Below are 54714 nucleotides of genomic sequence, written 5' to 3'. Positions count from 1 at the left end.
GGGCGGTGCGCATCACGCGGCAGGCGATCTCGCCGCGGTTGGCCACCAGCAGGGTGTCGAAGCGCTGGGCGTCGGGGGAGGTCGTCCGGGTCATTTCTGGCGCTCCGTGTTCGATGGGTCGTCGGGGGCCCAGGCGGGGCGGCGTTTCTCGAAGAAACTGGCCAGGCCCTCCTGGCCCTCGTGGCTCACCCGCAGCTCGCTGATGATGCGGCAGGTGTGGTCGCGGGTGGCATTGCTGTCGGGGTCGCGGGCCACCTCGGCGAGCAGCGCCTTGGTGGCGCGGCTGGCCTGGGGCGAGGTGGCGAGCAGGGTGTCGACCATGGCGTCGACGGCGGCGTCCAGCTCGTCCGGTGCCACCAGGCGATGGACCAGGCCCAGGTGCTCGGCGGTGGCGGCGTCCATGACCTCGGCGGTCAGGGCGTAGCGGCGCATCTGGCGGCTGCCGAGCGCGCGCTGCACGTAGGGGCTGATCACCGCCGGCGACAGGCCGATCCGCACCTCGGAGAGGCAGAACCTGGCCTTCTCGGAGGCGACGACCAGGTCGCAGCAGGCGGCCAGGCCCACGGCCCCGCCGAAGGTGGCACCCTGCACGCGGCACACGGTGGGGCAGGGCAGGGTGTCCAGGCCGTGCATCAGCGCCGAGAGCTCGCGGGAGTCCGCGAGGTTGTCCTCGAAGTCGTAGTCGACCATGCGCTTCATCCAGTTGAGGTCGGCGCCGGCCGAGAAGCTCTTGCCCTCCGAGCCCAGCACCAGTACCCGCACCTCGCCGCGGTGGGCGAGCTCACCGACGCGGCGCAGGTGATCGTTGAGCTCGGCGATCAGGTGGTCGTCGAAGGCGTTGTGGACCTCCGGGCGCTCCAGCGTCAGCCGGGCGACCCCGCGGTCGTCGATATCGAGTCTTGAATATGTCTGTGTCGTCATATCGGTACCCTGCATGCTTCGGGCTTCGGGCTTCGGGCTTCGGGCTGCTCGCGGCCCGTAGCCCGATGCTCGTGGCTCTACGCGAAGCGTGGCCCTACATCCTGAACACGCCGAAGCGAGTTTCCTCGACCTCGGCGTTCATGGCGGCGGCCAGCGACAGCCCCAGCACGTCGCGGGTCTGGGCCGGGTCGATGACGCCGTCGTCCCACAGCCTGGCGCTGGCGTAGTACGGGTGGCCCTGGTGCTCGTACTGGTCGCGGATCGGGCGCTTGAAGGTGGCCTCGTCCTCGGCGCTCCAGTCGTCGCCCTCGCGCTCGATCTGCTCGCGCTTGACCTGGGCCAGCACCCCGGCGGCCTGTTCGCCGCCCATCACCGAGATGCGCGCGTTGGGCCACATGAACAGCAGGTTGGGGTCATAGGCGCGGCCGCACATGCCGTAGTTGCCGGCGCCGAAGCTGCCGCCGATCAGCACCGTGAACTTGGGCACTCTTGCACAGGCCACGGCGGTCACCAGCTTGGCGCCGTGCTTGGCGATGCCTTCGTGCTCGTACTTCGAGCCGACCATGAAGCCGGTGATGTTCTGCAGGAACACCAGCGGGATTTTCCTTTGGGCGCACAGCTCGATGAAGTGCGCCCCCTTGACCGCGCTCTCCGAGAACAGCACGCCGTTGTTGGCGACGATGCCCACCGGATGGCCGTGGATATGCGCGAAACCGGTGACCAGGGTGTCGCCGTAGTAGCGCTTGAACTCGTCGAAGGCGGAGTCGTCGACGATGCGGGCGATCACCTCGCGCACCTCGAAGGGCTTCTTGAGGTCGGTGCCGACGATGCCGTAGAGCTCCTCGGGATCGAGGCGCGGCGGCTTGGGCTCGGCCATGGCCAACTGGCCGCGCTTCTGCCAGTTGAGCCGCGCCACGCAGCGGCGGGCGAGCTGCAGGGCGTGGGCGTCGTTCTCGGCGTAGTGGTCGGCCACGCCGCTCTTCTTGGCGTGGACGTCGGCGCCGCCCAGGTCCTCGGCGCTGATCGACTCGCCGGTGGCGGCCTTCACCAGCGGCGGGCCGCCGAGGAAGATGGTGCCCTGTTCCTTGACGATGATCGACTCGTCGGCCATGGCCGGCACGTAGGCGCCACCGGCGGTGCAGGAGCCCATCACCACGGCGATCTGCGGGATGCCCTCGGCGGACAGGGTGGCCTGGTTGTAGAAGATGCGCCCGAAGTGGTCGCGGTCGGGGAAAACCTCGTCCTGGCGGGGCAGGAAGGCGCCGCCGGAGTCCACCAGGTAGAGGCACGGCAGGCGATGCTTGCGGGCGATCTCCTGGGCGCGCAGGTGCTTCTTCACGGTCAGCGGGAAGTAGGTGCCGCCCTTGACGGTGGCGTCGTTGGCGACGATCACGCACTCCACGCCGGACACTCGGCCGATGCCGGTGACCACGCCGGCGGCAGGCACCGAACTGTCGTAGACCTCATGGGCGGCCAGCGCCGAGAACTCGAGGAACGGCGAGCCCTCGTCGAGCAGGTGATCGATGCGGTCGCGCACGAACAGCTTGCCGCGGGACTCGTGGCGGGCGCGGGCCTTCTCGCCGCCGCCCTGGGCGACGGCGGCGGTCAGCTCGCGCAGCTTGCCGACCTCGGCGCGCATCGCCGCATCGTTGGCCTGGAAGCCCTCGCTGCGGGGATTGATCTGGGACGTCAGAACGCTCATTTATCCCTCCGGGATAAAAGCTTGGAGCTTGAAGCCGGAAGCTTGAAGAAAAACCACTCAATCAAGGGTTTAAACTCTTCCAGCTTCACGCTTTCAGCTTCCAGCTTATTTTGATTCGTTAAACAGTTCGCGGCCGATCAGCATGCGCCGAATCTCGCTGGTGCCGGCGCCGATCTCGTAGAGCTTGGCATCGCGCAGCAGGCGTCCGGTGGGGTACTCGTTGATGTAGCCGTTGCCGCCGAGCAGCTGGATGGCGTCCAGCGCTACCTGGGTGGCCTTCTCGGCGCAGTAGAGGATCACCCCGGCGGCGTCCTTGCGGGACGTCTGACCGCGGTCGCAGGCGCCGGCCACGGCGTAGAGGTAGGCGCGGCAGGCGTTCAGGGTGGTGTACATGTCCGCGATCTTGCCCTGCACCAGCTGGAACTCGCCGATCGCCTGGTTGAACTGCTTGCGCTCGTGGACGTAGGGCACCACCACGTCCATGGCGGCCTGCATGATGCCGATGGGGCCGGCGGCCAGCACGGTGCGCTCGAAGTCGAGCCCGCTCATCAGCACCCGCGCGCCCTTGTTGAGCTCGCCAAGCACGTTCTCCGCCGGCACCTCGCAGTCCTCGAACACCAGCTCGCAGGTGTTGGAGCCGCGCATGCCCAGCTTGTCGAGCTTCTGGGCGGTGGAGAACCCCTTCATGCCCTTCTCGATGATGAAGGCGGTGATGCCCTTGGAGCCGGCGTCCGGGTCGGTCTTGGCGTAGACCACCAGCACCTCGGCGTCGGGGCCGTTGGTGATCCACATCTTGTTGCCGTTGAGGATGAAGCGGTCGCCGTCCTGCCGGGCGCGCAGCTTCATGGATACCACGTCGGAGCCGGCGCCCGGCTCGGACATGGCCAGGGCGCCGACGTGCTCGCCGCTGATCAGCTTGGGCAGGTACTTGGCCTTCTGCTCGGCATTGCCGTTGAGCTTGAGCTGGTTCACGCACAGGTTGGAGTGGGCGCCGTAGGAGAGCCCCACCGAGGCGCTGGCCCGGGAAATTTCCTCCATGGCGATGCAGTGGGCCAGATAGCCCATGCCGCTGCCGCCGTCTTCCTCGGGCACGGTGATGCCGAGCAGGCCCATGTCGCCGAACTTCTGCCACAGATCGTTGGGGAAGGCGTTCTTCTCGTCGATCTCGGCGGCGCGCGGGGCGATCTCGTCGCGGGCGAAGGCGTTGACGTGATCGCGCAGCATGTTGAGTTCGTCGGCCAGGCCGAAGTCGAGGGGCGCGTAGGGGGCGTGCATGGCGATCTCCCGTAGTGTGTCAGGTTGGCCGTTGAGGCGATGTGGCTAGCCTAGGGTAGGTTTACGTTGACGTAAAGTGCAGCTTTTGAATGGCTAGACCAAGGTCGCAGTCACGAAGCCGTATGCCTTGAGCATAGAAGCAAGATGAGAGCAGCAAGAGGGCGAAAAGACATCAGTACGCCGTGGCGGGAGCTGGGCGGTGCACGCGGGCCGCCACTTTATCGTCACTCCTCGACCTGCACTCCTTACGAGGCGGGCTGATGATTGGGCGCCACCAGGCCGTGTCGGCGCATGCGGCGATAGACGGTGGGCCGCGAGACGCCCAATTCCCGTGCTACCCGGCTGACGTTCCAGGCCGAGCGTTGCAGCAGCTCGAGCAGTGCCTGGCCATCCTCCGACGCTGCGGGCTCGGGGGCGAGCGGGGTGGGAGTCGTGACCAGCAGGGACGGCGCGGCGCCGGCCTGACACTCCTCAGGGAGATCGTGCAGGGTGATCTCGTCGCGCTCGGCGGTGGCCATGGCGAAGGCGATGGCGTTCTTGAGCTGACGGACGTTGCCGGGCCAGGAGTAGGCCAGCAGCGCGCTCACGGCGTCGGCCCGCAGGTGCCAGACCTGGCCGCGTTGCTCCTGCAAGGCGGCGTGCACGCAGCGAATCACGTGGTGGCGGTCGGCGCGCTCGCGCAGGGCGGGCAGGCGCAGCTGGGCGCCGTTGAGCCGGTAGTAGAGGTCTTCGCGGAAGCGGCCGGCGGCGATCAGTTCGGTCATGTCGCGGTGGGTGGCGGTAACGACCCGGATATCGACCCTCACCGGCGTTTCGGCGCCTAGCGGCATCACCTCGCGCTCGGCCAGTACCCGCAGCAGGCGGGTCTGCAGCGGTAGCGGCATGTCGCCGATCTCGTCGAGGAACAGGGTGCCGCCGTCGGCCTGCTGGATGAGCCCGCGCATGCCCTTGGCGCGCCCGCCGGTGAAGGCGCCCGGTAGATAGCCGAACAGCTCGCTCTCGATCAGCGATTCGGGAATGGCGGCGCAGTTCACCGCCACGAAGGGCTTGTCGGCGCGCTTGCCGCTGTCGTGGAGGGCGCGGGCCAGTACTTCCTTGCCGGTGCCGGTCTCGCCGCTGATCAGCACGCTGACGTCCTCATGGCGCAGGCGCCGGGCCAGCTTGAGCACGCGGTGCATCGCCGGGTCGTCGGCGGCGAGCCTGTCCAGGGCCGGCACCGGCGTGGGGGCTTCCTCGCGCGCGGCTCGGGCGGCCGGCGGACGACCCCGCGGCTCGAGCAAGGTAACGAAGCAGGTGGTGTCGTTGGCACGGGCCCGAAACGCACGGATCTGGTCCTCGCCCGAGCCGGGGATGCCCAGCAGATCGCCGAGCTCGGCGTCGAACAGCTGGGTCGCGCCGGGACGCCAGTCCGCGGACCAGGGCGGCCAGCGGCGCAGGTGCTCGTCGATCAGGGCGCGCCCGCCGTGGTTGGCGGCGATCACGCTGCCATCCTCCTCGATGGCGATCAGCCCGCGGCCGTTGAGGTGCACGAACTCCCGAGCGGTGTCGTAGCGCAGGATCAGGCAGTCCCGGTAGCGATGCAGGAAGTAGGCGTCCTCGATCATCCGCGCGTATAGGTTGACCAGCGCCAGGGCGAAGGTCTGGCTCTCCTGGGAGCGCGGCGACTGCAGGGCGGAGATGTCCAGCACCGCCATCACCCGGCCCTGGGGATCGGTGATCGGCGCCGCCGTGCAGGTCAGGGCGATGTGGGTCGCGTCGAAGTGTTCGCTCTGGTGGCAGGTGATGGCCTGGCCGTCGTGGAGGCAGGTGCCCACGGCGCAGGTGCCGGCGTAGCGTTCGTCCCAGTCGGCGCCCAGGTAGAGGCCGGCCCGGCGCAGGGCGCGGTCCTGTTCGCCGTGGCCGCGAAAGGCCACGGTGATGCCGCGGCGATCGGTGAGCAGCAGCACATAGCCGAGCTGGGCGACCTGGCCGAAGAGGCGGTCGACGCCGGCCCGGGCCACGTGCAGCAGTTCGTCCACCGATTCCTGATGGTCGCGCAGCGCCTGCTGGGTCAGCACGCGCACCGGGCGCGGCCGGCCGGGGTCGAGCCGGTATTCGCCCAGGCAGCGCTGCCACGAGCGCTGGATCACGTCCCGATAGCCGAACGGTTCGGCGTCGCGGCCTTCGCCGAGCCGGATCAGGGTCTCGATGTGCTGGCGTTGCTCGGCGTGCAGAGCCACGTCTGCCTCCGTTGGGCCGCCTGGCCGGCGGCTCTTGTGATGATCGGGCGTGCTCTTGTCAGCCTATGCCGCCACGGGCGGGAGTCAATCGATGTCGGCTTCGCCCTTGGTCGGGGCGTTACAGGTGTAACGCAGCTCGGAGGAGCGTACGGGTGACAGCTGTCACGTTGGGGGGATGCAGAGATGGTCTCGCCACGTCGCCGAATGGTGAGTTCTTTATTGCTTTTCAGAGAGTTGCATGGCCAGTCGCGGGATCATTCCGGGCTGGCACGGTTCCTGCTGGGCCTTGGCGTGTCATCCCGATGGCTCGTTGCCAGAGCCGATAGCAACAAAACAACAAGAGGATCACCGTCATGACGACACCCACGCCAACTCAACTGGCCCAGCAGTGGCTGGACGATTTCGCCGCCGCCCTCGAGCATCGCCATGTCGCGGGCGCCCTGACGCTGTTCGGCGAGGAATGCTACTGGCGGGACCTGGTCGCCTTCACCTGGAACCTCAAGACGCTGGAGGGCCAGGACGAGATCCGGGCCATGCTCGAGTCTACCCTGGATACCGTCCGGCCCGGCCGCTGGCACCTGGAGGGCGAGGCCACCGAGGCCGATGGCGTCATCGAGGCCTGGCTGGCCTTCGAGACCGCCGAGGCGAGGGGCAGGGGGCTGGTGCGCCTGAAGGACGGCAAGTGCTGGACGCTGCTGACCGCCATGCGCGAGCTCAAGGACTTCCCCGAGCCCCGCGGTGAGAACCGGCCCAAGGGCGCCGAGCACGGTGCCAACAAGCAGCGCGAGACCTGGCTTGAGGCGCGCCGACGCGAGGAGGCCGAGCTGGGCTACGAGCGCCAGCCTTACTGCGTGATCATCGGTGGCGGGCAGGGCGGCATCGGGCTGGCCGCACGGCTGAAGCAGCTGAACGTGCCGACCATCGTGATCGAGAAGAATCCGCGGGCCGGCGATTCCTGGCGCAATCGCTACAAGTCGCTGTGTCTGCACGATCCCGTCTGGTACGACCACCTGCCGTACATTCCCTTCCCCGAGAACTGGCCGGTGTTCGCGCCGAAGGACAAGATCGGCGACTGGCTGGAGATGTACACCAAGGTGATGGAGCTCAACTACTGGAGCTCCACCGAGTGCGAAGGCGCCCGCTACGACGAGGCCAGCGGCGAGTGGGTGGTCGAGGTCAACCGCGACGGCGAGCGGGTCACCCTGCGGCCGAAGCAGCTGGTCTTGGCAACCGGCATGTCCGGCATGCCCAACGTGCCGCAGTTCCCCGGCGCCGAGACCTTCGAGGGCGAGCAGCAGCACTCCAGCCAGCATCCCGGACCCGACGCCTATCGCGGCAAGAAGGTCGTCGTGGTGGGTTCGAACAACTCCGCTCACGATATCTGCGCGGCGCTCTGGGAGCACGACGCCGACGTGACCATGCTGCAGCGCTCTTCCACCCATATCGTGAAGTCCGACTCGCTGATGGAAGAAGTGCTCGGCCCGCTGTATTCCGAACAGGCGCTGCAGAACGGCATCGATCACGACAAGGCCGACCTGATCTTCGCTTCGATTCCCTACAAGGTGCTGCCGGACTTCCAGCGGCCGGCCTTCGACGCCATCCGCGAGCGTGACGCCGACTGCTACCGCAGGCTCGAGGCGGCGGGCTTCCTGCTCGACTTCGGTGCGGACGACTCCGGGCTGTTCCTCAAGTACCTGCGGCGTGGTTCCGGCTACTACATCGACGTCGGCGCCTGCGACCTGGTCGCCAACGGCGACATCAAGCTGCGCAGCGGTGTCGGCATCGAATGCATCAATCCGCGCTCGGTGACGCTGACCGACGGCTCGGAGCTGCCCGCGGACCTGATCGTCTACGCCACCGGCTACGGCTCGATGAACGGCTGGGCGGCCCGCATCATTTCCCAGGAGGTCGCCGACCGAGTCGGCAAGTGCTGGGGGCTCGGCTCCGACACGCCAAAGGACCCGGGACCCTGGGAGGGCGAGCTGCGCAACATGTGGAAGCCCACCCGGCAGCAGGCGCTATGGTTCCACGGCGGCAACCTGCACCAGTCTCGCCACTACTCCCACTACCTGGCGCTGCAGCTCAAGGCGCGCCTGGAAGGCATTCCCACCCCCGTCTACGGCCTGCAGGAGGTCAATCACCTGAGTTGAATGCATCGCGGAGCCGGCCGCCGCGCGCCGGCTTCGCTTGCCCATCGATGTCATGTTTCCACGCTCTGTCGTCGAGGAAACCGTCACCGAGGAAACCGTCATCGACGACGCCGTGATGGATGAAACCGTGATGGATGAAAGAGGAGCAACGCTCATGCAACTGACAGGCAAGACAGCACTGGTGACCGGCGGCGGTCGCGGTATCGGCCAGGGGATCGCCACGGCGCTAGCCAAGGCGGGCGCGAACGTGGCCGTCGCCGACCTGGAAGGCGACATCGCTCGTGACACGGCCGCCCGGGTGGAGGCGCTTGGGCGGCGCAGCATCGCCCTGCGAGTCGATGTCTCGGACCCGGCATCGGTGCAACGGCTGATCGAGGAGACCGAGGACCGCCTCGGCCCGCTCGATATCGCCGTCAACAACGCCGGCATCATCGGTATCCATTCGATCGCCGAGCTGACGGCGGCGGAGTGGGATCGCGTCATGGCCGTCAATGCCAAGGGGGTGTTCCTGTGCACCCAGGCAGAGATCGCGGTCATGCGGCCGCGTCGATTCGGGCGCATCATCAACGTGGCCTCGATCGCCGGCAAGGTGGGGTTTCCCGATCTGTCGCACTACTCGGCCTCCAAGTTCGCGGTCATCGGTTTCACCAACGCCGTGGCCAAGGAAGTCGCGGCCGAGGGCGTGACGGTCAACGCCCTGTGCCCGGGTATCGTCGGCACCGGCATGTGGCGTGGCGAGGAAGGGCTCTCCGGGCGCTGGCGCCAGGAAGGCGAGAGCGAGCAGGCGTCCTGGGAGCGTCACCAGAAGACCCTGCTGCCCCAGGGCGTGGCCCAGACCCCCGAGGACATGGGGCAACTGGCGGTTTATCTGTCCTGCGCCGATCACGTGACCGGGCAGGCCATCGCCGTGGACGGTGGTTTTTCGCTCTAGAGAGAAGGTATGACGATGCGCCGGCCCGCTCCGTTTCGCCACGGGGCGGGCCGGCGTCGTGTCATTCGGCGGTGCTGGTTCGGGCATCGGGCTTGGCATTGGGAAAGAACAGCTGCTGCCCCTTCACCCGGAAGTCCGCGATGGCCTGCTGGCCGTCGTCGGAGAGCAGCCAGTCATGCCATTGCCGGGCCAGGTCGTGCTTGAGATGGGGGTACTTGGAGGCCGATAGCACCAGGCTGCCGTACTGGTTGAACAGCGCCGGATCGCCCTCGAACAGCAGATCGAGGTGCTGGCGGTTGTCGAAGGCCACCCAGGTGGCGCGGTCGGACATCACGTAGGCGTCCATGCCGGCGGCGGTGTTCAGCGTTGCTCCCATGCCGCTGCCGAGCTCGCGATACCACTCGCCCTCGGGGGTGATGCCGGCGGCGTCCCACAGGCGCAGCTCGGCACGGTTGGTGCCGCTGTCGTCGCCACGGGAGGCGAAGGGCGCCTCGATCTCGGCGATGGCGGCGAAGGCCGCGGCCGCCGTCTCGGCGTCGGCGATGCCCGCCGGATCGTCGGCGGGGCCGATCAGCACGAAGTCGTTATACATGACGTCGGCGCGCTCGCTGGCATAGCCGTCGGCGACGAAGCCCTGCTCGCCGGCGGTGTCGTGGACCAGCAGGCTGTCGGCGTCGCCGCGCCGGGCGATCTCGAAGGCCTGGCCGGTGCCCACGGCGACCACGTGCACGTCGATGCCGCTGGCCGCGGTGAATAGGGGGATGATGGCATCGAACAGCCCGGAGTTCTGGGTGGAGGTGGTCGAGGCCAGGGTGATATAGGGCGCGTCGTCCCGGGCGTAGGCGGGTGTCGTGATGCTCGCCAGGCCGATGGCGGCGGCCGTGGTGAAGGACGCGAAAGTGGCTGTGATGCGCATGGTGAGGCTCCTGCCGTGATGGTGTCTCGGGATGGGCTAGCCGATCAGTTCCCCGCGCAGAAAGGCCGCTGCCTCGGGCGTGGCGGGGGCCGAGAAGAACCGCTCGGCGGGGGTTCGCTCGAGCAGGCGCCCGCCGCACAGGAAGATCACCTCATCGGCCAGGCGGCGCGCCTGGTGGAGGTCGTGGGTGCTCATCAGGATGCGCGTGCCGGCGCGATGGAAGTCGTCGACCGCCGCCTCGACGGCGCGGATGGCGGCCGGGTCCAGTGCCGCGGTCGGCTCGTCGAGGAACAGCATGTCCGGTGCCAGCAGCCAGGCCCGGGCCAGGGCCAGGCGCTGCTGCTCGCCGCCGGACAGCACCCGCGCGGGGCGCCGGGCGAGGTCGGCGAGGCCGAAATGCGCCAGGGCGCCATCGGCCAGCAGACGCCTCAGCCGCCAGGGCGTGCCCTTGACGGCCAGCGCATGGAGCAGGTTGTCCCTGGCCGAGCGCTTGAGCAGCACCGGGCGCTGGAAGACCATCGCCTGGCGGGTCGGCGGCCCGTCCCAGCGTACCTGGCCGCGGCTAGGCGTCAGCAGGCCGTGGGCCAGGCGCATCAGCAGGCTCTTGCCGGCTCCGTTGGGGCCGAGCACCAGGGTGCGCCGGCAGCCCTCGAGGCGCAGCGAGACCTCGGCGAGCAGCGGCTGGCCGCGGTGCTCGAAGCTCACGGCCTCGAATGAGAGCGTGGCGATGCCGACGCGGGCGGCCTGGAGCATGGTGTTCATCCGAGTCGCCTCCTGGCCGTCTCGCCGAGCAGGTGGGCCGCTGCGTTGACCAGCGCCACCAGCCCCAGCAGCACGATGCCGAGCCCCAGCGCCAGGGGCAGGTTGCCCTTGCTGGTCTCGAGCACGATGGCGGTGGTCATCACCCGGGTGACGCCATCGATGTTGCCGCCGACGATCATCACCGCGCCGACCTCGGCGCTGGCTCGGCCGAAGCCGGCCAGCACCACGGTGAGCAGGCCGACCCGGGCGTCCCACAGCAGGGTGGGGATCATGCGTGCCCGGGACAGCCCCAAGGAGCGCAGCTGCTCATGGTATTCGTGATGCAGCTCCTCGACCTGCTGACGGGTCAGCGCGGCGATGATCGGCACCACCAGCATCACCTGGGCCACCACCATGGCGCCGGGAGTGAACAGCAGGCCGAGCTCGCCCAACGGCCCGGCCCGCGACAGCAGCAGGTAGACCGCGAGCCCCGCGACCACCGGCGGCAGCCCCATCAGCGCGTTGAGGGCGACGACCAGCACGCCGCGCCCCGGGAAGCGCCACAGCGCCAGGGCCGCGCCAAGCGGCAGGGCGACCAGAGCGGCGATCATCACCGCGCTGAGCGACACCTGCAGCGACAGCCCGACGATGCCGAGCAGGGTCGGGTCCCGCTCGAGAATCAAGGCCAGCGCGGTAGCAAGCGCAGAGTCGTGCTGAGGCATGGAGCATTCCCGTGTCGATACACGCAGCATGTGTCTTGGCTACGCTGACTGCAGGGAGTACTGAAAAATATGCAGCCAGGAACAGCAGAACGACGCTGAGGAAGCGCCGATGTCCCACCAGACGAGCGCGGACCATGACTACCTGACCACCGCAGAGGCAGCCGACTACCTTCGCCTCAAGCCGCGCAAGGTCTACGACCTGGTGCGTCAGGGGCAGATTCCCTGTACCCGGGCCACCGGCAAGCTGCTGTTTCCCCGCCAGAGCCTCGACCTGTGGTTGATGAGCCACCTGGAGGGTGACATGCCCGGGGCGCGTGCGGTGCCGGCGGTGCTCGCCGGCAGCCACGACCCGCTGCTGGAGTGGGCGCTGCGCGAGAGCGGCGCCGACCTGGCGACCCTGTGCCACGGCAGCGGCGACGGGGTGCGCCGGTTGCTGGCCGGCGAGGCCATGGTGGCCGGATTGCACCTGGTCGATCCAACCAGCGGGCGCTACAACCGCCCCGAGGCGCTGGGGCTTGCCGGCATGCGTGACCTGGTGGTGGTGCGCTGGGCACGACGGCGCCAGGGACTGCTGCTGGCGCCGGGCAACCCGCTGGGCCTGGGGAGTATCAAGGATCTGGCCCGGCCCGGGGTGCGCCTGGCCCATCGCCAGGCCGGTGCCGGCGCCCAGCGGCTGCTGGCCTGGCTGCTGGCGCGAGTGGGCGTGTCGGCCGAGGCGCTGGCCTTCACCGTTCATCCGTCGCGCTCCGAGGACGACCTGGCGCTGGCCATCCGCCAGGGTGAGGCCGATGCCGGGCTTGGCGTGGAGGCGGCCGCGCGACGCCAGGGTCTCGCCTTCGTGGCGCTGCACGAGGAGGCCTTCGACCTGGCCCTGCGCCGGCGCAGCTACTTCGAGCCGCCGCTGCAGCGGTTACTGGCCTTCGCCCTCACGACGCGCTTCCGGGCACAGGCCGAGGCCATGGGAGGCTATGACGTGAGTGAGCTGGGGGAGGTGGTGTACAACGCCTGACGGGGTGCCGGAATTTGGGGTTAGACTGGGCGAGGTCGCAAGCGGCCCGTCTCCAATGCTTGCAAACATCCACACCGAACCACGCCATGTCGTCCTGGAAACCCTCATGACCGATTCGCTCGACTTCGCCAGCATGGCCCTGCAACGTCCCTCGGTGGAAGAGGGGCTCGCCGCCGAAGAAGCGCTGCTCGAGCGAGTGTGCCGTGGCGAGATGACGCTGGGCTGGCTGGCCTGGTCGCCCCATGACCGTGCCCTGGTGATGCCCCATCGACACCAGCGACTGGAGGGGTTTGACGAGGCGCGGGAGCGGCTGGCCGAGCGGGGCTGGCCGCTGCTGTTCCGTTCCACCGGTGGCACCCCGGTGCCGCAGAGCGAGGCGGTGGTCAACGTGGCCTTGGCGTTGCGCTGCGAGGTGGGCAGCTCCGCCGCGCATCTGGAGTGGGGCTATCGCCGCCTCGGTGATCCCTGGTGCGACTGGCTCAGCTGGCTGGGCGTAGCCAACGCCGATCTCGGCGCGGTGCCCGGCGCCTACTGCGATGGTCGCTTCAACGTGCGCATCGGTGGGCGCAAGCTGGTCGGCACCGCCCAGCGCTGGCGCCGGGTGCGCGGCACCGGTGCCATGGCGCTGCTGGTTCACGGCGCCATGCAGGTGGGCAGCACGCCCGAGGCGCTGGTCGAGGTGGTCAACGCCTTCCAGGCCGCCGTCGACGACCCCCAGCGCTTCAGCGGCGACAGCCATGTCGCCCTTCGGCAAGCCTTGCCCGAGATGGATCTCGAGGCCAATGTTTCCGAGCTGCTGGCGCGAATGGCGCTCAGGAGGGACTAGTCCTTGGCCTGACCCCATGGAACACGCGGCGGGTTCGCCGATCGTCGGGTCAGCTTGCCGGTTCTTCGGGAATCAGTGCCAGCAGGTCGGTGGTGCCGACGTCCTCGCCGGCCTGGGACAGCAGGGTGGTCACCTGGCCGCGATGATGGGTCTGGTGGTTGAAGAAGTGCAAGAGCAGGCTGGAAAAGCGCCGGCTGGCCGCCATGCCCTTGACGTTGTGGTAATCCAGCACCCAGTCCAGGTCACTCTCCTCGAGTCCGTCGATCCAGTGGATGATGCGCTCATCCAGCCATATGCGGTGGCCGTAGAGATCCTGAAAGTCGCGGAAGATCACTTCATCCAGGCGCGTCGGTGTCGGGAGCGTCGCTATCTCGCGGAGCGTGTCGACGCAGGCCGGGTGAGTCGCGAAGCGCTGGAGCCAGATGGTATCGGCGACCACGATGTGGTTGAGGGTGCCGAGGATAGAGTCGAAGAAGGCGCCTCGGTCCCGGGCGAGTTCCTCTGGAGAAAGCCGGCTTGCGGCCTCGTATACCTTGGCGTTCATCCACTGGTTGTAGGAAGCCAGCAGTTCAAGATGGCACTTGAGAGTCATGGGGCCTGCTCTCCATCGGTGAGGGGACAACCGGGTACGCGAGATCGCTTCACTGTACCAGCCACCGGCCGCCGCGCGCAGCCGTGCGTTGGCGGCTGTCAGGAGAGCAGAGCCGATGCTTCTGGGGCGTGGGGGCATTGAGCAAGATCGGTCAGGCTCGTCGGGCATGCCCGGGGCTATAGTGGCCACGTGTCGAGGGCAGGGGGATGCCATGAAGGACAGCAGGGTCGCGGCCTATGCGGCGCGCTTCGATCGGGTCTTCGCGCATATCGACGAGCACCTCGGCGAAACGCTGACGGTGGAGCATCTGAGCCGGGTCGCGAACTTCTCGAAGTACCATTTTCATCGCCAGTTCTCCCTGTATGCGGGGATCAGCGTGGCGCGCTACATCCAGCTGATGCGGCTGCGTCGGGCGTCCTATCGCCTGGCCTTCGAGGCCGAGACGTCGATCCTGGACATCGCACTGGAAGCCGGTTTCGAGAACCCCGAGTCGTTTGCTCGTGCCTTCAAGAAGGCCTTCGGCCAGACCCCCACTCGATTTCGCCGGGCGGCAGACTGGCGGCCCTGGACCCAGACCTATCAACTACCCAGACGAGAACGGAGACACCCTATGGACGTCACGCTCATCGATTTTCCGGATACCCGGGTGGCGGTGCTCGAGCACCGTGGTGACCCGGCGCTGATCAATGCCTCGGCGCAGACCTTCATCGAGTGGCGCAAGGCCACTGGCCTGTCACCCGTGGCCACCGCGGAGACGCTCGGCATCGCCTATGACGACCCGGCAACCACGCCACCGGCGCAATTCCGCTTCGACATCTGTGGCTCGGTGTCGGCCCGCGTGCCGGACAACGAGCATGGCATCGTCAACAAGCGGATTCCCGGAGGGCGCTGTGCCGTGGTACGGCATCGCGGCAGCCATGATCGCCTCGACGAGGCCGCCTACTATCTGTATCGCGAATGGCTGCCGGAAAGCGGCGAGGAACTGCGCGACTTTCCGCTGTTCTTCCATTATCGCAACCTGATGCCGGAGACGCCGGAACACGCATTGGTGACCGATGTCTGCCTGCCGCTGGTCTAGCCGCCCGGAAGGGGCGCCGGATTTGCGACAGGCTGCTAGAACTAAGAGACACGCCCCGCGATGCCGTCAGGGGCGATAGGGACGTCACCTGCCGACACGCGGTTTCCATGGTTCGGTCGTGCCATCCGGCACGCCAGGGGAGGCCGCCATGAGCACTCCTTCCGCATCCCGGCCGGCCAGCGAGTACGTCGAGTTCTGGAACGACACGCTGGCCGACAAGTTCAACCGCTTCCAGGACATTCTGATGAATGGCCTGAGCTTCCACAGTCGCGTGCCCCTCGAGGATCTCGAGGTGGCGCCTGGCTCGCGCATTCTCGACGTAGGCTGCGGCTGGGGCGACACCGCCATCCAGCTCGCCCGGATGACCGGGCCCGAGGGCCAGGTGCTGGGCATCGACTGCGTCGATGCCTTCCTGGAAGACGCCCGGCGCCGCGCCGAGAAGGCTGGTGTCACCAACGTGCGCTTCGAGGCCGCCGACGTGGAACGTTATCCCTTCGCGGCGGACTTCGACCTGTGCTTCTCGCGCTTCGGCATGATGTTCTTCGAGCATCCGGTGCCTGCCATGCGCAACATCTTCAAGGCGTTGAAGCCCGGCGGGGAGCTGATGTTCATCGTCTGGCGCGACATCGAGGACAACCCCTGGCTGGGGCTGCCCAGGCAGGTGGTGCTCGACTTCCTGCCGCCTCCCGGGGAAGAGGCCCGGACCTGCGGCCCCGGTCCCTTTTCGATGGCCAATCCCGAGGTGGTACGACAGCAGCTGGAAAGCGCCGGCTTCGTGGATATCGGCTTCGATCGCAACGACGGCCCGGTGGAGGTGGGCGATTCGGTCGAGAATGCCATGCGCTTCCAGCTTGCCCTGGGGCCGGCAGGGGAGGTGTTCCGTGAGGCTGGCGAGGAGGCCGAGCGCCAGCGTCCCGAGATCGAGGCGGCCCTGCGCCGCGCCCTGGCGCCCTTCGAGCAGGGCGGCAAGATCGTCATGGGCTCGAGCTCGTGGACCGTCGTCGCCCGCAAGCCCGATCAGCCCCGGGAATGAGACGGCCGGCATGACGCGGGTCGTCCCCTGTGGCGGGGGCGACCCGTGGAATAACGGGTGACAGGGGCGATGTCTGGTGAATTTTTTTCTATAAAATCGAATTTATTATCCGAAAACAGTCTCTTTTGTTCGTATTGGCAGAAAGTTAAACTGCTAACAAATAAAACGCGAAGCAGTTTGACACCCCGCACACGACGCCACAAGGAGGCTGACCATGAAAACCAAGCTGACCCTCTCCGCCCTGCTCATTGCCGCACTGCCGCTGGCCGCTCAGGCCGACAACGCCGCCGAGCGTGCCCTGCAACTGCATCAGGAGTCGCTGTCCACCCTGAGCCAGCAGGCCCCGGGCGCAGCACATGCCGTTGAAGCCAACCAGATCCAGGGCGGCAGTGCCGCCATGCAGCAGGCCCGCGCCGCCCTGCTGAGCCACAGCGCCGAGACTCGCTTCACTGCCTCCGACGACAGTCTGGCACCGGCCAAGGATGCCACTACCTGAGCAAGGCCCTTTCAGCGATACGACGATGCCCCGCTTCGGCGGGGCATCGTCGTGTGGGAGGGGAAGACGCTGGCCTCAGCGTCCGCGCATGACCCTGACCACATCGCCCACCGTTGCCAGGGCGATCTCTGCCGGCGTCTTGCTGCCCAGGTCCAGGCCGATCGGCATGCGGATGCGCGCGAGCGCCGCCTCGTCGATGCCGCCGCTGCGCCGCAGGCGTTCGGCGCGCTTCTCGGAGGTGCGCCGGGAGCCCATGACGCCGATGTAGAAGGCGTCGCCGCGCACGGCCTCGAGCATGGTCAGGTCGTCCAGGCGCGGGTCGTGGGTCAACGCCACGACCGCCGTCATGCGATGGGCGCCCTCGCGGCGCAGGAATTCGCTCGGCAGTTCACGCCGGCAGTCGGCGTCGCCGGCCTCGAAGTCCTCCCAGGCCTCGGGGCGTGGATCGCATACCACCACCTCAAAGCCCAGCGCCTGGGCGAACTGCACGCAGTACTGGCTGACCGGCGAGATGCCGGCGACCAGCAGGCGCGCGGTGGGGCCAACGCGAATACGGACCGACTGCTCTCCGTGTTCGACGCCCGGGCCCATGCCCTCGGCGAGCGCCCAGCGGCTGCGCCCGTCGTCGAGATGAAGACGGCGCTCCATCAACTGACCGCCCTGCAGGGCTTCGGCGTAGGCATCGAGCTCATCGGCGACGGTGCCTCTTGCATCGCGCGCCGTGACCGGCCAGTGCTCGACGAGCACCTCGAGACGCCCGTCGCAGGGCAGGCGCACCCGGCTGCCGCCCAGCGTATCGTCACCGTTGCCGTAGGTGACGACCTGGGCGCGGGCCCGGAAGTCTCCCGCCTGGAGCCGCGCCAGGAAATCTTCCTCCACGCAGCCGCCGGACAGCGAACCGACGTGGCGGCCGTCGGCCCGGGCGACCAGCAGGGCGCCCGGTTCGCGCGGCGCGGAGCCGAAGGTCGACAGTACCGTGCACCACCACAGGTCGTGACCGGCGGCGTGCCAGCGCCGCGCGGCCTCGACCACTTCCTTGTCCAGCGCTCGCACGGTCAGGCCTTGAGCTGGTTGCCGATCGGCAGCCGGCGAATGCGCTGGCCAGTGGCGGCGTGGATGGCGTTGGTGACCGCCGGGGCGAGCGGCGGCACGCCGGGCTCGCCGACCCCGGTCGGCGCCTCGGCCGATGGCACGATGTGCACCTCGATCTCGGGCATCTCGTTGAGCCGCAGCACCTGGAAATCATGGAAGTTGGACTGCTTCACCTGACCGTCCTCGAGGGTCAGCTCGCTGTGCAGCGCCGCCGCCAGGGCGAAGCCGATGCCGCCTTCCATCTGGGCGCGGATCATGTCCGGATTGACGGCCACTCCGCAGTCCACGGCGCACACCACCCGATCGACCTTGAGCTTGCCGTCGCCGTCCACCGAGACCTCGGCGACCTGGGCGACGTAGCTGCTGAACGACTGGTGAACGGCAATGCCGCGGCCACGCTTGACGCCCTCGGCACTCGACTCGAGCGGCGTCGACCAGCCGGCCTTCTCGGCCGCGAGATCGAGCACGCCGCGCCAGCGCGGGTTTTCGCCGAGCCGCTCGCGGCGATACTGGTAGGGATCCTGGCCCGCCGCCACGGCGGCCTCGTCGATCAGGCTCTCGGTGGAGAAGGCGGTGTGGGTGTGGCCCACGGAGCGCCACCACTGCACCGGCACGCCGATGTCCTTTGGCGTATGCAGCTCGACGTTGAGCGCCGGCACGGCGTAGGCCAGATCGGCGGCCCCCTCCACGGAGGTGGGGTCGATGCCGTCCTTGACCATCATCGATTCCATCGGCGTGCCGGTCATGATCGACTGGCCGACCAGGCGCTGGTGCCAGGCGGTCAGGTTGCCGTCGGCGTCCAGGGCCAGGCGGGCGCGATGATAGTTGAAGGGACGATAGTGGCCGCCGCGGGTGTCGTCCTCGCGGGTCCAGGCCATCTTGACCGGCGCGTCGTTGCCCTGGTCGCGGGCGGCCTTGGCGATCGCCACGGCTTCCAGCACGTAGTCGCTGATCGGGTTGGCCCGCCGGCCGAAGCTGCCGCCGGCATAGAGCTGGTGAATGATGACCTTTTCAGGCGACAGGCCGAGCAGCTGCGCCACCTGCTGCTGGTCCATGGTCTGCCACTGCTCGCCGTTGTGGATGGTGCAGCGATCGTCGCCGAGTTCCACTACGCAGTTGAGCGGCTCCATGGCCGCGTGGGCCAGGTAGGGCACCACATAGTCGGCCTCGATCACCTGGTCCGCGGCCTCCAGCGCCGAGGCGGCGTCGCCGCGATCGGTGACCGTCTCGCCAGGCTTGCCGGCTCGCTCGCGGTAATCTGCCTCGAGGGCCTCGCTGCCCATGGTGAAGGCGTCGCTGTCGTCCCACTCCAGCGTCAGGGCATCGCGTCCCTGGATGGCGGCCCAGGTGTTGCTCGCCAGCACGGCGACCAGGTCACCGCCGCGGGTCGGGGAAGGGAAGCGCACGCTGGCGACCACGCCCGGCACCTTGAGCGCCTCGGCGTCGTCGACGCTGGCCAGTCGGCTACCGAAGCGCGGGGGATGCGCCGGCACGGCGATCAGCATGCCATCGAGCTGGATGTCCTGGGTGAATCGCGCGCTGCCGTCGGTCTTGGCCGGGCTATCCTGGCGCATCAGGTGCTGCTTGCCGATCAGCGTGAACTGCTCGGGGGATTTCAGCGTGACCTCGTCGGGTACCGGGAGGTCGGCGGCGGCCTCGGCCAGCTCGCCGAAGTCGAGCTCGCGGCCAGAACCTTCGTGAACGACCTTGCTGTGGCTGACGCTCAGGCTGTCCGCGGGGACGTCGAGCCGCTCGGCGGCGGCCGCCACCAGCATGGCGCGCGCCGTGGCACCGGCCTTGCGCATCTGTTCGAAGGAGTTGGCGATCGAGGTGCTGCCGCCGGTGCCTTGAATGCCGAACATCAGGTTCTGGTAGCGTTGGGTGTCGGCCGGGGCACCCTCGACGCGGACCCTCTGCCAGTCGGCGTCCAGCTCCTCGGCGACCAGGGTCGCCAGGCCGGTGTAGGTGCCCTGGCCCATCTCGATGTGCTTGGCGATCACCACCACCTCGCCATCCGGCGTGACGCGCACGAAGGCGTTGGGGGCGAACTCGCCGTTGTCGCCGTCCGCCCGGGCGCTGCCTTTGCTGCCCAGCAGGGGCGCCATGTAGAGCCCCAGGGCGAGCCCGGCGGAGCCCTTCATGAAACCGCGGCGGCTGACGTTGACCGTGGACAGCGCGGCCGCGGCCCGGGACTGTGCTTGCTGTTTCAAGACGTGCATCAGGACACCTCCTGGCCGAGCGATGCCGCCGCCTGATGGATGGCGGCGCGTATCCGTACATAGGTGGCGCAGCGGCAGATGTTGCCGCTCATGGCGCCGTCGATGGCGCTGTCGTCCGGCGCCGGGTTGCCCTGCAGCAGCGCGGTGGCCGACATGATCTGGCCGGACTGGCAGTAGCCGCACTGGACCACGTCGAGCTCGCGCCAGGCCTGCTGCACGCTGGCCCCGGTGGGGTCGTCGGCGATCGCCTCGATGGTGGTGATCTCGCGATCACCCACGGCGGAAAGCGGGGTGATGCAGCTGCGCGTGGCCTGGCCGTCCAGGTGCACGGTGCAGGCGCCGCACAGGCCGCGACCGCAGCCGTACTTGGTGCCGGTGAAGCCGACGAGATCGCGGATGGCCCACAGCAAGGGCATGTTGTCCGGGGCGTCGACCTCGTGGGTCTGCCCATTGATGGTCAGGGTCGTCACGGTCGTTCTCCTTGTGTTGTTGGGCGCTCACTCGGGGCAGTGTAGCCGCCACCTCGGCCAGCGGTTTGGCTGGATGGCCTTTTTCACGCTAAGCCTCGAGGCAGGGCTGCCAGGTCCGAGGCGATGTCGATGTCCAGGTGGATGCCGGGATCGCCCATCGCAAGCTCGAGGCAGTGGCCTCGGTGGCGGGCGATCACGCGGCGTGCGCCTTCGTCGCCGCCGAGACTGGCGAGTTCGCTCCAGTAGGCGCGGCCGAACAGCACCGGATGCCCGGGGCGGCCGGCGTGGCGGGGGCGCACGATGCGCTCTCTGGCGGCGTGATCCAGCAGCCGCTTCAGCGTCTCGTCGGCCAGGGCCGGCATATCGCCGAGCAGCACCGCGGCGGCCTCGAACTCGGCCAGGGCATCGTCCTTCGCCAGGGCGGCGAAGGCGTCGGCGAGGCTGGCGCCGAGCCCGTCGCCGGCATGGGGCGCACGGATCAGCGGCGTATCCGGGGCGAGCCCCAGGGCGACGGGATCGTCCTCGTCGCGAAGCACCACGCGCAGGTGTGCAAACGCGCCGACGGCCCTGGCCACCGTGGCGGCCAGCAGCGTCTGGCCCGACGGCAGCCGGGCCAGACGCTTGTCCGCGGCGCCGAAGCGCCGCGAAGCGCCGGCGGCCATGATCACCGCCAGCACGTCCGGGCTAGCTTCCCGGTCGGGTCGGTTCACAGGCGAACCAGCATCTTGCCGCGGTTGGCGCCCTCGAACAGCTTGAGGAAGGCGTCCGGGGTGCGTTCCAGGCCGTCTTCCACGGTCTCGTCGTCGTCGAGGCGGCCGCTTTCGACCTGCGGGCCGACCTCCTCGAGGAACTGCGGGTAGTGGGCCCAGTGGTCGAAGACGATGAAGCCTTCCATGCGGGCACGACGGATCAGCAGCATCGCCAGGTTGTCGGGACCGGCGCTGGGAGTGGCCTCGTTGTAGCGGGCGATCATCCCGCACACAGCGATGCGCGCCCCGACCCGCAGGGTGTTCAGCGCGGCTTCCAGACAGATACCGCCGACGTTCTCGTAGTAGACGTCGAAGCCCTCGGGACAGGCTTCCCGTAGCGCCGCGGTGAGCTCGTCGGCATCGCGATCCTTGTAGCTGACCGCCTTGACGCCGAGCGACTCTAGCCAGTCGAGCTTGTCCTGCGAGCCGGCGATGCCGACCACGGTGCCGCCCTTGGCCTTGGCCAGCTGCACGGCCAGCGAGCCTACGGCGCCGGCGGCGCCGCTGACCAGCACGTTGTCGCCTTCCTGCATCTCGGCAATGCGGTTGAGGCCGGCCCAGGCGGTCATGCCCGGCATGCCCAGCACGCCCAGGTAGGCCTGTTCCGGCACATCGAAGTCGGGCAGGTGTTCGAGCTGCTCGGCCGGCAATTGGGCGATGTCCCGCCAGCCGCCCATGTGGCGCACCCGGGTGCCTGTGGGGAAGGCCTCAGCGCGGGATTCGATGACCTCGCCGATGGCCGCGCCTTGCAGCGGCGCGCCCAGCTCGAAGGGGTCGATGTAGGTGGTGACGCCGCTCATGCGGCCGCGCATGTAGGGGTCCACCGACAGCCAGGTGTTGCGCACCCGCACCTCGCCCTCGGCCAGCGCCGGCAGCTCGGCGGTTTCCAGCGCGAACAGCTCGCGTTCCGGCGTGCCTTCCGGGTGGGCGTGGATGGTGAAGTAGCGTGACTGCATGTCGTGCTCTCCTGATGGAGGGTGGCGAGATTCGTGCGGTTCACAGCCTACGTCATGCAGGTGATGGACGGCCAATGAACCGGGTCCGCGACGCCGCCGGCCGCCCAGGAGGGCGGCCGGCGGTCGAGGGGATGAGGACATCAGTCCTTGAGCGAGGCCATGTCGATGACGAAGCGGTAGCGCACGTCGCTCTTCTGCATGCGCTCGAAGGCGGTGTTGATGTCCTGGATGTCGATCATCTCGACGTCGCAGCGGATGTCGTGCTCGGCGCAGAAGTCGAGCAGCTCCTGGGTCTCTTCGATGCCGCCGATCAGCGAGCCGGCCAGCACGCGGCGCTTGAACACCAGGTTGAAGGCCTGCACGGCCGGTTCGATAGGCTCGAGCAGGCCGACCAGGATGTGGGTGCCGTCGTACTTCAGGGCGCCGAGGTACGGGTTGATATCGTGCTGCACCGGCACGGTGTCGAGCATGAAGTCGTAGGTCTCGGCGACCGCGGCCATCTGCTCCTCGTCGGTGGAGACGACGACGTGATGAGCGCCGTGGCGACGGGCTTCCTCGATCTTGGCCTCGGAGCGGGTGAACACGGTGACCTCGGCGCCCAGCGCCTTGGCCAGCTTGACGCCCATGTGGCCGAGGCCGCCCATGCCGATCACGCCGACCTTGTCGCCGGCCTTCACACCGTAGTGCTTGAGCGGCGAGTAGGTGGTGATGCCGGCGCACAGGATCGGCGCGGCGGAGGCCAGGTCGATGCCTTCCGGCATGCGCAGCACGAAGTGCTCGTTGACCACGATCTTGTCGGAGTAGCCGCCCTGGGTGAACACGCCGTCCTGGCGATCCGGGGCGCCATAGGTCGGGGTGAAGCCGTTCAGGCAGTACTGCTCGTGGCCGTCCTCGCAGGGATGGCAGTGGCGGCAGGAATCGACCATGCAGCCCACGCCGACGACATCGCCGACCCGGAACTGGCTGACGTCGCTGCCCACGGCGGTGACGCGGCCGACGATCTCGTGGCCCGGGACGATCGGGTATTCGGTGGCCCCCCAGTCGTTCTGCGCATAGTGCAGGTCGCTGTGGCAGACGCCGCAGTAGAGGATCTCGATGGCGACGTCGTCCGCGCGTGGCTCGCGACGCTCGAAGGTGTAGGGGGCCAGTGGCTGGTCGGCGGCGTGGGCCGCATAGGAATGGGCTTGGCTCATGAAACGAGACTCCTCTCGGTATGAGGGGGTAGGGATACGCGGACATTATGGGAAGCCGGGACGCGGTCATGGACCGTCGTTTCTCCGGCGTTTTTGCGCATTCCTCCGAAAGCTCGGCGGCGACCTGCGCATGATGTCCGGTAAATCGTCATAATCGGCCGGCTGTGGAATCGCCGCGAAATACCAGGCGACGACCTGCGCCGGTTCAGCTGGTGGCATGCCGGGCCGGCTCGAGGGCGTCGTCGTGGACCGCGAAGCGGGTCTCGACGCTGCGGGCCTTCAGGGCGGCACTGGCTTTCTGCATTGCCGCGCTACCGCCGCCGAAATGGGCGCTCACGGTGGGTCGCTCCGTTGCCTCCGCCTGCTGGTTCAGCGGTGCCAGCGGCGCCTGGTTGAGCTGCAGGGCGCGCTCGGCGGCATTGTCGGCCTGGGCAGTCAGGGACAGGGTGGACAGGAGCAGGGCGGACAGGGTCAGTCGGGTCTTCATGGATCGGTCTCCAATGTCGGGGAACATCACACGGCGTTCGGTGGCGAGGGAGCGGCCCGCGTGTGGCCGGGGCCTGTCGTGTCGAACGCGGTGACCTCGCGTGAGGATGGCGACATTATGGCGGGGCAAGGGACTGCTGGGGACCGATGTTTCTCCGTCGTTTTTGCCTGTTCCTGCGATATTTGTTGTGATTTTGACTTTTATGACGCTTAAATCATCATGATCGTATGATGGCAGCCTCCAGAAAAGGAGCCCAGGATGCAAGCCTCGAACGCCAGTGCACGTCCCTTGATCGAGTTGATCGCGCCCTTGGTCGAGCGTGACGGCTATACGCCGACGCCGCTGTCGTCGGTCACGTTGATGGCGGTGCGTCGCCACGTGGCCCGCACGCCGCTGATGTATGAGCCGAGCCTGATCATCGTTGCCCAGGGCTACAAGATCGGCCATCTCGGCGACCGCGAGATCCATTACGGCCCCGGGCAGTATCTGGTGCAGACGCTGCCGTTGCCCTTCGAGTGCGAGACCCATGCCTCGCTCGAGTCGCCGCTATTGGGCGTGTCGATTCGTCTTGACCCGGCGCTGCTGGGCGAGCTGGTAACGGCCATGGGGGAGCGGGACGAGGAGGGGGAGACGCCCGTGCCCATGGCATCGGTGTCGATGACCGACGGCATGCAGGGCGCCGTGGTGCGGCTGCTGCAGACGCTGCACGACCCTGCCGAGACCGCCGCCATGGGAGCGCTGCGCGTGCGCGACGTGGTGTTCGAGGCGCTGAAGGGCCAGCAGGGCTCGGCGCTGCGCGCCCTGGTGCAACATCAGGGCCACTACTCACGGATCGTCCAGGTGCTGTCGCGGCTGCATGCCCATTACGCGGAGGAGGTCTCGGTGGAGGAAATGGCTCGCCAGGCCAACATGAGTCCCTCGACCTTTCACCAGCACTTCAAGCAGATCGCCCAGGCATCGCCGCTGCAGTATTTGAAGCGCCTGCGCCTGATCAAGGCCCAGCAACTGCTCGTGCAGGAGGCCAGCAACGTCAATCAGGCCGCCGAGGCGGTAGGGTATCGCAGCGTTTCCCAGTTCAGCCGCGACTACAAGCGCTATTTCGGCATCTCGCCGCTGCAGCACCGCAAGGAAGAACGCGCCCTGCAGGCGTCGTGACCGACGCCTGAACGCTACAGAATCTCGCGTATCGCCTCGGTGACCCGGCCGTCCACGCCGCGCTGCAGCCTGTCCTCGATCTCGCTGCACAGCGATTCGACCTCCGGCACCGAGTGGCCCGCGACCACGAAGGTCCATTCGCTGGTGGTCAGGCTGTTGCGCTCGCCGCTCTCGCAGACCGCCACCGTGGGGCTGCGCCCGAAGCGCTCGTGCAGGCCGCCCATTCGCTGGCGTTTCTCCTTGAGCGAGGTGCAGCCGGGCAGGGCGAAGGTCATGGTAAGGATGCCGATATGCATGATGGCCGTTGCCGCCGGAAATCTTCACTCGAGACGCTCAGGATAGCGGACCAGGAGGGAGTACGGTCCTACGAGACTCGGCGACCCGCCGGCGCCATGCACCGCCGTTGCCAGAAGGGCTCCCGGGAGAAGCGTTTGGGTCCCTGATAGCTGGCGCGGAGGTGCTGCAGGTAGCGCTGGGCAACTGCCTGCATCTCCTGCTGGTAGGCACCGAGTGAGCGGTGCAGGCCGCTCTCGATCGCTCGGGCCGCGCTGGCGGCCGAGGCCAGGGCGTGGAAGAGCCCCTGGGAGGCCAGCGGGTCGAAGGCCAGCAGTGCGTCGCCGACGGCCAGGAATCCCGGCCCCGCCCTTGGCAGTTGTGCCACGTCCAGCAGCGAGGTGCCGGCCGGTCGGCCGCGAATGCGCTCGGGGGCGTCGGCGCCTTGCAGTGCCTCCGCCAGCAAGGCGTGCTGCCGGGCCGTGGCCAGGAAAGCCTCGGGATGCCTGAGGCGGTGGTGCAAGGGGTCATCGAGGTCCAGGTGACAGGCCAGCACGCGGCGCCCCCCGGGAAGGGGCACGGTATACCACCAACCGTGGGCATCGGCCTGCACGCGCATGGTGTTGTCGCGGCTCTCGGGAGGGCGTTCCAGGAAGCCGTAAAGGCACAGCAGCGGGGGACCATCGTGGCGTGAAAGGCCCAGCTGTCGGGCCAGGCTGCCGCGGCGGCCGGTGGCGTCCACCAGCACGGGCGCCCGGACCTCGCCCAGGGGCGTCTCCAACTGCCACTCGCCACGTCGATGGGCCACGTTCGAGACAGGCGAGCCCTGACGTAGCGTTACGCCGACGTCCAACGCCTGTTGCTGCAGCATCTGCTCGAAGGCTCGACGATCCAGGTACCAGCCTGGGCCGGCGGGGTCGACGATGGCGTCGCGCCAGACCGGGCAGTCGATGTCCCACACGGAGACCGCGGCGCCTCGCTCCCGGTGTCCCGCGTCCCGAAAGGTGGCCAGAACGCCGAGGCGCTGCAGCAGAACGGCAGCGGCCCCTGGCAGCGACTCGCCGATGGGCGGCGATGCCGGCGGATTGTCGCGGCGCTCCAGCACCAGCACCCGCCGATGCGGTCGCAGCAGGGTGGCGAGCGCCAGGCCCGCGGGGCCGCCGCCGACGATCACCGCGTCCCAGGCTTGCCGGTCGCCGCTCACCGTTCGCGCCGCCGGGCGATCAGCAGTTCGCGCATGCCCTCGTCGGTGTGCCGGCGCTCCTCGGGCGTCAGGTCGTGCCCGCCCCGATCCTCGACCTGCATGTGCGACGGGAAGTCGGGGTCGTCGGTCGGCCCCGGCCGCACCTCGACGATGCCCATGTCATCGAAGTGAGCCACCATGTTGGCCAGCTGGGTCTTCTTGCCGACGCCGAGGGTGCGGTCCCAGTCGGCGCGCTGGTGGTAGGCGGCCAGGCGTTCCTCCCGCGGCAGCGAATCGTCCATGACCCGGCGGTAGTTCTGTTCGCTCAGTACCTGGTTGGGCACCCGGGCCGGCCAGAAGGTGGGCAGATAAGGGTCGTATGCGGCGTCGTAGCCGGAGCGGCAGCTGGCGGTGTCGGTCTGCCAGGGAATCGCCATCCAGCGGGTGATGGAGCCTGGCGACTGGCCGTACAGCGGGCCGTCGTAGGACAGCGCCTGTTCGGGCGTCAGGGTCGTGCCGTAGTCCGGCTCCGGGTTTTCGGCAGCGCGGTGGCGCCAGCGGTAGGGTTCCAGGTACATGCTGCTGTGGCGCACCGGCCAGGTCATTTCGCAGCCGGGGTGGAAGGCATCGGCGATGCAGAACTCCAGGGCCGCGCGGTCGAGCATGGCAGGCTGCTGCGCGACCGGCACCTCATCAATGCCGCTCGGTGACACCCGATGGGGGTCGTAGTCGGCGTCGAAGTCGCCGGCCACCCACTTGTCCAGCATCGCCAGCTGGGTGGTGGTCAGGGCGTTCATGGCGTCGGCCACGCGCGGCATCGGGACGTCCATGGCATCGCCGTAGATCCACGGCCATGGCTTCTGTGAGATGTCGCCGTCCCGGGGATTGCGAAAGCCGTTGGCCACGCTGCGCCGCAGTTCGGCATAGGTATCGCCCGGCGCTGCCAACTGCTCGAGATAGCGCGGCTCCAGGAAGTGCTGGGGCATGCCGTAGCCGAAGCCGGCGGCAAAGCCGGCGTTCATCCACTGCAGGTCGCACATGGCCTTGAGGATCGGCAGGATGTCGTCGCTGAACGAGGGGCGGGCGGTCGTCGGCAGTTGGCCGGCCTTGATCGCCAGGTCTGTCATCAGCGCGTACATGGTCCGCACCGCCTTCTGCTGGGGACCGTAGTTGGGCGGCGCCACCACCACCCAGGCCGGCACGACCTCGATGGCGCGGCCGTTTACCTGCACCTCGGCCGTCACCGGCCCGTCGCCGGTGTCGTCGTACCAGCCGTCGTTGTTGGCGAAGGTGGTGGGTGGCTCCCCGCGGTAGGAGGCGGACTGGCCCTGGCCGCCGAAGACCCGCAGGCGGCCGGCGTCATCGGTACGCAGCTCGCCCAGCGGCACTTCGATACCCATGAAGGAGCCGCCGGTGAACTGGAACTCCGGGCCGCGGCCGGAGGGGATCTCGATGCGGCGGGGGTCGGGCGTGATGGACAGCAGGTGGCGCTCCGAGGTCGGTACCTCGTGGTTGCGGCGCTGCGAAGGCGGTGCCGATGCCGCTTCCGGGATGTCCAGGGCGAGATGGAAGTCGTACCAGGCCGCCTTGTGGTTGGCCAGCTCCACCGTCCAGGCGATGCGGGTGTCGGCATCCATGGTCAGCTCTCGAACCACCTGGCCGTTGCCGTCGTAGCCGTAGAGACGGAATTCGGCCACTTCGCGCTTGAGGGCGCCGCTGGCGTCCCGGTAGTGGCCGGGCTCCTGGGGCGGGGGATCGATGACCTGGGGGCCGATGGTAAAGCCATCGACGTCCCGTGAATTGCCGACCCTGGCAATGCCGATGGCCGGGTGGATCTTGGCGTAGGCGATCTCGGTCATCCTGCTTCCCCTTTTCAGGGCGCTACGTCAGGCCACTTGGGATGCCTGGCGTCGCGCCGGTCCATGATGTCATGCGGCGAACGAGTGCCGCTTTATCGTCAAAGTCTTATTGAGGGTAGTCCTTGGGAATGAGAGGCCGGCTAGTGTTTTCAACGCTCGTTCTCGCGGCGACGGCCACGGGCGCCGGCCGCCGCCTGATCCGAACTCTCAGCGCGCGGCGTCGAACTGGCCCGGCGTATAGCTGCCGGCTTCGGCACCGAAGCCGACGCTCAGGCGGTTCCAGCCGTTGATGGCCACGATCGCCATGGTCAAATCCACGATCTGCTTGTCGCTGAAGTGCCGACGCAGTTCCGCCAACAGGCCGTCGTCGAGGTCCGCTTGGGCCAGCTGGGTGGTGGCTTCGGCCCATGCCAGGACGGCCCGTTCGCTCTCCTGGAAGAAGGGGGTGTCGCGCCAGGCGCTGAGAGCATACAGGCGCTGCTCGGCTTCTCCGGCCAGTCGGGCATCCTGAGTGTGCATGTCGATGCAGAATGCGCAGCGGTTGAGCTGGGAGACGCGTATCTTGATCAGGTGCAGCAGGCTGGCATCCAGCGACCGTTCGGCCTTGACGTAGTGCTCCAGCCCGGCCATGGCGCGCAAGGCGCCCGGGGCTTCCGACGGATAGTTCAGTTGCATGGCTCGTCTCCTTGTCTTGTGGGAACGAGAGGCAAACTACCCCCTGTCGGCGGTCGAGCCATTGTAAAAAATCGACATCGCCCGATAAGATGCGGCATCGACGCTCGTGGACGCCATGCGATGGTCGCTTTTCACACCTACCGCCCCAGCCCGGCGCTCGCCCCTCACGTGCAGTGCTATTGGCACCTGTGCCATGAAGGCGATGCCAGCCCGCCCCGCTTCATGCATCCGGATGCCGGCAGCGGCCTCATCTTCACCCTGGCCGGCGCGTTGGCTCTCGACGGCGAGGCGATGGAGATGGCTACCCTCGTCTGCGGGCCGGCCATGCGCAGCGCACGAGTCGAGTTCATCGGGCCGCTTGAGGCCTTCGGTATCCGCTTCCATCCCGGGCACGGCTATCCCTTCTTCGGCATGCCGTTGCCGGAGCTGGGCGGCCACCGTGACCTGTCGCTGTTGCCCAGATCCTTGCAGACGTTCGAGGCGTTGCAGGAGCGCATGGCCGAGGTGCGGGGAACGGACGAGCGTATCGCCCTGATCGAGGCGAGCCTGTTGCGGCGGCTGGGCCACTGCCGGACGTGGCATCATCCCGACCTGGCTCAACTGCTGGGCATGATCGAGCGGCATCGCGGAACTCTGCCGCTGTCGCGGTTGATGGCGCACAGCGGCATCGGCCAGCGCCAGTTGGAACGCCTGTTCAGTACCCAGGTGGGTTTCACTCCCAAGCAGTTCAGCCGCCTGCAGCGGATCGGCTATGCGCGTGAGCTGGTGAAGTCGGACATGGAGGCGTCGATGACCGATATTGCTTACCGCACGGGCTTTGCCGACCAGGCACATTTCACCCATGAGTTCCGGCGGGTGATGGGCATCACGCCCGGGGCCTATCATGCGAAGTGGTTGGCGATGACGATGGGATGACCCGTCGCTGGTGTCCAAATTGCGGGGGCACGATGAGCGAGTACACGGAGTATCTGCAGGATGTCTTTGCGCTGCTGGGGTCCATCAGCGCGCGCCGGATGTTCGGCGGGCACGGCATCTATCACGACGGGGTGATGTTTGCCCTGGTGACCGACGAGACCCTGTACCTCAAGACGGATACGGAAAACGTGGCGGATTTCGAACGCGAAGGGCTAGAACCCTTCGCGTATCTGCGCCGGGGCAAAGTGGTGAGACTTTCCTATCATCAGGCACCGGAAGCGCTGTTCGAGGACCCCGAGCTGGCGCTGGCATGGGCGCGGCGTTCCCTGGCGGCGGCGCTGCGGGGCCGCGCCTGAGCGGGTGGCGGCCCCGCGCGGGTCAGGCGTTTGGTGCCAATACCTCGTCGGCCCGTGCCTCGCCACCTTCGCCGAGCACGCGGTAGAGGGTGACGCGGGACTGGTATTGGCTGTAGGCCAGGTCCAGGCGGTTCTGGCGGGCGCTGTTGAAACTGCTCTGGGCGTTCAGCACGTCAGTGAGCTCGGTGGCGCCTTCCCGGTAGCGCACGCGGGCGATGCGGTAGGCTTCTTGCGCCTGTTGATAGGCCTCGTCGCGATACTGCTGCTGCGCCGCCAGGGCCTGCACGCTGCCGAGCGACTGCTCCACTTCCTGCAGGGCGGTCAGCAGGGTGCCGACGTAGCCGGCGCGCTGCTCCTCCCAGGCGGCGGTGGCCTGATCGACCCGGGCGCTGCGCGCGCCGCCGTCGAACAGCGTCTGGGGCAGCGACAGGGCCAGGTTGTAGAGGGCGTCGCCGCTGAGCAGCGAGGACAGGTCGCTGCTGGAGTAGCCGCCGCTGCCGGTGAGGGTGATCGACGGCCAGTAGTCCGCCCGGGCGATCGCGACCTGGCGGTCGGCGGCCATCAGCGAGGCCTGGGCCTGGGCGATATCCGGGCGCTGGGCGAGCACCTGGTCGGGCAGGCCGGCCTGGATGTCCGGCAGGGTCAGTGATTCGAGCTCGCCGCCGTCGACCGTGAACCCTTGTGGCGTCTCGCCGACCAGTACCGCCAGCGCATAGCGGCTCTGGCGCAGCTGCTGGCGCAGGTCGGGAAGCTGGGCCCGGGCGTTGGCCACCACGGTCCGCTGCTGGGCCAGGTCCTGGGGCGAGACGGCGCCGTTCTCCACCTTGGCGCGTACCTGCTCGAGCAGCCGTTCGGCCAGCCGCAGGTTGTCCTCGGTCAAGATCAGGCTGTCCTGCAGGTAGCGCACCTGGAGGTAGGTGTTCACCACGCTGGCGAGCACGGTGAGCTGCACGGTATCGCGGGCGAAGCGGCTGGCCAGCAGCGAGGCCTTGGCGGCATCGCGGTTGTTGCGCAGCGCGCCCCACAGGTCGAGCTCGTAGCTGGCATTGAGGTTGGCGCTGTAGCCCTCGGTGGTGCCGCCGGCGCCGATCGTGCCGCTGCGGCTGGCGCCGGTGGAGAGCCCCAGGGTCGGGAACAGCGAGGCGCCGGCCTGGGTGAGCTGGGCGTCGGCCTGCTCGATGCGGGCGGTGGCCGCCTGCAGGTCGGTGTTGGCCTCGAGCGCGCGACGCACCAGCCGGTCCAGCTCGGCGCTGCCGAACTGCGTCCACCAGCGTGGATGGTGCACCATGGCCTGGCTGGCGCGCTGCTGGTTGAGCCACTGGGCGGGCGGCTCGGAGGCTGGAGCGCTGAGCCCGGAGCTCATGGCGCAGCCGGAGAGCAGAGACGCCGCCAGCAGCAGGGCGACGGTGCGATTCATGCTAGTCATTGCTCAAAGCCTCCACGGGATTCAGGCGCGCGGCCTTGAGCGCCGGGGCAAAACCGAACAGCAGCCCGATGACGGCGGCGCAGAAGAACGACGCCACCATCACCGGCACGGAAAACACGATGGCCATGCCGAACCCGCCGAGCAGCAGCCCCACCAGCACGCCGGCGGCCACGCCGATGATGCCGCCCAGCGCGGAGACCACCACCGACTCGGTGAGGAACTGCTGGAGGATGTTGCGCTGGCGCGCTCCGGTGGCCATGCGGATACCGATCTCGTGCACGCGTTCGGCGACGCTGACCAGCATGATGTTCATCACCCCGATGCCACCGACCAGCAGCGAGATCGCGGCGATGGATCCAAGCAGCATGGTCAGGGTGTTCTGGGTCGCCGAGACCATGTCGAGCAGCGAGGCCATGTTGAACACGCGCACGTCGCGCTGGCCGTGGCGCTGGATGAGCAGGTCCACGGCGGCCTGTTCGGTGGCGTCGATGCGCGAGACGTCGTCCACCGCCAGGGTGATCGAGCGCAGGTAGTTCTGGCCGAACAGCCGCAGGGTACCGGTGGAGAGCGGCACGAACACCACGTCGTCCTGGTCGTCACCCCAGTCGGTGGCGCCCTGGGCGCCCATCACGCCGATCACCTGGAAGGGGATGCTGTCGAGCATCAGGAACTGGCCCAGCGGATCGCCGTCGGGGAAGAGGGTGTCTTTGACCGTCTGGCCGATCACCGCCACCGGCGCGTAGGCATTCTGGTCCTGTTCGCCGAAGAAGATGCCCTGTACCGGCTGCCAGTCGCGCAGGCTGGTGAAGGCCGGCGTCACCGCCTGCACGCTGGTGGAGACGTCCTGGCCGTTGGCCCGGGCGGTGACGCTGCCGGAGATCTCCGGCACGGCGGTACGCACGTTGGGCAGCGTCTCGAGCGCTTTGGCGTCGTCCGGTACCAGGGTGGCGATCACGCCGTCGGCCACGCGCTGCTGGCCGCGGTCCGGGCGGATCACCAGCAGGTTGGTGCCACGGTCGCTGATGCGCGCCACCACGTCCTGCTTGGCGCCCTGGCCGATCGCCAGCATCACCACCACCGCGCCGACGCCGATCACGATGCCGAGCAGCGTCAGCAGGGTGCGCAGCCAGTTGGCCCTGAGCGAGCGCAGCGCCATCAGCACCGCCTCGCCGATCTCGCCGGCGTCGGGCAGGCCGGAGCGCTTAGGCGGCTCGGCCACGGCGCGGACCTTGTCGCCATGGTGGGGGCGACGGCGGCGATCGTCGAGGATCCGGCCGTCGTGGAGCTCCACCACGCGGTCGGCGTGCTCCGCCACCTTGGCGTCATGGGTGATCACGATCACCGTATGGCCCCGGCGGGCCAGCCCGCGCAGCTGCTCCATCACCGCCTCGCCGCTGACGCTGTCCAGGGCGCCGGTGGGCTCGTCGGCCAGGATCACCTGGCCACCGTTCATCAGCGCCCGGGCGATGGAGACGCGCTGCTGCTGACCGCCGGAGAGCTGGTTGGGACGGTTCTCCAGTCGCTCGCCCAGTCCCAGTTCGTCGAGCAGCCGCTGGGCACGGGTCTTGCGCTCGTCGCGCGGCATGCCGGCGTAGATAGCGGGCAGGGCCACGTTTTCCCAGGCGCTGGCGGTGCCGATCAGGTGGTAGCTCTGGAACACGAAGCCGAACATCTCGCGCCGCAGCCAGGCCAGCTGCTCGTGGTCCATCTCGGTGATCGGCCGGCCGGCGAAACGATACTCGCCGTCGCTGGGCTGGTCCAGGCAGCCGAGGATATGCATCAGCGTGGACTTGCCGGAGCCGGAGCTGCCCATGATGGCGATGAACTCGCCGGCTTCGATGTCGAGGTCGATACCGTGCAGCACCTCCACGTCCTGTTCGCCGGCCGGGTAGCGCTTGCGGATGTCGCGCAGTTCGATCAGCGCCATCAGAACAGCCCCCGACGGCGCGGCGAGCCGCCAGTGTCGGCCTGGGCGGTCGCCCGGCCCAGCACCACTCGATCGCCTTCCTCGAGGCCGCGCTCGATCACCGTGCGCACCCGGTTGTTGAAGCCGGCCTCGACCGCGCGGAGCTGCGGGTTGCCCTGGGCATCGAGCACCCGCACCCGAGACTGGCCGTCGGTGCGCTGCACCGCGGCCACCGGTACGCTCAGGGCGTCATCGGCGGCCTGAACCACGAAGAATGCCTGGGCGGTCATGCCGGACATCAGCCGGCCGTCGTCGTTGTCGACGTCGAACTCTGCGGTGTAGAGCACCACGTTGTTGACCACTTCCGGCGTCGGCAGTACCTGGCGCAGGGTGCTGTCGTAGCGCACCCGGTCGTTGCCCAGGGTGTTGAAGTAGACCGGCATGCCCGCGGTGAGGCGGTCAACGTCGGCCTCGGAGACCTGGGTGGAAACCGTCATGGTCGACAGGTCGGCGATGCGCATCAGGGTCGGGGTAGTCTGGTTGGCGTTCAACGTCTGGCCCTCGCGAGCCTCGAGGCTGACCACCGTGCCGCTGCGCGGCGCATAGATCCTGGCGTAGCCGAGGTTGGCCTGGTCGCCCTCGACGCTGGCCTGCTTCTGGCGAATCTGTGCTTCGAGCACCTTGATCTGCGCCTGGTTCACGGCGAGCGTCGAGCGGGCCGTCTGGTAGGTGTCGTCGCTGGTGGCATCGGCCGCGCGCAGGCGCTGCTGGCGCTGATACTGCAGGCGGGCGAGCTCCAGTTCCGCCTGGCGCTGTTCGAGCTGGGCGCGCAGCGCCTCGAGTTCCGCCAGTCCGGCTTCCACCTGCGTCTGCTGCACCGAGGCGTCGATCTCCGCCAGCAGTTGGCCGGCTTCCACGCTGTCGCCCACGTCCACGTGCAGCTCGGTGAGCTGGCCGGACACCTGGGCGCCGACGTCAACGTAGTCCTTGGGTTCCAGCGTACCCAGCGCCGTCACCACTTCCTCGACGTCGCCGCGCTCTACCTGGGCGGTCTGCCATTCCACTTCCGGGGCCGATGCCAGCCCCCAGCGCCAGCCGGCTACCAGCAACAGGGCGACGATGATCAGCAACGACAGGGTCGTTTTCGGGCGACGGCGAATCCAGCGTGTCATGGCGCATCCAGGAACCAATGAGAATGGTTCACGACTCTAGCGTCGCAAATTGCAAACAATATGATTTGATTCGGATGAAAATGATAAGCGTGGGTGAGTGGTGAAGAGGGAAGGGAAAAGAAAAAGAGAAAATGAGGGAAGTGCGGTGAGGCGAGGGATTCCCATGGCGGTGGGGCCGCCATGGGAGTAGCAGTCAGCCCTGTGCTGCCAGGCGCGCGATGTCGGCAACCACGTTGTCCATGGGATCGCTGTCGCGGATCAGCAGTTTGGCGTTGCCTCGCGGGTCGAAGGCGAAGATGGCACTCGAGTGGCTGACGTCATAGCCGCCGTTGTCATCCTTTTCACCGTACTCGTAGGAGATTCGATAGCGGTTGGTCAGGGCATCGATCTGCGCGCGATCGCCCGTCAAGCCGACGAACTGGGGGCCGAAGATTTCGGTGTAGCCCTTCATGACCTCGGGGGTATCGCGCCCGGGATCGACCGAGACGAACAGCACCTGGAGATCGTCGCGCAGCGTGTCGTCGAGCCGCTTCGAGGCGGCCGCGATGCGGGCCAGGGTCGTCGGGCAGACATCGGGGCAATGGGTATAGCCGAAGTAGAGCAGCGTGGCCTTGCCGAGATAATCCTCGGCGTTCACGTCCCGGCCGTTTTCGTCGACGAGCGTGAAGTCGAGGGGCGGCATGACATCGGAAATATCCGTGGTGCGCCAGTTCTGGTCGCTGCACCCGGTCAGCCAGAGCGCGGCCGCCACCGGTATCAGCCACTTGGTCATCGCGTATTTCATGGACATGTTCATGCTACTCGGACGTGGGGGAAACCACATCGAACGTCACGGGAAGCGTTCGATCATCGGCGAACTCGAACGTGACCTCGACCTCGTCGCCCACGGCCAGTGGCTGTAGACGCTTCATGAGCATCAGGTGATACCCCTTGGGGGCGAACTCGAGCGTGTCGCCCGGGGCGATCTCGAGTTCGGACACCGAGTGCATGCTGGACATGCCGTCCTCGTTCATCGTCATGTGCAGCATGACATGCTCGTAGGCGTCGCTATCGGCACCCACCAGGGTCACGGTCTCGTCACCGGCATTGTGCAGCTGGAAGTACCCGGCACCCGGCAGGTCGCCGGGCATCAGCCTCAGCCGGGCATCCGTCACTTCCAGGTCGGCGGCCTGGGCGGCGCCGGTCGACAGCAGGAGTGCCAGCAGGCTCCAGGCCAGTCGCTGGGACGACCGTACTGGCCCGCCGTGTTGTCGTGCACTTGCCATCATCTCTGCTTCTCCCTTCAGGTGAGCGAGCCTGCTGGTCCGGCGTCCGGGGTGTGGCATTGCCGGGCGCCATGGGCCGTCATGCTGCGCGGGTTTTTCTGTTCTGGTGCCACCTTAGCGTCCGGAGGCCGCCGTGCAAGCCCCTGCGACAATATGTCAAGACGCCGGGTCGTTGCCAGGTCGAGTGGCGTATCGCAGAAGAACATCGGCAGGGTTGGCCGTGACGGCCATCGTGGCAAGGATCAGCAGAGGGCTGACAGGTCGCAGTGCGACCTGAACTCGCGCGAGTTGACGTCGAGAGTCAGGCGGTCGCCGACGGTGTCGTAAAAGAAGGAGGCATAGCCATTTTCTGAATCGGCCGACTGGTATAGGCCACAGACTCCGTAGCCGTATTGCACTTCCTGGAGATTCACGAGCTCTATCTCGCTCGAGGTACCGAGCGTTGCGGCGATGGCCTGCTGGATCTGGCGATCGCGGTGGCTATCGGCGATCACTTGGCCACCGAAGATCGCTCCGGCGAGGGCCAGAATCAGGACCACCGGAATGGCCAGCATCAGCATGAAAGGACGAGAGTGTGGCATGGCCGGGATTTTATGCCCGTCGGGCGGGGCCGACAAGCGGGCCGCGGCGTTTGACCGCAGGGCATGGCCGAGGCCTGTGGCGGTTGCGGGTTCAGAGCCGCTGAATGTCGATCACATAGCCGATCACCGGATAGCCGGCCTGGCGGGCGGCCTTTTCGGCTTCCATCTGCGCTTCGAGCTTCGAGATGCTGGTGGAGTGGTATTCGAAGGTGGAGTCCATCTCCAGTTGCTTGGTGCGTACGGCGAGCTTGACGATGTGGCCCGTGCGTATCTCGCTGGCCTTCGGCCGGGCGCCAGGTTTCTCCGCGGCTGGGGTGGGGCGTGCCGCACGCTTGGCATTGCCGGGCTCTGCCTTGAGGAAGGCGTCGATCTCCTGATGCATGGTTTTCTCGAAGTCATCCAGTTCTCTGCTCATGGGGCTCCTTGGTCGGTCTCGATGGATGGCATGGGATAGTGCCAGAAAGGTGGAGCGGCGGCTAATGGCGGCCGATGGCATCATGCGCCTGGAGTGCCTGAAGCCGGCTTTGCACGGTGGTGGTAATGACCTGACACCAACCCCCGATGGCTCCGGACCGTGGGGGTATCACGGTCGTGGGCGCGAGCGGCGGAGTGCCATCGCAAGGCGGCTCCCTGCGCTTGTCACCGCGTACCGGTCTTGGCGTGTTCGGGGACGGATAGCGGGGTGAAGGTGTCGTCGAAGACCGCATCCAGGTCGAAGGTGGAGTGCTGGCCGATGGCCTCGAAGTGCTCTGTCAGCCAGCGGTCGGCCCAGGCGCGGCCCTGGTCGTGCAGCCGCGAGATGAACTCCCACTCGGCGTTCATCTTGCTGGAGGCACTGAGTTCCTGGACCTCCTGCTGGGCGTGGATCAGGTGCAGGCGCATCGCGCGGACGCGCTCGAGTTCCAGGCCCTCGGCCTCGATCAGACGCTGCAGCAGCTGGATGCTGCGCAGTTCCTTGACCAGGCTCGAATTGAAGGTGATCTCGTTGACCCGGTTGATGATCTCACGGGCGCCGTCGGGCAGCTCGCGGCGTTCCAGCGGGTTGACCTGCACCACCACCAGGTCGCTGCAGCCGCGGTTGTCGACCAGCGGATAGAGGGCGGGATTACCGCTGTAGCCGCCGTCCCAGTAGGCCTCGCCGTCGATTTCCACGGCGGGGAACAGCGTCGGCAGGCAGGCCGAGGCCATCAGGGTATCCGCCGAGAGGTCAGGCTGGCGAAAGATCTTTGCCCGTCCGGTGCGAACGTTGGTGGCGTTGACGAAGACCTTGACCTGGCCGCAGGCGTTGACCCGCGAGAAGTCGACCTGTTTTTCGATCAGGTCGCGCAGCGGATTGATGCCCAGGGGATTGAGCCTGGCAGGGTCCACCAGTCGCGTCAGGCCTTCCATGAACAGGTAGCCGGGGGAGTGATCGAGACTGTCGTTGCCCAGAAGACGATCCCAGAAGGTACGTCGCAGCGGCGAGAAGCGCGCCATGCGACTGACCGCTTCCCAGAAGGCGCGCAGCGCCTCGCGAGCACCGTCCCGGCCGTTGCGATGCAGGCCGTCGGCAAGCATCACGGCGTTCATGGCGCCGGCGCTGGTGCCGCTGATGGCGTCGATTTCCAGACGCTCGTCCTCCAGCAGCCGGTCGAGTACGCCCCAGGTCAGCGCCCCATGGGAGCCGCCGCCCTGCAGGGCCAGATCAATGCGTTTCCTGCCTTCCCGTTGGGTACCGTTGGCCATGCGATCTCCTGTGTCGGCATCGATGCTGCGATGCAGTATAGGCGGCTGAGGCAGTAATTGCCGCTGTCGCTCAGTCGCGCTCGCCAGCGGAGTCGGCCAGCACCACGTGATAGCCGTCAGGATCGCGCAGCCAGCACTCGCGCCGTCGGGTGTGCGCGCTGATGGCCGGCTCCCTGACGATCCAGGCATCCATCTCGCGAGCCCGATCCAGCGCGTCGTCGAAGTCTTCCACCTCGAACCACAGCAGCACGCCATGCCCTGGGCCGGCGAACGAGGCTTCCAGGCCGGGATGATCGAGCCCGTTCCAGAGCTGCAGCTGCAGCAGGGTCGTCTTCGTGCCCGGTAGGCGAAGCTGTGCGCAGGCGCTGTCGCCATGATGGCTTTCGCAGCCGAGCAGTCGGCCGTACCAGGCCAGGCTACGCTCGATGTTCTCTACCGCGATCAGGGGATGAACGTGCATGGCCGTGCTCCAGGGACGTCGTCCTTCAGCATAAGCCGATCGGCGTCATTGCTCCTGTGTCACGCCATCACCGAGCCCCAGCAGCAGTTGCTTGAGCAGGGCGGCGAGCCGTTCTCGATCCTCGACCTCGAGGGAGGACAGCAGCTCGGCCTCGAGGGCCACGTGGCGCTCGACGGCTTCGTCGACCAGCCGAAGTCCCTTGTCGGTCAGGGCGATCAGCACGCTGCGGCGGTTGCTGGCGTCGGTGCGCCGCGTCACCAGCCCCTTGGCCTCGAGCCGATCGATGCGGTTGGTGATGGCGCCATAGGTGACCATGGACGACTTGACCAGAGCACCGGCGGTCATCCGGAAGGGCGCGCCCTCACGGCGCAGGGTGGCCAGGATATCGAATTCGTGATGCTGCAGATCGAAGGCGGCGAAGTTGTCGCGCAGGGCCTTCTCCAGTCGGCGCTGGGCGCGGAAGATACGCCCGATCACCCCCATGGGGCTGGCATCGAGATCGGGGCGTTCGGCCCGCCATTGGGCGAGCACGTCGTCGACGGCGTCGTGCATGGGATATCTCAACGTTGAACTATTTGACCCGAGACTAGCATGCCGACTACCATCCTCAATATTGAATATTTCAATGTTGAGGTATTTGCATGTCCGTATTGCTTGGCAGGCTCGCATCGTCCTCGTCCCGGTCCGGAGTCGTCCTGGCGCTGACCGCCCTGGCGCCCATGGTCTGGGGCACGACCTATATCGTCACCAGCGAACTGCTGCCCCCGGATCGTCCGCTGCTGTCCGGCGCGCTGCGGGCGCTGCCGGCGGGGCTGCTGGTGATCGGCCTGACTCGCATCCTGCCCAGAGGGCATTGGTGGTGGCGGGCCGCATTGCTCGGGACCCTGAACATCGGCGCCTTCTTTGCGCTGCTTTTCCTGGCGGCCTATCGCCTGCCGGGTGGAGTGGCGGCCACCCTTGGCTCGGTGCAGCCGCTGCTGGTCGCGGGGCTGGCCTTTCTGGTGCTGGGTGAGCGCACCACGGCGTGGAAGCTCGCCTGGAGCCTGGTCGGCATCCTGGGAATCGCGCTGATGGTGCTGAAGGGCACCCTGGTACTGGACCCGGTGGGCATCGCCGCCGGCCTGGGCGGTGCGGCGGCCATGGCGAGCGGGGTGGTGCTCGGCAAGCGTTGGGGACGACCGGTGCCGCTGATGACCTTCACCGGCTGGCAGCTCACCGCTGGGGGGCTGCTGCTGGCCCCGCTGGCGTGGTGGCTCGAAGGGCCGCCGCCGGCCATCGATGCGGCGGCGCTGCTCGGCTACGTCTGGTTGGCATTGCCCGGCACCCTGATCGCCTATGCGCTGTGGTTTCGCGGCATCGAGCGGCTGCCGGCCACGTCGCTGTCGTTCCTGCCGCTGCTGTCACCGACGGTGGCGACCCTGGTTGGCTGGGGCGTGCTGGGCGAGGCCCTGACGCCACCCCAACTGCTTGGTTTTCTGCTGGTGCTGGCGGCCATCGCCGCCGCCCAGCTGAGTCCGCGAGCCAGGCGGGGCGTGGCCGCATGCGGCGAGCCTCGTTGATCGCGGTGTAGCCGCTTGCGCAACGGCGGCATCCGGTGGCATGCCCCCATCGGCGCTCAGGCGCGATGGGCACGGGAAAGGTAAGTGGCGGGATGCCGAGCGCAGCGGCCTGAGAGGAGAAGGCCGCTGCGCTTGGAGAGAGAAGGGGGATCAGGCCTCGACGGGGCGTTCCTTGCGGACGGCGCCGCGGGAGCGCACCACGCGATATCCCACGGCGCCGGCGATCACCAGCATGCCGCCGCAGCCGACGGCCAGGGCGTAGGCGCCGGTGACCGCAGACTCGGAGGTGCCGAACTGGCCGGCGAGCTCGGCCAGCGTATCGGCGTATTGACGCCACAGGAAAGCGCCCACGGCGATGCCGGACAGCATGGTGAACGCAGCCACCCAGCGAGAGCCGGTCGCCCAGCCGTCGGTCGCGTGTTCCTCGTCGCGGTGCAGGAAGGCCAGGTAATCGCGCTCGGCTTGGCTGACCCGGGTCAGCCGCGAGGCCATGGCGATCGCCACCAGTGCCATCAGGGTGCTGAGCAGCACGGGATGCAGGTAGGTCGGCAGCTGGAGCCATTCGGCCTGCACCATCAGCGACAGGATGAGGTTGCCGACGAAGCCGACCGTCAGGCCCCAGCCGGCGCCGGCGGCGGTGATCCGGCGGCTCCAGATGCTCATCAGCGCCACCGGGCCCCAGGAAGAGGCAAACAGGGTCGCGGCGAACCACACCACGGCCATCACCGCCGGCGGCTGGAAAAGCGCCAGGATCAGGGCGATCAGGCCGGCGCCCAGCACTGCGATGCGGCTGGTGCGCATGGCGGCGGCCTCGCTGCTGTTGGCCGGCATGATGTCGTTGGAGATGCTGAAGCCGATGATCGACAGGAAGGTCGAGCAGGAGGACAGGCCGGCGGCGAAGACGCCGGTGAGGATCACCACGCCCAGCCAGGTCGGCAGCACGTTGAGGGCCGCCCACACCATGGCGCGTTCGCCGTTCAGCGTCGGGTCATACAGGTTGATCGCCGCGCCGGTCATCATCATCAGGGCGTAGAAGACGGCCAGCGACACCGCGGTGAGCATCGCCGAGCGCATCACCACGTGCTCGTTGCGTGCCATCAGGTAGCGGCTGGACTGCCAGGGACTGGCTGCCAATACGGCGGCCCACACCAGGCCCAGTGTCAGGCCCCAGGTCAGGGCTTCGCCGGGGGTGGAGAAGGTCGCGTCGTCACCCTGCAGCACGCCGTGCCACAGGGCGATGCCGGGCTTGTCGCCTTGGGCCAGCAGCCCCTCGACCACGCCGTGCCAGCCGCCCAGGTCATGGATGATGTAGATCGAGCCGCCCAGCGCCGCCACGGAGAAGATCACGAACATCACCGTATCGGTCAGCATCACGCCCGGCGAGCCGGAGTAGAGAATGAAGCCGGTGTAGGTCAGCCATACCAGCACCAGGCCGACCCAGTAGGGCAGGCCGGTGAGTTCCTCGAACATGATGCCCGCACCTTGCATCACGCCCAGCAGGTAGGCGCCCAGGCCGAGTACGGTGGTCAGGCCGGCGATGCGCTGCACGCGCTTGGAAGCGAAGCGCTTGCCGAAGAACTCCGGTACCGTCAGGGCGCCGCTGCGGCGCAGGTAGCGGCCGAAGGCCAGCGCGCCGAGCAGGCACCCGGAGGTGCTGAGGGCAGCGAAGATGAGCATCACAAAGGGATAGCCCTGGTAGGCGAAGCCGGTTTCGCCGAGGAAGGCGCTGGTGCTCAGGTAGCTGGCGACCAGCGTGCCGAGAATGAGAAACGTCGGAGCGTTGCGTCCGGCGACCAGGTAGTCGTCGAGGTGCTTGACTCGACGCCCGGCCAGGTGGCCGATGACGAAGTAGCCGATCAGGCTCAGGAGAATGGCGGAGGTGTAGACCATGGCGGAGACCATAATTTGTTGATTTGTGACGCACTATGATGCGGCTCCTCATCAGCGAGGGCGTTCTCTCAGCGTCATGGCATGCGACCGATGCGACATCGAAGGGCGAGAGGGCGGCGATGAACAGACGGCGCGACGGGCAACGCGGCGCCTGGGGCGCCGGAAGTAGGCTTTGGAGCACGCGACGCGTGGCGTCCGGAGGATCGTTTCGCCGCTGGCGTGCCGGGCTAGCGTGCCGGATTAGCGTGGGGGAGTGCCCAGCAGCAGCTCGCCCTCGATGGGTATGAAGCGGCTGGCCGAGCGGATCAGGGCGTCGGCGGTATAGGCGGGGACCCCGAAGACCTCTACCTCCACCCCGAACTTGTCGTGCAGCTTGTCGACCAGCGGGGCGAAGTCACCGTCGCCGGAGGCCAGCACCACCAGGTCCACCTCGCCGGCATGCTCGATGGCATCCAGGGTGATGCCGACGTCCCAGTCGCCCTTGGCCGAGCCGTCGGCGCGCTGGATGAAGGGCTTGAGCTTCACCTCGAAGCCGATGGCGCGCAGGATGTTCTGGAACTGGCGCTGTTTCTCGTCGCCGCGGTCGATGGCATAGGCGAAGGCCCGGCTCACCTGGCGTCCCGCGGTCGCTCGGGCCCAGAGGGCGTTGTAGTCGACGTTGCGACGATGAGCCTGGCGGCTGGTGTAGTAGAGGTTCTGGACATCCAGCAGGATCAGTACCTTTGGCATGCAGAAGCCTCGGTGAGCTGCGGCCGGATTTCGTGGCCGCGGTAGGTAACAACGCGCCGGCCCGGGGCCGGCGCACTTGGCTCAGGATGACGTGTCGTGTCGCGAGCCGAGGATATGGTACACGCTGTCGTCGCGCACCATGGGATCCTCGGGGTTGATGACGATGTCGGAGTGGGCCAGCACGAAGGCCTTGCCGGTGATGGTGTTCTCCACCACCGTCTGCTGGCCCTCCTGGTGAGTGCCGGTGAACTCGCCGATGAAGCCGGTCTCGCGCAGCGAGACGGTCTCGAGCTTGTCGCCGGGACGGATGCTGCCCTCGTGGTGCATCAGCGCCAGGCGCGCGGAGGTGCCGGTGCCGGTGGTGCTGCGGCAGATCACCCCGGGGTGCACGTAGGTGGTGGAACGCGAGCGATAGAAGTCGTCGGCCACCTGTTCCACCGGCCCCATGAAGTGCAGGAAGGGCAGCGGGCCTACGTCGCCCAGGGTGTAGTGGGAAAACCCACGCTCGGCCTGCAGCGCCTCGACGATCTTGTAGGCGCATTCCGACAGCGCGCGCTCCTCCTCGCGGACCAGCGAGAAGCCCAGCTCGGCGGCGTCGACCAGGGCATAGAAGCCGCCGCTGTAGGCCACGCTGTAGGTGACGTCGCCGATGGTAGGCACGTGGATGGTGCTGCGATAGGTGTCGATATAGCTCGGCAGCCCCTCGCAGGTGATGGCCTCGACCACATCGTTCTCCACCAGCGCCTCGATCTGCACCCGCCCGGCGGGGGATTCCAGCAGGAAGCGCTGGCGGCCCTCGCGCTTGGGCACCAGGCCGGCTTCCAGCACCGCCGTGGCGGTGCAGATGGTGTTGGAGCCGGAGTAGATGGGGTAGCCCATCACCTCCATGATGATGTAGCCGGCCTCGGCCTCCGGGTCGGTGGCCGGCACGATCAGGTCCACCGACATCTCGGGGATGCCGTAGGGCTCGTCGAGCAGCAGCTTGCGCAGGCCGTCGGCATCGTCGCGCAGGTAGTGCATCTGGTCGCGCACCGTGGCACCCGGCAGCGGGTCGATGCCGCCGAGCACGATGCGGCTGACGTCGCCGCCGGCGTGGGTGTCCATCAGCCGGATCTTCAGCTCGGGCTTGCTCATTGCTTTCCCTCGAGGGCGAAGGGCGCGCCGTGTTCGTCCCACTCGGCGTCGGGGACGATCACGATCTTGCCCAGGTAGTTGCTGCCGCGATTGACGAAGTAGCGCTCCGCCTCGCGCAGCTCGGAGAGCCTGAAGGCGGCGTGCAGCACCGGCTTGAGCTGGCCGCCGCGGATCCATTCCACCAGCTGCTCGGCCTCCTCGCGGGTGCCGTGGGAAACGCCGAAGATCTGCACCTGGTAGAGGTAGATGCGGGTCCACATGATCTCGCTGACGTTACCGCCGCTGGCGCCGGCGATCGACAGCCGCGGGTAGCTCGCGCGGGCCTTCATGTCGAAGATCATGGTGTCGATGAAGCGATCGGTCATCTCGCCGCCGACCAGGTCCATCACCGCGTCGATCGGTGCGCCGCCGGTCACGGCCCTGACCTTGGCCTCGAAGTCGTGCATGTCGGAGCGGTCGAGCACCGCCTCGGCGCCGAGCTCGAGCAGCGCAGGGGCCTTGTCCTGCTGGCTCAGGGCGTAGGGAATGGCGCCCACCACCCGGCACAGCTGGATCAGGGCGGTACCTACGCCGCCGCTGGCGCCGGTGACGAGGATGCGTTCGCCAGACTTCACGCCCGCCGCCGTCATCATATGGTAGGCGGTCTGGTAGGAGCACATGCCCATGGCGGCCAGTTCGGCGTCGGCGAGCTCGGGGTTCGGCACGTGATGGAACTGGTCCGAGGGCACGGCGATGTATTCGGCGAATCCGCCGTCGGCACCGTGGCCGTAGTAGTCCGGCGTCAGGTTGATGTCGCGCCGCGCGTCGGCGTAGAGGTTGAAGTCGAGCAGCCCGCGCTCGTCGATGCGCGAGGCATCGACGCCGTCGCCCACGGCGACCACATGGCCGACCACGTCGGCGCCCTGGATGCGCGGGAAGGTCAGGGTCGGCGATCCGCCCATGGCGAACGAGGTCACGTCGCCCTTGTCCTTGGTCGGGTAGAGGCCCTCGCGCGCCTTGCGGTCGGTGTTGTTCTTGGCGGTGGCGGTGACCTTCACCAGCACTTCGCCGGGACCGGGACGCGGCGTGGCAACGGATTCGTCGTAGACCAGCTGGTCCACGTCGCCGTGACCGACCAGCCGCATGGCGGCCATGGTGGTGGGGACCTTCTCGGGCAGGGACGCTGCGCCCATCGGCTAGCTCCTCGTGTGGGGGTGGGTTCAAACGCGACGATAGCAAAGTCGCCGGCGTGCACCATCAGGGATTTTTTTCGATTTGCCAGCGCGTTACTGGGGGTTTTTTCGGTTCTCGTCGATGTGCCCGCGCCGGCACCGAGTCGGGCTGGGAGGGGCGCGCTGGCTTGAAGCCGAGATCGCCACCGGCGAGCGACTCGTCAGCCGAGCGCCAGCCAGCCACCATAGGCGATCAGCCCCGTCCCGACACACCGGCTCAGGCGTCGCGGGTACGGGATCAGCTTCTCCAGCAGGATGAGCAAAGTGAGCCCCGCCATCCAGGCCAGGCTCATCACCCCACCGACGAACATCAGCGCCATCAGCGCCCAGCAGCAACCGGTGCAGAAGAGTCCCAACCGGAGACCGGTGCCCAGGGCTCGCGGCGGTGTCAGGGGCAGACCCTGAGCGACCAGTCCCATGGGGCTTCGGCAGCTCCGCAGGCAGGCGTCCTTGAGTCGCGTCCACTGGAAGAGGCCGGCGCCGAGCAGCAGCATGCCGGCCCAGGTCGTTGTGCCGAGCGATTGGCCAGGCGACAGCAGTGCCGCCTCATTCAGCCCCCACTGGGTAAGCGTGGCGAGGCCGGCAAAGCTCGTCCAGGCCAGCAGGTAGCCGGTGGCGAACAGGTAGGGCAGCACCGCCGGCCAGCTTGGCGAGCGCCGAGTCGCCGCGGCGAAGACCAGGATGGCAGGAGCCGCGCTGGGAAGCATCATGGCTACCATCATCGCCGTCCACATCACCAGGGTCGGCCAGGGCATGAACGCGGCGCCCATGCCCGACATGCCCGAGGCCATGTCGATCAGCCAGGCCCAGGCGGCAACGGCCACCAGGGCCAGGCTTGCCACCAGCGTCAGCCGCTGGACGGGGTAGGGGCGCCGCGTGTGTCCCGCCATGGTGTCGTCTCCTGTCAGTCCGCCTGGTACGCGAAGGCGGCGTATGCCGCGGTACGGTCGCTGAAGGCCCATTCCAGGCCGTGGCCGCGGTGCGTGACCCTCTCGTTGCAGGCCAGCACCAGGTCATGCCCCGGCGAGATCGCCACCGGATGGCCGCTGACGTGGACCTCGCCTCCGTCCTGACCCTCGAGGGCCGTGAGTGAGGCGCTGGCCAGCTCGCCGATCGTCAGCGACTGGCGGCGATCCTCGGCCTGGTAGTCCATGGGGGCGCGCTCGATGCCGAGGATCTCGCCCACGAAGCCGGCCAGCATGGCGGGGTGGCCGCCAGCCTGTCCGCCGAAGATCTTGACCAGTGCCTGGTGCTGGGCCTCCGAGGCGGCCTCGTCGACGTAGACCATGACGCGCCAGTCGCCGTCGATCATGTTGCCCGGGGCATGCAGTGCCATGGCCAGGTTGAGTCCATCTAGGGCCTGGTCGCCGAGGTGGCCGCGATCGATGTGCCAGGCCACCAGGGCGTCGCAGTGGCCTTCCGTCGGAACGTGGCCGAACAGGCAGGGACAGGCGCCCTTGCAGTTGCAGGCCTCGAAGTAGGTGCCGCTGACTCGCCAGTCCGTACTCATGATGTCGTCTCCTTTTTCAAGGGCTCGGCTCCAGCTATAGACCTCATCGCTCGTCGACGACATGAGATTCCGATGCGAATGCGTCATGGGGGCAGGGGCAAGCTGGCCGATACGGGAGGCATTCGAGCGACTGTCTCTCGATGGCGACGTCCGTGTCGCCGCAGTACCACATGGGTAAGGAGGCGAGGGTTCGCTAGAATGGCGGGCATTCATCAAGCCGAGGAGGCACCATGTCGTATCGCCCGTTGATGCTCATGACCCTGATCATTGCCGCCACCTTGCTCGCCGGCTGCAGCTATACGCCGGCGCGGATCGATGCCGAGCCGCTGGTGGAGTTCGGCGATCACCACGGTCATGACCATGATCGTTATCGCCAGGGCGGCGGCTTCTGCCCGCCGGGTCAGGCCAAGAAGGGACGCTGCTGAGGTGGCGGGCCACGTGTCTGGGCGCCGAGTCCGGCGTACCGGAAGGACGGCCCTGGCCGTGCTGGGGCTGGCGATGGTGCTGCTGATCACCGGCTGCAGCTATACGCCGGCGCGTATCGATACCGGGCCGCTGGTGGAGTTCGGCGGCTATCACGATGGTCATCACCACGGTGATCGGCGCTATCGACACGATCGTCGCCACGACTATCACGATCGTGACGACTGGGAGCGTCGCTCTCATCATCGCCGCTATCGTCATCATCGCGATGATCGCCATCGTTCCCGCTTTTGCCCGCCCGGGCAGGCCATGAAGGGCCGCTGCTGAATGGCCACAGGTGGATAGGAAGTAACATGAAGAATGCGTTGAGGCCGTGGTGGATCGGCGTGATGCTCCTGGTGATAGGGATGATCCTTGGGGGATGTAGCTACACGCCGGCGCATATCCGGTCCCAGCCGTTGATAGAGATCGACGGCCATCATGGCGGTCATGTCCGTCGTCATGGCCAGAATGATCAGGGCGAGGACGACAACGCCCAGTAACCGGCTGTCGGCCTGCCATTGATTCGAAGGTCGACGTGGAAGCGATCGGTTTGCGTTCTTCTCCGCCTCGGCCCATGGTACAAGGCGTCTTTGACGCTAATCCGGCAGGATGCCATGTCCTACCTCGATCTGCGGGCCACCACCCTCGAGCGCGAGCACGTGGCCCATGAGCATGACCACCATCAGCTGATCCTGGCCACCCGAGGCGCCACAGAGCTCTCCATCGAAGGGCAGGGCGAGCGCATCACCGGCAGCCGCGGATGCATCATCCCCTGCGCGCGTCATCACGAGTACCACGGTGATGGCCGTAATCGCACCTTCGTGCTGGATATTCCCGCCGCGACGCTGCCCGGCCTGCGCGACGGCGATCGCATAGAGCGGCTGTTCGACCGCCCACGTTTCTTCGGCGTGCCGCCACGCCTGAATCGCCTGGCCGACAGCCTGATGCTGCAGCTCGAGGCCTGCCCGGAGCTGCACAGCGAGATCGCGGCGCTGCTGCTGAGGGCGCTTTATCTCCACCTGGCTGCCGAGCCCTTGGCGGACGGCGCTGGCAGCGTTCTGACGCCCGACGATGGTCGCCTTGACCTGGCCCGCCTGGATGCCTGGATCGACCGCCATCTGGCCGACGAGATCCGCGTCGAGCGCCTGGCGGCGCTGTGTGCGTTGAGCGTCGGGCACTTCCACGCTCGCTTCCGTACGCGTACCGGGATGACGCCGCTGGCCTATGTCCAGCGGCGCCGACTCGAACATGCCCGTACCCTGGTCCACCATAGCGACCTGAGCCTGGGCCATATCGCCGCCCTGGTCGGTTTTCGAGACCAGGGGAGCTTCTCTCGTGCCTATCGCCGCCAGTTCGATCACTCTCCTTCCCGTGAGCGTCGCCATGGCGGATGAGAGGGTTCAGCAGTTTCGGGCAAGCCTACCGTAGTCACGGGCAAGCAGGTGCCGCCTACCCGACCTACCTTGAGGTTCAGTCACAAGCGTCGGGCCCATCAGGGCCCGCGTTCGATAACAACCACAAGAGGTCGATGCAATGACAATCAAGACGCTCCCCCGACTGGCGGCCTTCACCGTACTGCCCCTGGCCATGGCCGCTACTCAGGCCCAGGCCCAGACGTACGAGATGGCCATCGCCACGCTGATCCCCGAGAACCTGACCAACAACAGCATCTATCCCGCCCTGGTGCACTTCAAGGAACAGGTGGAGTCGCAGACCGACGGTGACCTCGCCGTCTCGATCTTCGGCGGTGGCCAGATGGGCTCCGAGGTGGAGACCGGCTCCCAGGTCCAGGCCGGCGGTCGCGCCCTGCAGTCGAGCATTCTCACCTCTGGGGCCATGTCGTCCTTCTATCCGGACTATCAGGTGGTGACCGCCCCGTTCCTGTTCGACAACTGGCGCCAGGCCTGGGCATTCTTCGACAGCGACTGGTTCGCGAACTTCATGTCCGGCACCATCGAGGCCGCCGACATGCGCTATCTGGGCACGTTCGACGACGGCGGTGGTTTCGTGGCATTCACCAACAACGACCACCTGATCAAGACCGTCGAAGACCTCGAGGGGCTCAATATTCGCACCGAGGAAAACCCCGCCCACGTGGCAACCATGAAGGCGCTCGGTGCCTCGGCCACGCCGCTGCCCTGGGGCGAACTGATCACCGCCCTGGAGACCGGGCTGGCCGATGGCCAGTTCAACGCGCCGGTGATCAACACCACCTACGGCCTGGATGAGGTCACCGACTACACCACCCTGACCGGGCACGTGTACAACAGCGCTTCCTGGGTGGTCAGCGAAAGCTGGTTCCAGGAACTGCCCGAGGACTACCAGCACATCGTCCTCAATGCCGCTCGCGAGTCGGTGCAGCTCAGCCACGGCGCTTCGGCGATGCTCGCCACCGCTAGCTGGCAGAAGTCCTGCGAGCTGTTCGAGGAGTGCTACATCATGCCCACCGACGAGCGTCAGCGCATGGCCGAGATCGCCCGGCCCGCCTGGCGGAGCTGGATCGTCGACGACTTCGGCGCCGATCCTCAACTGGTCGATGACCTGCTGGCCGAAGTGCAGTCGCTGCGCGAGTCGCTGCCCGAGGAAACCTACCAGCGCTACGGTCAGTAATCCCACGCCGATCACCAGGCACATCGGGGCGACCTGCGGGTCGCTTCGATGCCAGTGACTACCGCCGGAGCGCCTATGAGCCTGTTAACCTCGGCCCGCCGGGCCAGTGATGTCGTCAATCGAGTCGCCATCGTGGTGTGCGTGGCCTGCATCCTCGGCATGCTGGCCATCTCCTTCACGGGCTTCCTGTATACCCTGTTTACCGGCGATGCCCTCAGCTGGACCTACTCGCTGGCCCGGCTGTTCCTGCCGTGGATCGGACTGCTGTCGTCCACCATCGCCCTGCACGCTGGCGAGCATGTGGCCATGACCCTGCTGATGCGGCTATTGCCCGAGTCGCTGGTCAAGCTGTGCGCCGGCCTCACGCTCGCCGTGATGGCGGGTTTCGCACTGCTGGTGATCTGGTACGGCTGGGACTTCTTCCACAACGCCACCCAGGTGTACATGGTGTCCGACACCATCCAGATATCCCGCAAGTGGACGGCGATCGCCGTGCCGCTGTCCGGCGTGATCTTCCTGCTGCACCTGGTGCAGGGCTTCGGCCTGCTGGAGCACTTCGTCGACGAGTCGGCGGCGATAGAGGAAGTGATCCACTCCCATGATCAGGAGGCTCGCCCATGACCCCTGCCATCATTGCCTTCGTCGTGGTGCTGTTGATCGGGGCCCCGGTGGCCGTGGTCATGGCCATCTCCGGGGTCGCCGGCGTGTATTCGCTGGGCGGCGAACGCCTGGTCGGCATCATCGCCGATCGCATGTTCTCCGGGGTTTCCGGCTACATGCTGATCGCCGTGCCGTATTTCATCTTCACCGCCGAGCTGATGAACCAGGGCGGGCTGACCCAGAAGCTGATCGCGTTCAACAACGCGCTGTTCGGGCGTATTCGCGGGGCGCTGTCCCACGTCAACGTCACGGTGTCGCTGTTCTTCGCCGGCCTCACCGGGGCGGCGATCACCGACACCGTGGCGATCGGCAAGATCATGATCCCGGAGATGAAGAAGCAGGGCTACGACGCCGAGTATGCGGCGGCGATCACCGCCTGTTCGTCGATCATCGGTCCGATCATCCCGCCCAGCGTGGTGATGGTGGTCTATGCCACCCTGCTGCGCGACATCTCGGTGATCGACCTGTTCGCCGGCGGCATCCTGCCCGGCGTGCTGATGACCCTGGCGCTGCTGCTGACCAGCATCGTGCTGGCCTGGCTGCGCGGCTATCCCAAGCAGGCCGGCACGCCGATCCGCGTCGCGGTGTTCGCGTTTCTCTCGGCGCTGCCGGCCATGCTGGTGCCGTTGATCATCCTCGGCGGCATCCTCTCCGGCATGACCACCATCACCGAGGCTTCGGGCTTCGCGGCGGTCTACGCCATCTTCATCGGCATGGTCTTCTACCGGAACCTGACGCTGCACAAGATCTGGCAGGCGCTGGTCACCACGGTGAAGTTTTCCGGCGTGGTGTTCTTCCTGCTGGCCACCTCGGCGGTGCTGGGCTGGTTCGTGACCCGCTCGGGGATCGCCCGGGAAGCGGCCGAGATGATCACCACCATCAGCGACGTGCCCTTCATCCAGATCATGCTGGTGTGCCTGCTGCTGATCGTGCTCGGCACCGTGATGGACGTGCTGCCGGCGCTGGTGGTGATCGGGCCGGTGGTAGTGCCGGCCATGGTCTCGCTGGGCTTCGATCCGCTGCACTTCGCCATCGTGATGATCGTCACGCTCAATATCGCCAACGTCACGCCGCCGGTCGGGATGACGCTGATGACCGCGGCGCGCATTGCCGAAGTGCCCTATGAACGGGCGATCGTCGCCTCGCTGCCGTTCTACGCGGCCTTCATCTCGGTGGTGGTGCTGCTGGCGGTGTTCCCGTCGCTGTCCACCTGGATACCCTCGCTGCTCGACTGAGCCCGTGACAAGGACAGGCCCATGAAGCTCTTCTATCATCCCGACCAGGAGCGCCATGCTCCGGAGACCTTCCTGCTGCGGGGCCGGCCAGCTCCCTCGCCGGAGGGGCCGGTGCGAGCCGAGCTGTTGAGCGAGGGGTTGGCCGAAGCGGGTCTCGCGCTCACGTCTCCTGCCGAGGCTGACGGTGCGCGGCTGCGCGAGCGCCTGGCACGCATTCATACCCCGCGCTATCTCGACTTCCTGGAGACCATCCACGCGCGCTGGCAGGCGATGCCGGATGCCGCCGAGATCGTCGCGCCCAACGTGCATCCGTGTGGCGGCGGCCACCATTACCCGCGCCATCCGGTGGGGCAGGCCGGCTGGCACCTGCACGACATGGCCTGCCCGATCACCGCCGACAGCTTCGCCGGCATCCTGGCCAGTGCGGCTACCGCCCAGGCGGCCGCCGAGGCGGTGGCCGGCGGCGAGCGCGTCGCCTATGCGCTGTGCCGGCCGCCCGGCCACCATGCCGGCCCCGAACGCGCCGGCGGCTTCTGCTTCCTCAACAACGCCGCGCTGGCGGCGACGCTGCTGCGCGAGCGCTTTCCCCGGGTGGCGATCCTCGACGTGGACCTGCATCACGGCAACGGCACCCAGGATATCTTCTACGCCGACGGCGATGTCTGGACCGGGTCGCTTCACGCCGACCCGGCCGACTTCTATCCGTTCTTCTGGGGCGGCGCCGACGAGACCGGCGAGGGTGCGGGGCTGGGTGCCAACGTCAATCTGCCGCTGCCGGTGGGCAGCGATGGAGAGGCATTCCTGGTGGCCCTGGATACCCTGATCGAACGCCTCGTCGAGTTCCGCCCCGCGGTGCTGGTGGTGGCCCTGGGCCTGGATGCCCACCGGGCGGACCCCCTGGCCGGCCTGGCCCTGGACACCGCCGATTTTTCTGGGGTGGGACGACGCCTGGCGGCGCTCGACCTGCCTACGGTGCTGGTACAGGAAGGGGGCTATCCCACCGTGCACCTGAGCCATAACCTGGCCGCCTTCATGGGCGGCTTTCAAGGCGCCTGAGGGCGCCGCCAACAGAGACTGAGTTGAAGAGAGAGACACGCCATGAGCCTCAGCCATCACGACAGCAACGAGCGCATGAGTCAGATCGTCGTCCACCGCGGTACCGTCTACCTGGCCGGCCAGGTGCCTACCGACGCCAGCGCGGGCATGCGTGGCCAGACCGAGCAGGTGCTGGCGCGCATCGACGAACTGCTGGCCAAGGCCGGCACCTCCAAGGAACACTTGGTCTCGGCACAGATCTGGGTGACCAGCATGAGCGAGTTCGCCGAGATGAACGCCGCCTGGGATGCCTGGGTCGCGCCTGGCCGTCCGCCGGTGAGGGCCGCCGTCGAGGCCCAGCTGGCCAAGCCCGAGTGGAAGGTCGAGATCATGGTCGTGGCCGCGCTGCCGGAGGCCTGACATGCGCATCATCGACGCCGATAGCGTGGCGGCGGCGCTGGCCTGGCCGGCGCTGGTGGAACGGCTGGCCGCCACGTTCCGCGAGGGGGTGGAGTCGCCGCCGCGGCACCATCACGCCATGCACCGACCCGACGGTGAAGCCACGCTGCTGCTGATGCCGGCCTGGGAGCGAGCCGGCTACATCGGGGTGAAGATGGTCAACGTCTTTCCCCAGAACGCCGACCACGGCTTGCCGGCGATTGCCGGCGTCTACCTGCTCAGCGAGGGGGAGCATGGTCGACCGCTGGCCTGTATCGACGGCAGCGAGCTGACCCGTCGTCGCACCGCCGCGGCCTCGGCCCTGGCGGCACGCGAACTGGCCCGGGCGGACGCCGAGTCACTGCTGGTGGTGGGCACCGGCAAGCTGGCGCCGATGGTCATCGAAGCTCACGCGGCGGTGCGGCCGATTCGCCGGGTACGCATCTGGGGCCGGCATCCCGACAAGGCCGAGCGCCTGGCTGCGGAGTACGCGGATCGCTTCGATACCGCGGCGGTCACCGACCTGGAGGCGGCGGCCCGTGAGGCCGATCTGATCAGCTGCGTGACGCTGTCCAGCGAACCGCTGATTCGCGGTGACTGGCTGTCGCCGGGCACCCATCTCGACCTGATCGGCGCCTTCCGGCCGACCATGCGTGAGACCGATGCCGAGTGCCTGCGCCGCGGCGAGGTGTTCGTCGACACCTATGCCGGGGCCCGGGGCGAGGCCGGCGATATCCTCCAGGCCGTGGACGAGGGCGCCTTCGCCTTCGACGCGCTGCGCGGTGAGCTGGCTGAACTGCTGGATGGTCGAAAGCCCGGCCGCAGTGGCGATCAGGCCATCACGGTGTTCAAGTCGGTGGGTGCCTCGCTGGAGGACCTGGCGGCCGCCATCGAGGTCTGGGAGCGCCAGGAGGCGAGCCCATGACGCACCAGACGCCGGGCGCGGCGCGTCCTGTCACGGGCTTCTTCTGGCACGAACGCTGCTTCTGGCACGATCCCGGCGCCATCGGGGTGTTCGCGTCCCCGGGCGAATTTCGCCAGCCCCAACCCGCCTCGGAGAGTGCGGAGAGCAAGCGGCGGCTCAAGAACCTGCTCGAGGTCTCGGGGCTGATCGATGAGCTCGCGGTGCGCAAGGCGCCGCCCGCCACGCGGGAGGACCTCGAGCGCTTCCATACCGCGCGCTATCTGGATGCCCTGGCGGCTGGCGATCGTGATCGGGGCGGCGAGTCAGGCGACTGCGCGCCCTATACGCCGGGCAGCCTGGCGGCGGCGTGCCAGTCGGCCGGGCTTGCCGTGGCGGCGGTCGAGGCGGTGGCCACCGGCGAGCTGGCCAACGCCTATGCGCTGTGCCGGCCGCCGGGTCATCACGCCGAGGCCGACCAGGGGCGTGGCTTCTGCCTGCTGGGCAACATCCCGGTGGCGGTGATGCGCGCCAGGGCCCTCGGCCAGGTGGGGCGAGTGGCGATCCTCGACTGGGACGTCCACCACGGCAACGGCCAGCAGTCGGCCT

At 67.7% G+C, this 54714-nt stretch carries 58 protein-coding genes (2 of these 58 cut by a window edge); 22 read left to right on the top strand and 36 right to left on the bottom strand.

Translation table 11 applies throughout. The features are described 5' to 3' along the window. The 5 genes from FHR96_RS03405 to FHR96_RS03385 form a co-directional block, all read right to left on the bottom strand. Positions 1-94: the 5' portion of an acetyl/propionyl/methylcrotonyl-CoA carboxylase subunit alpha gene (locus FHR96_RS03405; protein WP_183386254.1), read on the bottom strand. The gene continues 1982 nt to the left of window position 1, outside the view; only the first 94 of its 2076 coding nucleotides appear in the window; its start codon is at positions 92-94; the stop codon falls past the left edge of the window. After that, complete coding sequence (locus tag FHR96_RS03400) at positions 91-921, bottom strand: enoyl-CoA hydratase-related protein (RefSeq protein WP_183386253.1); 831 nt, start codon at positions 919-921, stop codon at positions 91-93. Before FHR96_RS03400 ends, FHR96_RS03405 begins: the two co-directional genes overlap by 4 nt. 94 nt (positions 922-1015) lie before the next feature. After that, positions 1016-2623 carry a carboxyl transferase domain-containing protein gene (locus tag FHR96_RS03395; RefSeq protein WP_183386252.1) on the bottom strand — a complete coding sequence of 536 codons (1608 nt, stop codon included), beginning with the start codon at positions 2621-2623 and terminating at the stop codon, positions 1016-1018. Between the two features lie 105 nt (positions 2624-2728). After that, the gene (locus tag FHR96_RS03390) at positions 2729-3898 is read right to left on the bottom strand and encodes an isovaleryl-CoA dehydrogenase (protein ID WP_183386251.1); all 1170 of its coding nucleotides are present in this window, start codon (positions 3896-3898) and stop codon (positions 2729-2731) included. Positions 3899-4143: 245 nt separating this feature from the next. Further along, complete coding sequence (locus FHR96_RS03385) at positions 4144-6117, bottom strand: sigma 54-interacting transcriptional regulator (protein WP_183386250.1); 1974 nt, start codon at positions 6115-6117, stop codon at positions 4144-4146. Positions 6118-6470: 353 nt separating this feature from the next. Here FHR96_RS03385 and FHR96_RS03380 point away from each other — a divergent pair, with 353 nt between their 5' ends. Then, positions 6471-8267 (top strand): NAD(P)/FAD-dependent oxidoreductase, encoded by a 1797-nt coding sequence (locus FHR96_RS03380; RefSeq protein ID WP_183386249.1) that lies wholly within the window; start codon positions 6471-6473, stop codon positions 8265-8267. Positions 8268-8421: 154 nt separating this feature from the next. Further along, positions 8422-9198 (top strand): SDR family NAD(P)-dependent oxidoreductase, encoded by a 777-nt coding sequence (locus FHR96_RS03375; protein WP_183386248.1) that lies wholly within the window; start codon positions 8422-8424, stop codon positions 9196-9198. A gap of 61 nt (positions 9199-9259) precedes the next feature. Here FHR96_RS03375 and FHR96_RS03370 read toward each other — a convergent pair whose 3' ends face one another. The 3 genes from FHR96_RS03370 to FHR96_RS03360 are packed head-to-tail and all read right to left on the bottom strand — an operon-like array spanning position 9260 to position 11577. Continuing rightward, positions 9260-10114, bottom strand: coding sequence for an ABC transporter substrate-binding protein (locus FHR96_RS03370; RefSeq protein ID WP_183386247.1), 855 nt, complete (start codon positions 10112-10114; stop codon positions 9260-9262). A gap of 36 nt (positions 10115-10150) precedes the next feature. Further along, positions 10151-10876, bottom strand: a complete 726-nt coding sequence (locus FHR96_RS03365; protein ID WP_183386246.1) for an energy-coupling factor ABC transporter ATP-binding protein — start codon at positions 10874-10876, stop codon at positions 10151-10153. Beyond that, on the bottom strand, positions 10873-11577 hold the full coding sequence (locus FHR96_RS03360) for an ABC transporter permease (RefSeq protein WP_183386245.1): 705 nt from the start codon (positions 11575-11577) through the stop codon (positions 10873-10875). Before FHR96_RS03360 ends, FHR96_RS03365 begins: the two co-directional genes overlap by 4 nt. A 109-nt stretch (positions 11578-11686) precedes the next feature. Between FHR96_RS03360 and FHR96_RS03355 the strand changes: the two genes are divergently transcribed. Together FHR96_RS03355 and FHR96_RS03350 are read left to right on the top strand one after the other, a co-directional pair. Beyond that, entirely contained in the window at positions 11687-12586 is a 900-nt protein-coding gene (locus FHR96_RS03355; RefSeq protein WP_183386244.1) for a helix-turn-helix transcriptional regulator, read from the top strand. A 106-nt stretch (positions 12587-12692) separates the two neighbouring features. Continuing rightward, a complete protein-coding gene (locus FHR96_RS03350) occupies positions 12693-13412 on the top strand; it encodes a lipoate--protein ligase family protein (protein WP_183386243.1) in 720 nt (239 codons plus the stop codon). Positions 13413-13461: 49 nt separating this feature from the next. On the opposite strand, the gene FHR96_RS03345 is transcribed toward FHR96_RS03350, so the two are convergent. Continuing rightward, positions 13462-14004, bottom strand: coding sequence for a DinB family protein (locus FHR96_RS03345; protein WP_183386242.1), 543 nt, complete (start codon positions 14002-14004; stop codon positions 13462-13464). A gap of 211 nt (positions 14005-14215) precedes the next feature. Here FHR96_RS03345 and FHR96_RS03340 point away from each other — a divergent pair, with 211 nt between their 5' ends. The 3 genes from FHR96_RS03340 (at position 14216) to FHR96_RS03330 (ending at position 16611) form a co-directional block, all read left to right on the top strand. Continuing rightward, positions 14216-15082, top strand: coding sequence for an AraC family transcriptional regulator (locus FHR96_RS03340; protein ID WP_183386241.1), 867 nt, complete (start codon positions 14216-14218; stop codon positions 15080-15082). A gap of 148 nt (positions 15083-15230) precedes the next feature. After that, positions 15231-16115, top strand: a complete 885-nt coding sequence (locus FHR96_RS03335) for a class I SAM-dependent methyltransferase (protein WP_183386240.1) — start codon at positions 15231-15233, stop codon at positions 16113-16115. A gap of 214 nt (positions 16116-16329) precedes the next feature. Beyond that, positions 16330-16611 carry a hypothetical protein gene (locus FHR96_RS03330; RefSeq protein WP_183386239.1) on the top strand — a complete coding sequence of 94 codons (282 nt, stop codon included), beginning with the start codon at positions 16330-16332 and terminating at the stop codon, positions 16609-16611. A 75-nt stretch (positions 16612-16686) separates the two neighbouring features. On the opposite strand, the gene FHR96_RS03325 is transcribed toward FHR96_RS03330, so the two are convergent. The 7 genes from FHR96_RS03325 to FHR96_RS03295 all read right to left on the bottom strand — a co-directional run bounded on the left by FHR96_RS03325 (position 16687) and on the right by FHR96_RS03295 (position 23777). Continuing rightward, positions 16687-17664: an XdhC family protein gene (locus FHR96_RS03325; protein WP_183386238.1), complete on the bottom strand. Its 978-nt coding sequence runs from the start codon at positions 17662-17664 to the stop codon at positions 16687-16689. 2 nt (positions 17665-17666) lie between these two features. Continuing rightward, complete coding sequence (locus FHR96_RS03320; protein ID WP_183386237.1) at positions 17667-19922, bottom strand: xanthine dehydrogenase family protein molybdopterin-binding subunit; 2256 nt, start codon at positions 19920-19922, stop codon at positions 17667-17669. Then, the gene (locus FHR96_RS03315; RefSeq protein WP_183386236.1) at positions 19922-20392 is read right to left on the bottom strand and encodes a 2Fe-2S iron-sulfur cluster-binding protein; all 471 of its coding nucleotides are present in this window, start codon (positions 20390-20392) and stop codon (positions 19922-19924) included. The genes FHR96_RS03320 and FHR96_RS03315 overlap by 1 nt, the downstream gene beginning before the upstream one ends. Positions 20393-20475: 83 nt before the next feature. Continuing rightward, a complete protein-coding gene (locus FHR96_RS03310; RefSeq protein WP_343066322.1) occupies positions 20476-21102 on the bottom strand; it encodes a nucleotidyltransferase family protein in 627 nt (208 codons plus the stop codon). Then, complete coding sequence (locus tag FHR96_RS03305; RefSeq protein WP_183386235.1) at positions 21099-22097, bottom strand: NADP-dependent oxidoreductase; 999 nt, start codon at positions 22095-22097, stop codon at positions 21099-21101. The genes FHR96_RS03310 and FHR96_RS03305 overlap by 4 nt, the downstream gene beginning before the upstream one ends. 140 nt (positions 22098-22237) lie before the next feature. Continuing rightward, on the bottom strand, positions 22238-23290 hold the full coding sequence (locus FHR96_RS03300; protein ID WP_183386234.1) for an NAD(P)-dependent alcohol dehydrogenase: 1053 nt from the start codon (positions 23288-23290) through the stop codon (positions 22238-22240). A 205-nt stretch (positions 23291-23495) separates the two neighbouring features. Next, positions 23496-23777 (bottom strand): hypothetical protein, encoded by a 282-nt coding sequence (locus FHR96_RS03295; RefSeq protein ID WP_183386233.1) that lies wholly within the window; start codon positions 23775-23777, stop codon positions 23496-23498. Positions 23778-24035: 258 nt separating this feature from the next. Here FHR96_RS03295 and FHR96_RS03290 point away from each other — a divergent pair, with 258 nt between their 5' ends. Then, complete coding sequence (locus tag FHR96_RS03290) at positions 24036-24932, top strand: AraC family transcriptional regulator (protein ID WP_183386232.1); 897 nt, start codon at positions 24036-24038, stop codon at positions 24930-24932. 14 nt (positions 24933-24946) lie between these two features. Here FHR96_RS03290 and FHR96_RS03285 read toward each other — a convergent pair whose 3' ends face one another. The 4 genes from FHR96_RS03285 to FHR96_RS03270 form a co-directional block, all read right to left on the bottom strand. Next, entirely contained in the window at positions 24947-25228 is a 282-nt protein-coding gene (locus FHR96_RS03285; RefSeq protein ID WP_183386231.1) for a DUF503 domain-containing protein, read from the bottom strand. Between the two features lie 68 nt (positions 25229-25296). Further along, positions 25297-26409 carry an FAD-dependent monooxygenase gene (locus FHR96_RS03280; RefSeq protein WP_183386230.1) on the bottom strand — a complete coding sequence of 371 codons (1113 nt, stop codon included), beginning with the start codon at positions 26407-26409 and terminating at the stop codon, positions 25297-25299. Continuing rightward, entirely contained in the window at positions 26406-28247 is a 1842-nt protein-coding gene (locus FHR96_RS03275; protein WP_183386229.1) for a LodA/GoxA family CTQ-dependent oxidase, read from the bottom strand. The genes FHR96_RS03280 and FHR96_RS03275 overlap by 4 nt, the downstream gene beginning before the upstream one ends. Before the next feature lie 207 nt (positions 28248-28454). Further along, entirely contained in the window at positions 28455-28922 is a 468-nt protein-coding gene (locus FHR96_RS03270; RefSeq protein ID WP_183386228.1) for a carboxymuconolactone decarboxylase family protein, read from the bottom strand. Between the two features lie 120 nt (positions 28923-29042). Between FHR96_RS03270 and FHR96_RS03265 the strand changes: the two genes are divergently transcribed. Then, positions 29043-29837 (top strand): helix-turn-helix domain-containing protein, encoded by a 795-nt coding sequence (locus FHR96_RS03265; RefSeq protein ID WP_183386227.1) that lies wholly within the window; start codon positions 29043-29045, stop codon positions 29835-29837. Between the two features lie 32 nt (positions 29838-29869). Further along, positions 29870-30193: a TfoX/Sxy family protein gene (locus FHR96_RS03260; protein ID WP_183386226.1), complete on the top strand. Its 324-nt coding sequence runs from the start codon at positions 29870-29872 to the stop codon at positions 30191-30193. Between the two features lie 22 nt (positions 30194-30215). Here the strand turns inward: FHR96_RS03260 and FHR96_RS03255 are convergent, their stop codons facing one another. The 10 genes from FHR96_RS03255 to FHR96_RS03210 form a co-directional block, all read right to left on the bottom strand. Then, entirely contained in the window at positions 30216-31619 is a 1404-nt protein-coding gene (locus FHR96_RS03255; RefSeq protein WP_183386225.1) for an efflux transporter outer membrane subunit, read from the bottom strand. Then, on the bottom strand, positions 31612-33546 hold the full coding sequence (locus tag FHR96_RS03250) for a MacB family efflux pump subunit (protein WP_183386224.1): 1935 nt from the start codon (positions 33544-33546) through the stop codon (positions 31612-31614). Before FHR96_RS03250 ends, FHR96_RS03255 begins: the two co-directional genes overlap by 8 nt. After that, the gene (locus FHR96_RS03245; RefSeq protein WP_183386223.1) at positions 33546-34697 is read right to left on the bottom strand and encodes an efflux RND transporter periplasmic adaptor subunit; all 1152 of its coding nucleotides are present in this window, start codon (positions 34695-34697) and stop codon (positions 33546-33548) included. The genes FHR96_RS03250 and FHR96_RS03245 overlap by 1 nt, the downstream gene beginning before the upstream one ends. Before the next feature lie 193 nt (positions 34698-34890). Further along, a complete protein-coding gene (locus FHR96_RS03240; RefSeq protein WP_246392757.1) occupies positions 34891-35481 on the bottom strand; it encodes an SCO family protein in 591 nt (196 codons plus the stop codon). 13 nt (positions 35482-35494) lie between these two features. After that, a complete protein-coding gene (locus tag FHR96_RS03235; RefSeq protein WP_246392756.1) occupies positions 35495-35965 on the bottom strand; it encodes a copper chaperone PCu(A)C in 471 nt (156 codons plus the stop codon). Between the two features lie 239 nt (positions 35966-36204). Then, positions 36205-36522 (bottom strand): hypothetical protein, encoded by a 318-nt coding sequence (locus FHR96_RS03230; protein WP_246392755.1) that lies wholly within the window; start codon positions 36520-36522, stop codon positions 36205-36207. Between the two features lie 112 nt (positions 36523-36634). Next, positions 36635-36925: a hypothetical protein gene (locus FHR96_RS03225; RefSeq protein WP_183386222.1), complete on the bottom strand. Its 291-nt coding sequence runs from the start codon at positions 36923-36925 to the stop codon at positions 36635-36637. Positions 36926-37182: 257 nt separating this feature from the next. Then, positions 37183-38268 carry a patatin-like phospholipase family protein gene (locus tag FHR96_RS03220; RefSeq protein ID WP_183386221.1) on the bottom strand — a complete coding sequence of 362 codons (1086 nt, stop codon included), beginning with the start codon at positions 38266-38268 and terminating at the stop codon, positions 37183-37185. Positions 38269-38338: 70 nt separating this feature from the next. Continuing rightward, a complete protein-coding gene (locus tag FHR96_RS03215) occupies positions 38339-38728 on the bottom strand; it encodes a VOC family protein (RefSeq protein WP_183386220.1) in 390 nt (129 codons plus the stop codon). A 45-nt stretch (positions 38729-38773) separates the two neighbouring features. Then, positions 38774-39280 (bottom strand): MarR family winged helix-turn-helix transcriptional regulator, encoded by a 507-nt coding sequence (locus FHR96_RS03210; protein ID WP_183386219.1) that lies wholly within the window; start codon positions 39278-39280, stop codon positions 38774-38776. An 89-nt stretch (positions 39281-39369) separates the two neighbouring features. On the opposite strand from FHR96_RS03210, the gene FHR96_RS03205 reads away from it, so the two are divergent. Beyond that, the gene (locus FHR96_RS03205) at positions 39370-40287 is read left to right on the top strand and encodes an EamA family transporter (RefSeq protein ID WP_183386218.1); all 918 of its coding nucleotides are present in this window, start codon (positions 39370-39372) and stop codon (positions 40285-40287) included. 150 nt (positions 40288-40437) lie between these two features. Here the strand turns inward: FHR96_RS03205 and FHR96_RS03200 are convergent, their stop codons facing one another. The 6 genes from FHR96_RS03200 to FHR96_RS03175 all read right to left on the bottom strand — a co-directional run bounded on the left by FHR96_RS03200 (position 40438) and on the right by FHR96_RS03175 (position 46761). Further along, positions 40438-42177, bottom strand: a complete 1740-nt coding sequence (locus tag FHR96_RS03200) for a sodium:solute symporter family protein (RefSeq protein WP_183386217.1) — start codon at positions 42175-42177, stop codon at positions 40438-40440. 240 nt (positions 42178-42417) lie between these two features. Further along, positions 42418-42906 (bottom strand): LabA-like NYN domain-containing protein, encoded by a 489-nt coding sequence (locus FHR96_RS03195; protein WP_183386216.1) that lies wholly within the window; start codon positions 42904-42906, stop codon positions 42418-42420. A gap of 81 nt (positions 42907-42987) precedes the next feature. Continuing rightward, positions 42988-44040, bottom strand: coding sequence for a proline racemase family protein (locus FHR96_RS03190; RefSeq protein WP_183386215.1), 1053 nt, complete (start codon positions 44038-44040; stop codon positions 42988-42990). Next, positions 44037-45212, bottom strand: a complete 1176-nt coding sequence (locus FHR96_RS03185; RefSeq protein ID WP_183386214.1) for a zinc-binding dehydrogenase — start codon at positions 45210-45212, stop codon at positions 44037-44039. Before FHR96_RS03185 ends, FHR96_RS03190 begins: the two co-directional genes overlap by 4 nt. A gap of 200 nt (positions 45213-45412) precedes the next feature. Next, positions 45413-46141, bottom strand: coding sequence for a DUF2182 domain-containing protein (locus tag FHR96_RS03180; protein WP_183386213.1), 729 nt, complete (start codon positions 46139-46141; stop codon positions 45413-45415). 14 nt (positions 46142-46155) lie between these two features. Continuing rightward, on the bottom strand, positions 46156-46761 hold the full coding sequence (locus FHR96_RS03175; RefSeq protein ID WP_183386212.1) for a DUF1326 domain-containing protein: 606 nt from the start codon (positions 46759-46761) through the stop codon (positions 46156-46158). Positions 46762-46991: 230 nt separating this feature from the next. On the opposite strand from FHR96_RS03175, the gene FHR96_RS03170 reads away from it, so the two are divergent. From FHR96_RS03170 to FHR96_RS03120, 11 genes are all read left to right on the top strand, one after another. Continuing rightward, entirely contained in the window at positions 46992-47186 is a 195-nt protein-coding gene (locus FHR96_RS03170) for a hypothetical protein (protein ID WP_183386211.1), read from the top strand. A gap of 13 nt (positions 47187-47199) precedes the next feature. Then, positions 47200-47511 (top strand): hypothetical protein, encoded by a 312-nt coding sequence (locus FHR96_RS03165; protein ID WP_183386210.1) that lies wholly within the window; start codon positions 47200-47202, stop codon positions 47509-47511. Positions 47512-47537: 26 nt separating this feature from the next. Continuing rightward, complete coding sequence (locus FHR96_RS03160; RefSeq protein WP_183386209.1) at positions 47538-47726, top strand: hypothetical protein; 189 nt, start codon at positions 47538-47540, stop codon at positions 47724-47726. A gap of 114 nt (positions 47727-47840) precedes the next feature. Beyond that, positions 47841-48620, top strand: a complete 780-nt coding sequence (locus tag FHR96_RS03155) for an AraC family transcriptional regulator (RefSeq protein WP_183386208.1) — start codon at positions 47841-47843, stop codon at positions 48618-48620. A 139-nt stretch (positions 48621-48759) separates the two neighbouring features. Further along, positions 48760-49836 carry a TRAP transporter substrate-binding protein gene (locus tag FHR96_RS03150; RefSeq protein ID WP_183386207.1) on the top strand — a complete coding sequence of 359 codons (1077 nt, stop codon included), beginning with the start codon at positions 48760-48762 and terminating at the stop codon, positions 49834-49836. A 75-nt stretch (positions 49837-49911) separates the two neighbouring features. Next, positions 49912-50457 (top strand): TRAP transporter small permease, encoded by a 546-nt coding sequence (locus tag FHR96_RS03145; RefSeq protein WP_183386206.1) that lies wholly within the window; start codon positions 49912-49914, stop codon positions 50455-50457. After that, positions 50454-51731 carry a TRAP transporter large permease gene (locus FHR96_RS03140; RefSeq protein ID WP_183386205.1) on the top strand — a complete coding sequence of 426 codons (1278 nt, stop codon included), beginning with the start codon at positions 50454-50456 and terminating at the stop codon, positions 51729-51731. The genes FHR96_RS03145 and FHR96_RS03140 overlap by 4 nt, the downstream gene beginning before the upstream one ends. Positions 51732-51752: 21 nt before the next feature. Then, a complete protein-coding gene (locus tag FHR96_RS03135) occupies positions 51753-52787 on the top strand; it encodes a histone deacetylase family protein (protein ID WP_183386204.1) in 1035 nt (344 codons plus the stop codon). Positions 52788-52829: 42 nt separating this feature from the next. Beyond that, complete coding sequence (locus FHR96_RS03130) at positions 52830-53186, top strand: RidA family protein (RefSeq protein ID WP_183386203.1); 357 nt, start codon at positions 52830-52832, stop codon at positions 53184-53186. A gap of 1 nt (position 53187) precedes the next feature. Beyond that, positions 53188-54129 (top strand): bifunctional Delta(1)-pyrroline-2-carboxylate/Delta(1)-piperideine-2-carboxylate reductase, encoded by a 942-nt coding sequence (gene lhpI, locus FHR96_RS03125; RefSeq protein ID WP_183386202.1) that lies wholly within the window; start codon positions 53188-53190, stop codon positions 54127-54129. Next, positions 54126-54714, top strand: the 5' portion of a protein-coding gene (locus tag FHR96_RS03120) for a class II histone deacetylase (protein WP_183386201.1). It continues 563 nt past the right edge of the window; only the first 589 of its 1152 coding nucleotides appear in the window; its start codon is at positions 54126-54128; the stop codon falls past the right edge of the window. The genes lhpI and FHR96_RS03120 overlap by 4 nt, the downstream gene beginning before the upstream one ends.

The sequence above is a fragment of the Halomonas organivorans genome, assembly GCF_014192055.1.
GTDB lineage: Bacteria > Pseudomonadota > Gammaproteobacteria > Pseudomonadales > Halomonadaceae > Halomonas > Halomonas organivorans.
This window is presented reverse-complemented; position numbering and strand designations above follow the sequence as displayed.

Excerpts from the sequence above, each read along its gene's own strand:
- FHR96_RS03140 (WP_183386205.1), top strand. The coding sequence starts at position 50,454 with ATGACCCCTGCCATCATTGCCTTCGTCGTGGTGCTGTTGATCGGGGCC.
- FHR96_RS03270 (WP_183386228.1), bottom strand. The coding sequence starts at position 28,922 with ATGCAACTGAACTATCCGTCGGAAGCCCCGGGCGCCTTGCGCGCCATG.
- FHR96_RS03195 (WP_183386216.1), bottom strand. The coding sequence starts at position 42,906 with ATGCCAAAGGTACTGATCCTGCTGGATGTCCAGAACCTCTACTACACC.
- FHR96_RS03250 (WP_183386224.1), bottom strand. The coding sequence starts at position 33,546 with ATGGCGCTGATCGAACTGCGCGACATCCGCAAGCGCTACCCGGCCGGC.
- FHR96_RS03170 (WP_183386211.1), top strand. The coding sequence starts at position 46,992 with ATGTCGTATCGCCCGTTGATGCTCATGACCCTGATCATTGCCGCCACC.
- FHR96_RS03150 (WP_183386207.1), top strand. The coding sequence starts at position 48,760 with ATGACAATCAAGACGCTCCCCCGACTGGCGGCCTTCACCGTACTGCCC.
- FHR96_RS03200 (WP_183386217.1), bottom strand. The coding sequence starts at position 42,177 with ATGGTCTACACCTCCGCCATTCTCCTGAGCCTGATCGGCTACTTCGTC.
- FHR96_RS03265 (WP_183386227.1), top strand. The coding sequence starts at position 29,043 with ATGGTCGCTTTTCACACCTACCGCCCCAGCCCGGCGCTCGCCCCTCAC.
- FHR96_RS03205 (WP_183386218.1), top strand. The coding sequence starts at position 39,370 with ATGTCCGTATTGCTTGGCAGGCTCGCATCGTCCTCGTCCCGGTCCGGA.
- FHR96_RS03350 (WP_183386243.1), top strand. The coding sequence starts at position 12,693 with ATGACCGATTCGCTCGACTTCGCCAGCATGGCCCTGCAACGTCCCTCG.
- FHR96_RS03240 (WP_246392757.1), bottom strand. The coding sequence starts at position 35,481 with ATGAAATACGCGATGACCAAGTGGCTGATACCGGTGGCGGCCGCGCTC.
- FHR96_RS03355 (WP_183386244.1), top strand. The coding sequence starts at position 11,687 with ATGTCCCACCAGACGAGCGCGGACCATGACTACCTGACCACCGCAGAG.
- FHR96_RS03245 (WP_183386223.1), bottom strand. The coding sequence starts at position 34,697 with ATGACACGCTGGATTCGCCGTCGCCCGAAAACGACCCTGTCGTTGCTG.
- FHR96_RS03285 (WP_183386231.1), bottom strand. The coding sequence starts at position 25,228 with ATGCATATCGGCATCCTTACCATGACCTTCGCCCTGCCCGGCTGCACC.
- FHR96_RS03340 (WP_183386241.1), top strand. The coding sequence starts at position 14,216 with ATGAAGGACAGCAGGGTCGCGGCCTATGCGGCGCGCTTCGATCGGGTC.
- FHR96_RS03290 (WP_183386232.1), top strand. The coding sequence starts at position 24,036 with ATGCAAGCCTCGAACGCCAGTGCACGTCCCTTGATCGAGTTGATCGCG.
- FHR96_RS03155 (WP_183386208.1), top strand. The coding sequence starts at position 47,841 with ATGTCCTACCTCGATCTGCGGGCCACCACCCTCGAGCGCGAGCACGTG.
- FHR96_RS03380 (WP_183386249.1), top strand. The coding sequence starts at position 6,471 with ATGACGACACCCACGCCAACTCAACTGGCCCAGCAGTGGCTGGACGAT.
- FHR96_RS03395 (WP_183386252.1), bottom strand. The coding sequence starts at position 2,623 with ATGAGCGTTCTGACGTCCCAGATCAATCCCCGCAGCGAGGGCTTCCAG.
- FHR96_RS03175 (WP_183386212.1), bottom strand. The coding sequence starts at position 46,761 with ATGAGTACGGACTGGCGAGTCAGCGGCACCTACTTCGAGGCCTGCAAC.
- FHR96_RS03335 (WP_183386240.1), top strand. The coding sequence starts at position 15,231 with ATGAGCACTCCTTCCGCATCCCGGCCGGCCAGCGAGTACGTCGAGTTC.
- FHR96_RS03255 (WP_183386225.1), bottom strand. The coding sequence starts at position 31,619 with ATGACTAGCATGAATCGCACCGTCGCCCTGCTGCTGGCGGCGTCTCTG.
- FHR96_RS03390 (WP_183386251.1), bottom strand. The coding sequence starts at position 3,898 with ATGCACGCCCCCTACGCGCCCCTCGACTTCGGCCTGGCCGACGAACTC.
- FHR96_RS03220 (WP_183386221.1), bottom strand. The coding sequence starts at position 38,268 with ATGGCCAACGGTACCCAACGGGAAGGCAGGAAACGCATTGATCTGGCC.
- lhpI (WP_183386202.1), top strand. The coding sequence starts at position 53,188 with ATGCGCATCATCGACGCCGATAGCGTGGCGGCGGCGCTGGCCTGGCCG.
- FHR96_RS03400 (WP_183386253.1), bottom strand. The coding sequence starts at position 921 with ATGACGACACAGACATATTCAAGACTCGATATCGACGACCGCGGGGTC.
- FHR96_RS03160 (WP_183386209.1), top strand. The coding sequence starts at position 47,538 with ATGAAGAATGCGTTGAGGCCGTGGTGGATCGGCGTGATGCTCCTGGTG.
- FHR96_RS03320 (WP_183386237.1), bottom strand. The coding sequence starts at position 19,922 with ATGCACGTCTTGAAACAGCAAGCACAGTCCCGGGCCGCGGCCGCGCTG.
- FHR96_RS03260 (WP_183386226.1), top strand. The coding sequence starts at position 29,870 with ATGAGCGAGTACACGGAGTATCTGCAGGATGTCTTTGCGCTGCTGGGG.
- FHR96_RS03295 (WP_183386233.1), bottom strand. The coding sequence starts at position 23,777 with ATGAAGACCCGACTGACCCTGTCCGCCCTGCTCCTGTCCACCCTGTCC.
- FHR96_RS03345 (WP_183386242.1), bottom strand. The coding sequence starts at position 14,004 with ATGACTCTCAAGTGCCATCTTGAACTGCTGGCTTCCTACAACCAGTGG.
- FHR96_RS03130 (WP_183386203.1), top strand. The coding sequence starts at position 52,830 with ATGAGCCTCAGCCATCACGACAGCAACGAGCGCATGAGTCAGATCGTC.
- FHR96_RS03375 (WP_183386248.1), top strand. The coding sequence starts at position 8,422 with ATGCAACTGACAGGCAAGACAGCACTGGTGACCGGCGGCGGTCGCGGT.
- FHR96_RS03180 (WP_183386213.1), bottom strand. The coding sequence starts at position 46,141 with ATGGCGGGACACACGCGGCGCCCCTACCCCGTCCAGCGGCTGACGCTG.
- FHR96_RS03330 (WP_183386239.1), top strand. The coding sequence starts at position 16,330 with ATGAAAACCAAGCTGACCCTCTCCGCCCTGCTCATTGCCGCACTGCCG.
- FHR96_RS03225 (WP_183386222.1), bottom strand. The coding sequence starts at position 36,925 with ATGCATCAGGAGATCGACGCCTTCCTCAAGGCAGAGCCCGGCAATGCC.
- FHR96_RS03365 (WP_183386246.1), bottom strand. The coding sequence starts at position 10,876 with ATGAACACCATGCTCCAGGCCGCCCGCGTCGGCATCGCCACGCTCTCA.
- FHR96_RS03215 (WP_183386220.1), bottom strand. The coding sequence starts at position 38,728 with ATGCACGTTCATCCCCTGATCGCGGTAGAGAACATCGAGCGTAGCCTG.
- FHR96_RS03135 (WP_183386204.1), top strand. The coding sequence starts at position 51,753 with ATGAAGCTCTTCTATCATCCCGACCAGGAGCGCCATGCTCCGGAGACC.
- FHR96_RS03370 (WP_183386247.1), bottom strand. The coding sequence starts at position 10,114 with ATGCGCATCACAGCCACTTTCGCGTCCTTCACCACGGCCGCCGCCATC.
- FHR96_RS03235 (WP_246392756.1), bottom strand. The coding sequence starts at position 35,965 with ATGATGGCAAGTGCACGACAACACGGCGGGCCAGTACGGTCGTCCCAG.
- FHR96_RS03300 (WP_183386234.1), bottom strand. The coding sequence starts at position 23,290 with ATGAGCCAAGCCCATTCCTATGCGGCCCACGCCGCCGACCAGCCACTG.
- FHR96_RS03190 (WP_183386215.1), bottom strand. The coding sequence starts at position 44,040 with ATGAGCAAGCCCGAGCTGAAGATCCGGCTGATGGACACCCACGCCGGC.
- FHR96_RS03230 (WP_246392755.1), bottom strand. The coding sequence starts at position 36,522 with ATGCTGATGCTGGCCATTCCGGTGGTCCTGATTCTGGCCCTCGCCGGA.
- FHR96_RS03305 (WP_183386235.1), bottom strand. The coding sequence starts at position 22,097 with ATGCAGTCACGCTACTTCACCATCCACGCCCACCCGGAAGGCACGCCG.
- FHR96_RS03145 (WP_183386206.1), top strand. The coding sequence starts at position 49,912 with ATGAGCCTGTTAACCTCGGCCCGCCGGGCCAGTGATGTCGTCAATCGA.
- FHR96_RS03185 (WP_183386214.1), bottom strand. The coding sequence starts at position 45,212 with ATGGGCGCAGCGTCCCTGCCCGAGAAGGTCCCCACCACCATGGCCGCC.
- FHR96_RS03360 (WP_183386245.1), bottom strand. The coding sequence starts at position 11,577 with ATGCCTCAGCACGACTCTGCGCTTGCTACCGCGCTGGCCTTGATTCTC.
- FHR96_RS03210 (WP_183386219.1), bottom strand. The coding sequence starts at position 39,280 with ATGCACGACGCCGTCGACGACGTGCTCGCCCAATGGCGGGCCGAACGC.
- FHR96_RS03275 (WP_183386229.1), bottom strand. The coding sequence starts at position 28,247 with ATGACCGAGATCGCCTACGCCAAGATCCACCCGGCCATCGGCATTGCC.